Origin of the sequence: Companilactobacillus muriivasis (assembly GCF_036246245.1) — a bacterium.
GTDB lineage: Bacteria > Bacillota > Bacilli > Lactobacillales > Lactobacillaceae > Companilactobacillus > Companilactobacillus muriivasis.
This window is the reverse complement of the sequence record NZ_BTTQ01000001.1, coordinates 288,081-345,751: the sequence shown is the minus strand read 5'-3', so window position 1 is coordinate 345,751 and position 57,671 is coordinate 288,081. Positions and strand designations below refer to the sequence as shown.

At 36.2% G+C, this 57,671-nt stretch carries 54 protein-coding genes, 1 tRNA gene and 1 pseudogene (2 of these 56 cut by a window edge); 18 read left to right on the top strand and 38 right to left on the bottom strand.

Annotated elements, in window-relative coordinates; all coding sequences use genetic code 11:
* Window positions 1-320: the start of an alcohol dehydrogenase catalytic domain-containing protein gene (locus AAA923_RS01760; protein WP_338214247.1), read on the bottom strand. 643 nt of this gene lie to the left of the window's left edge; only the first 320 of its 963 coding nucleotides appear in the window; its start codon is at window positions 318-320; its stop codon lies beyond the left edge, outside the window.
* A gap of 395 nt (window positions 321-715) precedes the next feature.
* Between AAA923_RS01760 and AAA923_RS01755 the strand changes: the two genes are divergently transcribed.
* The gene (locus AAA923_RS01755; RefSeq protein WP_338214245.1) at window positions 716-1,126 is read left to right on the top strand and encodes an iron-sulfur cluster biosynthesis family protein; all 411 of its coding nucleotides are present in this window, start codon (window positions 716-718) and stop codon (window positions 1,124-1,126) included.
* Between the two features lie 90 nt (window positions 1,127-1,216).
* On the opposite strand, the gene AAA923_RS01750 is transcribed toward AAA923_RS01755, so the two are convergent.
* Together AAA923_RS01750 and gap are read right to left on the bottom strand one after the other, a co-directional pair.
* Window positions 1,217-2,467, bottom strand: a complete 1,251-nt coding sequence (locus AAA923_RS01750) for a GH25 family lysozyme (RefSeq protein WP_338214243.1) — start codon at window positions 2,465-2,467, stop codon at window positions 1,217-1,219.
* 502 nt (window positions 2,468-2,969) lie between these two features.
* Window positions 2,970-3,998 (bottom strand): annotated as a pseudogene (gap, locus tag AAA923_RS01745) (type I glyceraldehyde-3-phosphate dehydrogenase).
* Between the two features lie 125 nt (window positions 3,999-4,123).
* Here gap and AAA923_RS01740 point away from each other — a divergent pair.
* Both AAA923_RS01740 and AAA923_RS01735 read left to right on the top strand, forming a co-directional pair.
* The gene (locus AAA923_RS01740) at window positions 4,124-4,999 is read left to right on the top strand and encodes a LysR family transcriptional regulator (protein WP_338214242.1); all 876 of its coding nucleotides are present in this window, start codon (window positions 4,124-4,126) and stop codon (window positions 4,997-4,999) included.
* Between the two features lie 394 nt (window positions 5,000-5,393).
* Window positions 5,394-6,254 (top strand): alpha/beta hydrolase, encoded by an 861-nt coding sequence (locus AAA923_RS01735; protein ID WP_338214241.1) that lies wholly within the window; start codon window positions 5,394-5,396, stop codon window positions 6,252-6,254.
* A gap of 88 nt (window positions 6,255-6,342) precedes the next feature.
* On the opposite strand, the gene AAA923_RS01730 is transcribed toward AAA923_RS01735, so the two are convergent.
* Window positions 6,343-7,152 carry an HAD family hydrolase gene (locus AAA923_RS01730; protein WP_338214240.1) on the bottom strand — a complete coding sequence of 270 codons (810 nt, stop codon included), beginning with the start codon at window positions 7,150-7,152 and terminating at the stop codon, window positions 6,343-6,345.
* Window positions 7,153-7,575: 423 nt separating this feature from the next.
* Between AAA923_RS01730 and AAA923_RS01725 the strand changes: the two genes are divergently transcribed.
* Window positions 7,576-7,986: a hypothetical protein gene (locus AAA923_RS01725; RefSeq protein WP_338214238.1), complete on the top strand. Its 411-nt coding sequence runs from the start codon at window positions 7,576-7,578 to the stop codon at window positions 7,984-7,986.
* A gap of 33 nt (window positions 7,987-8,019) precedes the next feature.
* Here AAA923_RS01725 and AAA923_RS01720 read toward each other — a convergent pair whose 3' ends face one another.
* From AAA923_RS01720 to AAA923_RS01665, 12 genes are all read right to left on the bottom strand, one after another.
* Window positions 8,020-8,403, bottom strand: a complete 384-nt coding sequence (locus AAA923_RS01720; RefSeq protein ID WP_338214236.1) for a VOC family protein — start codon at window positions 8,401-8,403, stop codon at window positions 8,020-8,022.
* A gap of 12 nt (window positions 8,404-8,415) precedes the next feature.
* The gene (locus AAA923_RS01715; protein ID WP_338214234.1) at window positions 8,416-9,402 is read right to left on the bottom strand and encodes an aldose epimerase family protein; all 987 of its coding nucleotides are present in this window, start codon (window positions 9,400-9,402) and stop codon (window positions 8,416-8,418) included.
* A 268-nt stretch (window positions 9,403-9,670) separates the two neighbouring features.
* Complete coding sequence (pgmB, locus tag AAA923_RS01710) at window positions 9,671-10,363, bottom strand: beta-phosphoglucomutase (RefSeq protein ID WP_041501822.1); 693 nt, start codon at window positions 10,361-10,363, stop codon at window positions 9,671-9,673.
* 65 nt (window positions 10,364-10,428) lie between these two features.
* Entirely contained in the window at window positions 10,429-12,672 is a 2,244-nt protein-coding gene (locus tag AAA923_RS01705; RefSeq protein ID WP_338214231.1) for a glycoside hydrolase family 65 protein, read from the bottom strand.
* A 64-nt stretch (window positions 12,673-12,736) separates the two neighbouring features.
* Window positions 12,737-13,840, bottom strand: a complete 1,104-nt coding sequence (locus AAA923_RS01700) for an ABC transporter ATP-binding protein (protein WP_338214230.1) — start codon at window positions 13,838-13,840, stop codon at window positions 12,737-12,739.
* An 83-nt stretch (window positions 13,841-13,923) separates the two neighbouring features.
* The gene (locus AAA923_RS01695; protein WP_137619712.1) at window positions 13,924-14,523 is read right to left on the bottom strand and encodes a hypothetical protein; all 600 of its coding nucleotides are present in this window, start codon (window positions 14,521-14,523) and stop codon (window positions 13,924-13,926) included.
* Between the two features lie 80 nt (window positions 14,524-14,603).
* Complete coding sequence (locus tag AAA923_RS01690) at window positions 14,604-15,416, bottom strand: carbohydrate ABC transporter permease (RefSeq protein WP_041501818.1); 813 nt, start codon at window positions 15,414-15,416, stop codon at window positions 14,604-14,606.
* Window positions 15,416-16,276, bottom strand: coding sequence for a carbohydrate ABC transporter permease (locus AAA923_RS01685; RefSeq protein ID WP_041501817.1), 861 nt, complete (start codon window positions 16,274-16,276; stop codon window positions 15,416-15,418). The genes AAA923_RS01690 and AAA923_RS01685 overlap by 1 nt, the downstream gene beginning before the upstream one ends.
* 24 nt (window positions 16,277-16,300) lie before the next feature.
* Window positions 16,301-17,614 carry an ABC transporter substrate-binding protein gene (locus AAA923_RS01680; RefSeq protein WP_338214228.1) on the bottom strand — a complete coding sequence of 438 codons (1,314 nt, stop codon included), beginning with the start codon at window positions 17,612-17,614 and terminating at the stop codon, window positions 16,301-16,303.
* A gap of 183 nt (window positions 17,615-17,797) precedes the next feature.
* Window positions 17,798-19,093 carry an alpha-amylase family glycosyl hydrolase gene (locus AAA923_RS01675; protein WP_338214226.1) on the bottom strand — a complete coding sequence of 432 codons (1,296 nt, stop codon included), beginning with the start codon at window positions 19,091-19,093 and terminating at the stop codon, window positions 17,798-17,800.
* A gap of 12 nt (window positions 19,094-19,105) precedes the next feature.
* On the bottom strand, window positions 19,106-20,767 hold the full coding sequence (locus tag AAA923_RS01670; RefSeq protein ID WP_338214225.1) for a glycoside hydrolase family 13 protein: 1,662 nt from the start codon (window positions 20,765-20,767) through the stop codon (window positions 19,106-19,108).
* Between the two features lie 94 nt (window positions 20,768-20,861).
* Window positions 20,862-21,809: a LacI family DNA-binding transcriptional regulator gene (locus AAA923_RS01665; protein WP_338214224.1), complete on the bottom strand. Its 948-nt coding sequence runs from the start codon at window positions 21,807-21,809 to the stop codon at window positions 20,862-20,864.
* Window positions 21,810-22,308: 499 nt separating this feature from the next.
* Here AAA923_RS01665 and AAA923_RS01660 point away from each other — a divergent pair, with 499 nt between their 5' ends.
* Window positions 22,309-23,598: a glycosyltransferase family 2 protein gene (locus AAA923_RS01660; protein ID WP_338214223.1), complete on the top strand. Its 1,290-nt coding sequence runs from the start codon at window positions 22,309-22,311 to the stop codon at window positions 23,596-23,598.
* A 181-nt stretch (window positions 23,599-23,779) separates the two neighbouring features.
* Here the strand turns inward: AAA923_RS01660 and AAA923_RS01655 are convergent, their stop codons facing one another.
* The gene (locus AAA923_RS01655) at window positions 23,780-24,151 is read right to left on the bottom strand and encodes a YxeA family protein (protein ID WP_338214221.1); all 372 of its coding nucleotides are present in this window, start codon (window positions 24,149-24,151) and stop codon (window positions 23,780-23,782) included.
* Between the two features lie 135 nt (window positions 24,152-24,286).
* The gene (locus AAA923_RS01650) at window positions 24,287-24,667 is read right to left on the bottom strand and encodes a DUF8453 domain-containing protein (protein WP_338214220.1); all 381 of its coding nucleotides are present in this window, start codon (window positions 24,665-24,667) and stop codon (window positions 24,287-24,289) included.
* A gap of 636 nt (window positions 24,668-25,303) precedes the next feature.
* On the opposite strand from AAA923_RS01650, the gene AAA923_RS01645 reads away from it, so the two are divergent.
* On the top strand, window positions 25,304-25,936 hold the full coding sequence (locus AAA923_RS01645) for a hypothetical protein (RefSeq protein ID WP_338214219.1): 633 nt from the start codon (window positions 25,304-25,306) through the stop codon (window positions 25,934-25,936).
* 321 nt (window positions 25,937-26,257) lie between these two features.
* On the top strand, window positions 26,258-26,956 hold the full coding sequence (locus AAA923_RS01640; protein WP_338214218.1) for an EAL domain-containing protein: 699 nt from the start codon (window positions 26,258-26,260) through the stop codon (window positions 26,954-26,956).
* An 81-nt stretch (window positions 26,957-27,037) separates the two neighbouring features.
* Here AAA923_RS01640 and AAA923_RS01635 read toward each other — a convergent pair whose 3' ends face one another.
* The 3 genes from AAA923_RS01635 to AAA923_RS01625 all read right to left on the bottom strand — a co-directional run bounded on the left by AAA923_RS01635 (window position 27,038) and on the right by AAA923_RS01625 (window position 29,710).
* Window positions 27,038-27,952, bottom strand: a complete 915-nt coding sequence (locus tag AAA923_RS01635; protein WP_338214217.1) for an alpha/beta hydrolase — start codon at window positions 27,950-27,952, stop codon at window positions 27,038-27,040.
* A gap of 74 nt (window positions 27,953-28,026) precedes the next feature.
* Window positions 28,027-28,776, bottom strand: coding sequence for a nicotinamide riboside transporter PnuC (pnuC, locus tag AAA923_RS01630; RefSeq protein ID WP_338214216.1), 750 nt, complete (start codon window positions 28,774-28,776; stop codon window positions 28,027-28,029).
* 370 nt (window positions 28,777-29,146) lie between these two features.
* Window positions 29,147-29,710: a peroxiredoxin gene (locus AAA923_RS01625; RefSeq protein WP_338214215.1), complete on the bottom strand. Its 564-nt coding sequence runs from the start codon at window positions 29,708-29,710 to the stop codon at window positions 29,147-29,149.
* A gap of 305 nt (window positions 29,711-30,015) precedes the next feature.
* Between AAA923_RS01625 and AAA923_RS01620 the strand changes: the two genes are divergently transcribed.
* Both AAA923_RS01620 and AAA923_RS01615 read left to right on the top strand, forming a co-directional pair.
* Entirely contained in the window at window positions 30,016-30,672 is a 657-nt protein-coding gene (locus tag AAA923_RS01620) for an HD domain-containing protein (RefSeq protein WP_338214214.1), read from the top strand.
* Between the two features lie 21 nt (window positions 30,673-30,693).
* Window positions 30,694-31,212 (top strand): phosphatidylglycerophosphatase A family protein, encoded by a 519-nt coding sequence (locus AAA923_RS01615; protein ID WP_338214213.1) that lies wholly within the window; start codon window positions 30,694-30,696, stop codon window positions 31,210-31,212.
* A gap of 46 nt (window positions 31,213-31,258) precedes the next feature.
* Here the strand turns inward: AAA923_RS01615 and AAA923_RS01610 are convergent, their stop codons facing one another.
* Window positions 31,259-31,684: a universal stress protein gene (locus AAA923_RS01610; protein ID WP_048698848.1), complete on the bottom strand. Its 426-nt coding sequence runs from the start codon at window positions 31,682-31,684 to the stop codon at window positions 31,259-31,261.
* Window positions 31,685-31,822: 138 nt separating this feature from the next.
* On the opposite strand from AAA923_RS01610, the gene AAA923_RS01605 reads away from it, so the two are divergent.
* On the top strand, window positions 31,823-32,113 hold the full coding sequence (locus AAA923_RS01605) for a hypothetical protein (protein WP_338214212.1): 291 nt from the start codon (window positions 31,823-31,825) through the stop codon (window positions 32,111-32,113).
* A 113-nt stretch (window positions 32,114-32,226) separates the two neighbouring features.
* On the opposite strand, the gene AAA923_RS01600 is transcribed toward AAA923_RS01605, so the two are convergent.
* Together AAA923_RS01600 and AAA923_RS01595 are read right to left on the bottom strand one after the other, a co-directional pair.
* On the bottom strand, window positions 32,227-34,167 hold the full coding sequence (locus AAA923_RS01600) for a GTP-binding protein (RefSeq protein ID WP_338214211.1): 1,941 nt from the start codon (window positions 34,165-34,167) through the stop codon (window positions 32,227-32,229).
* A 74-nt stretch (window positions 34,168-34,241) separates the two neighbouring features.
* On the bottom strand, window positions 34,242-35,021 hold the full coding sequence (locus tag AAA923_RS01595; protein WP_338214209.1) for a TraX family protein: 780 nt from the start codon (window positions 35,019-35,021) through the stop codon (window positions 34,242-34,244).
* 126 nt (window positions 35,022-35,147) lie between these two features.
* Here AAA923_RS01595 and AAA923_RS01590 point away from each other — a divergent pair, with 126 nt between their 5' ends.
* Together AAA923_RS01590 and AAA923_RS01585 are read left to right on the top strand one after the other, a co-directional pair.
* The gene (locus AAA923_RS01590) at window positions 35,148-35,924 is read left to right on the top strand and encodes a potassium channel family protein (protein ID WP_338214207.1); all 777 of its coding nucleotides are present in this window, start codon (window positions 35,148-35,150) and stop codon (window positions 35,922-35,924) included.
* Window positions 35,925-36,240: 316 nt separating this feature from the next.
* Window positions 36,241-36,702 (top strand): hypothetical protein, encoded by a 462-nt coding sequence (locus tag AAA923_RS01585; protein WP_338214206.1) that lies wholly within the window; start codon window positions 36,241-36,243, stop codon window positions 36,700-36,702.
* 63 nt (window positions 36,703-36,765) lie between these two features.
* Here the strand turns inward: AAA923_RS01585 and AAA923_RS01580 are convergent, their stop codons facing one another.
* Complete coding sequence (locus tag AAA923_RS01580; RefSeq protein WP_338214205.1) at window positions 36,766-38,400, bottom strand: ArnT family glycosyltransferase; 1,635 nt, start codon at window positions 38,398-38,400, stop codon at window positions 36,766-36,768.
* A 30-nt stretch (window positions 38,401-38,430) separates the two neighbouring features.
* The gene (locus AAA923_RS01575) at window positions 38,431-39,024 is read right to left on the bottom strand and encodes a hypothetical protein (protein WP_338214202.1); all 594 of its coding nucleotides are present in this window, start codon (window positions 39,022-39,024) and stop codon (window positions 38,431-38,433) included.
* Between the two features lie 245 nt (window positions 39,025-39,269).
* Here AAA923_RS01575 and AAA923_RS01570 point away from each other — a divergent pair, with 245 nt between their 5' ends.
* From AAA923_RS01570 to AAA923_RS01555, 4 genes are read left to right on the top strand one after another with little or no spacing between them, the layout of a single operon-like run.
* Window positions 39,270-39,749, top strand: a complete 480-nt coding sequence (locus AAA923_RS01570; protein ID WP_338214200.1) for a DUF2975 domain-containing protein — start codon at window positions 39,270-39,272, stop codon at window positions 39,747-39,749.
* A gap of 15 nt (window positions 39,750-39,764) precedes the next feature.
* Window positions 39,765-40,217, top strand: coding sequence for a DUF2975 domain-containing protein (locus AAA923_RS01565; protein WP_338214198.1), 453 nt, complete (start codon window positions 39,765-39,767; stop codon window positions 40,215-40,217).
* Window positions 40,214-40,702 (top strand): DUF2975 domain-containing protein, encoded by a 489-nt coding sequence (locus AAA923_RS01560; protein ID WP_338214196.1) that lies wholly within the window; start codon window positions 40,214-40,216, stop codon window positions 40,700-40,702. Before AAA923_RS01565 ends, AAA923_RS01560 begins: the two co-directional genes overlap by 4 nt.
* Window positions 40,689-40,901 (top strand): helix-turn-helix domain-containing protein, encoded by a 213-nt coding sequence (locus tag AAA923_RS01555; RefSeq protein WP_338214195.1) that lies wholly within the window; start codon window positions 40,689-40,691, stop codon window positions 40,899-40,901. Before AAA923_RS01560 ends, AAA923_RS01555 begins: the two co-directional genes overlap by 14 nt.
* Before the next feature lie 68 nt (window positions 40,902-40,969).
* Here the strand turns inward: AAA923_RS01555 and AAA923_RS01550 are convergent, their stop codons facing one another.
* On the bottom strand, window positions 40,970-41,572 hold the full coding sequence (locus tag AAA923_RS01550; protein WP_338214193.1) for a histidine phosphatase family protein: 603 nt from the start codon (window positions 41,570-41,572) through the stop codon (window positions 40,970-40,972).
* 321 nt (window positions 41,573-41,893) lie between these two features.
* Here AAA923_RS01550 and AAA923_RS01545 point away from each other — a divergent pair, with 321 nt between their 5' ends.
* Window positions 41,894-42,853 carry a type II toxin-antitoxin system PemK/MazF family toxin gene (locus AAA923_RS01545; protein WP_338214192.1) on the top strand — a complete coding sequence of 320 codons (960 nt, stop codon included), beginning with the start codon at window positions 41,894-41,896 and terminating at the stop codon, window positions 42,851-42,853.
* A gap of 351 nt (window positions 42,854-43,204) precedes the next feature.
* Here the strand turns inward: AAA923_RS01545 and AAA923_RS01540 are convergent.
* From AAA923_RS01540 to AAA923_RS01525, 4 genes are all read right to left on the bottom strand, one after another.
* Window positions 43,205-43,293, bottom strand: a tRNA-Ser gene (locus tag AAA923_RS01540).
* 38 nt (window positions 43,294-43,331) lie between these two features.
* Window positions 43,332-43,850 carry an adenine phosphoribosyltransferase gene (locus AAA923_RS01535; RefSeq protein ID WP_041501792.1) on the bottom strand — a complete coding sequence of 173 codons (519 nt, stop codon included), beginning with the start codon at window positions 43,848-43,850 and terminating at the stop codon, window positions 43,332-43,334.
* A gap of 22 nt (window positions 43,851-43,872) precedes the next feature.
* Window positions 43,873-46,182: a single-stranded-DNA-specific exonuclease RecJ gene (gene recJ / locus AAA923_RS01530; protein WP_338214190.1), complete on the bottom strand. Its 2,310-nt coding sequence runs from the start codon at window positions 46,180-46,182 to the stop codon at window positions 43,873-43,875.
* A gap of 121 nt (window positions 46,183-46,303) precedes the next feature.
* Entirely contained in the window at window positions 46,304-46,963 is a 660-nt protein-coding gene (locus AAA923_RS01525) for a class A sortase (RefSeq protein WP_338214188.1), read from the bottom strand.
* Window positions 46,964-47,666: 703 nt separating this feature from the next.
* Here AAA923_RS01525 and galE point away from each other — a divergent pair.
* Window positions 47,667-48,659, top strand: coding sequence for a UDP-glucose 4-epimerase GalE (gene galE / locus AAA923_RS01520; protein WP_338214187.1), 993 nt, complete (start codon window positions 47,667-47,669; stop codon window positions 48,657-48,659).
* Between the two features lie 79 nt (window positions 48,660-48,738).
* Here the strand turns inward: galE and AAA923_RS01515 are convergent, their stop codons facing one another.
* From AAA923_RS01515 to dnaK, 7 genes are all read right to left on the bottom strand, one after another.
* A complete protein-coding gene (locus AAA923_RS01515) occupies window positions 48,739-49,791 on the bottom strand; it encodes an alpha/beta hydrolase (RefSeq protein ID WP_338214185.1) in 1,053 nt (350 codons plus the stop codon).
* Window positions 49,781-50,971: an MFS transporter gene (locus tag AAA923_RS01510; RefSeq protein WP_338214183.1), complete on the bottom strand. Its 1,191-nt coding sequence runs from the start codon at window positions 50,969-50,971 to the stop codon at window positions 49,781-49,783. The genes AAA923_RS01515 and AAA923_RS01510 overlap by 11 nt, the downstream gene beginning before the upstream one ends.
* A gap of 89 nt (window positions 50,972-51,060) precedes the next feature.
* The gene (locus AAA923_RS01505; RefSeq protein WP_338214181.1) at window positions 51,061-51,903 is read right to left on the bottom strand and encodes an AraC family transcriptional regulator; all 843 of its coding nucleotides are present in this window, start codon (window positions 51,901-51,903) and stop codon (window positions 51,061-51,063) included.
* A gap of 65 nt (window positions 51,904-51,968) precedes the next feature.
* Window positions 51,969-53,279: a dihydrolipoyl dehydrogenase family protein gene (locus AAA923_RS01500; RefSeq protein WP_338214179.1), complete on the bottom strand. Its 1,311-nt coding sequence runs from the start codon at window positions 53,277-53,279 to the stop codon at window positions 51,969-51,971.
* 164 nt (window positions 53,280-53,443) lie between these two features.
* The gene (gene lepA / locus AAA923_RS01495; RefSeq protein WP_338214177.1) at window positions 53,444-55,288 is read right to left on the bottom strand and encodes a translation elongation factor 4; all 1,845 of its coding nucleotides are present in this window, start codon (window positions 55,286-55,288) and stop codon (window positions 53,444-53,446) included.
* A 467-nt stretch (window positions 55,289-55,755) separates the two neighbouring features.
* Window positions 55,756-56,892, bottom strand: a complete 1,137-nt coding sequence (dnaJ, locus tag AAA923_RS01490) for a molecular chaperone DnaJ (protein ID WP_041501786.1) — start codon at window positions 56,890-56,892, stop codon at window positions 55,756-55,758.
* Between the two features lie 124 nt (window positions 56,893-57,016).
* Window positions 57,017-57,671 carry the final stretch of a molecular chaperone DnaK gene (dnaK, locus tag AAA923_RS01485; RefSeq protein ID WP_338214173.1) on the bottom strand. It continues 1,208 nt past the right edge of the window, so the window shows 655 of its 1,863 coding nt (coding positions 1,209-1,863); its start codon lies beyond the right edge, outside the window — the gene reads right to left on this strand; the stop codon is at window positions 57,017-57,019.

Below are 57,671 nucleotides of genomic sequence, written 5' to 3'. Positions count from 1 at the left end.
TCTGGAACAACTACAAACTCACTCGTGGTTCCAGGTCGGCCATCATATCCCATACTATTGGTCCAAACTAATTCATCTTTATGAAACTTTGAAATATTTTTTCCAACTTCAACCACAGCTCCGACCGCATCACGACCAATCACAAATGGAAAATCCATCGCCGTTTTGAACCCGCCTGAACGGACAAACGTATCCACAAAATTAACCGATACAGCTAAAGTTTTAACCATCACTTCATTGTCATGTAATTCAGGTTTTGGTATCTCACCGATCTTTATTTCATCAATTCCACCAACTTGATTGATATAAGCTGCCCTCATAACTACTTTTTAACTCCACAATAGCCGTAGCACATTTTTCATCACTGATCATTGGGCAATGGCAAATCCCGTCAGCGCTAGAACAGTGGCAACCATCGTGACAAGTCATTCCTGCATGACAGTATGGATTATTTTCATTGTTTTCAGACATGGTTTTCTTCCTTCTGACGCATTATTATTATTTTTAACTATATTAAATCTTGATTAAAGAACTCTTCAAATCAATTCAGACTAATTCCCGTTATTCCAATGCAAAATCACTATCAGATTCAACTATAGGCAAATTATTTGTATCTTTGGTTAATGTGCTGTAAATTATATATTGTAATAAAGGTTTTGTACAAATTAGTTTTACACAAACTAATAAATAATTGTAGTGGAAAGGACCTTTAATCATGAAAATCGATATTAAACCAGAAGCAAAAACTTACTTAGATAATAAAAACGTTCCTACAAATGCAGTCATTCTCCTCACAACCGACGATGGCTCAAATAAATACTCAAGCCTCGGTGGTAGCTGTGCTATCGGCGACAAGTTTCAATTAGTAATTCTTAATGAAGCTGATCCAAACTACACCATTAAAGTTGAAAATGATGCCGGCTATAACCTGCTCACTTCAGAAAACGATGCTGATTTGACGACCAACGGCTTGAACATTTCTGTTTGGCACAATGCCCTAGCTTTGAAAGACAACAGTGGTATTCTTGATGGAGCTTTGTCAGTTGTTGACTGGAGAAATGTTAAACCAGAAACAGCTGCAGAACGTCGTGAGAAAATGCTTAGCCTAGGCGACAAAATTTGTTAATTAGTTTATTTGATAGTAAATAGGACCAAGAAATCCAATAAATGATTTCTTAGTCCTATTTTTGCCTTCCATTTAAATAATCTTACATAATTAACTAATAATATAGTTTGCAGCAACCCACTCATTAGTGGCGACACGATAATATGTCACACCGCTAACAACTTTAGTCTGATCAGTTTGCCATGAAGTATTATTTCCCAAAGCACGGTTAGTAACAACTTTCATAGTTCCATCGTCTTGCAAAGCCATCAATTGAACAAAGTTAGCATTACTATTCTTAACTTTAATAACACTCATATTACTAGCTGAACTGCCTTGACTAGCACTTGAATTATTGCCCTTCAAGTATTGAGCAGAAACCCATTCATTGGTAGCGACACGATAATATGTTACACCGCCAACAGATTTAGTCTGATCAGTTTGCCAAGAGGAGTTATTACTCAATGCACGACTGCTCAATGTTTGAACTGTACTGCCATCGCTACTAACTGAAACTAGTGGTACAAAGTTTCCAGAAGCATTGTTGACACTGATCACTGAAGTCCCACTGACAGTTGTCGAATTCGATGAGCTACTTGAAGAACCACTTGTAGAAGTCGAACCACTATTAGTTGAACTTGAACCCGTCGTAGTAGTTGTTGAACCAGTTGGTGATTGGTAACTTGTAAAGAAGCTATCATACAATTCAGAAACATCAAAGTTTCCATAACTACCATTAAAGGTAGCTGTACTTGACCATTGCCAGCCATGATTTGAAGTATACCAATCTTGGCCAGTTGGATCATATGGATATGATGCAATCCATCCTTGACTGACGTTCATAACTGAACCAACCCAAGAGCCCATTGTGTAAATCGTTGAACGGTAACCATACTTAGCTACTTCATTCATAAATGCCGCATTATCAGCATTATTTTGTGATACTGAACTAGCACTCTGTTCAGAACTCTCAACATCGGCTACCAAAACAGAACCACTGGGTAGTCCATCAGCTTGAGCAGTTTTCGCAGCATAGTCAGCTTCAGCAATCGCACCACTAACAGAACTGTAATGAGCATAGTGATAACCACTAATGTACATCCCCGCAGATTGAGCCGTTGCAATATTGTTAGCAGCAGTACTGTCTTTAAATGACGTACCCTCACTAATCTTCGTTACTACCGCTTTGACACCGTAGTTATTGTGCATGTCTTGAAAATTAGCAACAGTCATTGCACCATTGTAATTTGAAACATCAACCATATCACTTCGGGCTGCATCAACAGTTGTAGCGCCAAAGAATACAATCAACAAAGACATGAATGTAGTCAAAGCTACAATAAATCTTCTCTTCAAAACCATAAACCTCTTCTCCCTTTTGTTTCCTCAACAACATCTAAAAGTATAGGTCTATCATGGGAAAAATAAGTCAAAGTCACATACCTGTATAAAAATGGTAATGGTTACGTTATTAAAATGTAACTAAATAGTAAAAATATAATCTAATAATTAATAAAATAAACAAGGAATGAATTCATAATATCGAATTCATTCCTTATTTTGATAACATTTATTGATAGTGCCTACGGAGAATTAAAATCTCATGGTTAATTATCTCATCCAAATATAATAGTCAGAAATCAATATATCCAGACTAGTAGTATCCAGACCAATTAGTCGGAAGAGATGAGAAGTATTCACCAGCAGTGGAAGTGGCGTTATTGCTTTAGCAATTACACCACCGGGCGAGTTTGGAGACTTGCCGAACTGTGGCAAGGCTTCAAACCGAGGGACGAGACCTTGGCTCGGCCCGTACCGCACAGCAGGCGAAATACTTCTCAGCTCTGGAGACGGCATCCTTCAATTAATCTAAACTAGCATACTTTTCAAGTGAACGAATCATTTGAGCTGTGAAACCTGACTCATTGTCATACCAAGCAACTGTCTTTACAACTTGGCTGGCACCTGATCCAACAATTTGTGTTTGTGTTGGGTCAAAGATTGAACCATAACTTGTTCCGATTACATCAGATGAAACAATCTCATCGTCGTTAAATCCGAATGATTCTGAGTTCTCAGTATACTTCTTTACAGCTGCATTAACTTCATCAACTGTTACTTCTTTATCAAGAGTTGTTACCAATTCAGTAACTGATCCTGAGATTACAGGAACACGTTGAGCATGTCCATCCAACTTACCTTTCAAATCTGGAATAACCAATCCTAAAGCTTTGGCAGCACCTGTTGAATGAGGAATAATGTTTTGAGCAGCAGCACGAGCGGCACGAACATTTCCATTACGTTCTGGACCGTCTTGCAACATTTGAGTAGCTGTATAAGCGTGAATAGTTGTCATAGAACCAGCTTTGATACCAAACTCCTTATTCACAGCGTTAGCCAAAAGTGCGATACAGTTAGTTGTACATGAACCAACTGAAGCAATGCGAACATCGTTTGTCAAAATATCCTCGTTAACACCATAAACTACAGTTGGCATTTGGCCTGATGGAGCTGAAATCAAAACTCGTTTGGCACCAGCATCAAGATGTGCTTGAGCTTTTTCAGTTGATGTATAGAAGCCAGTACATTCAAGGACAATGTCAACGCCATCATTGTTGACCCATTTCAAATCCTAGGCATTTCTTTCAGCGTAAACAGGAATTCTCTTACCATCGACGACAATTGCGTCATCTTCATTAGTGATTGAATCAATCTTAAAGTTACCATGACCTGTGTCGTATTTTAACAAGTGAGCTAACATATGTGGTGATGTCAAATCGTTAATAGCAACGACCTCAAGATCTGTCTTACCTTGGTCACGCAAAGTTGCGATTCTTCTAAATGCTAAACGTCCGATTCTACCAAATCCGTTAATACCAATTTTTGTTGTCATAATATTTCCTCCTGTGATTTCTCTTTCTCTTAACTTACAAACACAGTATAAGGTCAACTTGGTATATAATAAACTACGAGAAAACGAATGCCACTATATCAAATAATGATATCAGGAGAATTGCTATGAATATTGATACTTTTAAAATGATTATCGCTATCGTCCAAACCGGCAGTATCTCTGGTGCCGCACAACAACTGGGCTATGCTCAATCTAATATTTCAGCTCGAGTACACCAACTAGAATCTGACCTAAGAACAACCATCTTTTATCGAACCAATCGAGGCGTTATCCTAACTGATGCTGGTAAAGAGTTTTACAATCGTGCCAGCAGTATCGTTGACATGACAGAAGATACAATCAATCAAATGAAACATCCTACTAAAGTTGAAGGTAATTTACGCATTGGAACATTGCAGTCAGCTTCATCCACTTTCTTACCAACAATTTTGACTAAATACTATCGCAAATTTCCCAAAGTTCGCCTAGCAATCAAAACAGGCAACCCGGCCAACAATGTTCAAAAAGTGCTCGATTACGAAATCGATGGTGCCGTCGTTGGTGAAAATGTCGACATGACCGACCTAATTTCAGTTCCGTTAGCTAATGAAGACCTTTGTTTAATATCAGCCAGTCCTGAACCTCCCGATTTAAAAACAGCCTCGTTTCTAGTATTTACTCCTGGTTGTGTTTATCGAAAAACCACCGAAGACTGGTTACATTCACAAAATATCAGCCTCCACCATCCCATCGAATTCAATTATTTAGATGCAATTATGGCAAGCGTATGTGCAGGACTTGGCATCAGCATCGTTCCTAAGAAAATTGCTCAATCATACGTCGATCGAAATCTACTATATATGACAGAATTGCCAGAAGAATTCTCAACAGTTCAATTAGACTTCATTTATCGAAAAGATCATTTCGTCAATCGTCCGTTTGAAGAGTTTATCAAAATGTTAAAGGAATATGCAGATAGTCAAGAACCTGTTTTAGAGTAGCTTTTTAGAATTGTATTTTAGTACATAAACAACTAAGTCAATCACATTTTAGTGATTGATTTTTTTATTGATTATAATTATCTCTAAACAATACACTAACCGGAGATTGTCAGAAATATAGTCTGCAATGGAGGTGGCGTTAATGCTTTAGCATTTACACCACGGGACGAGCTTGGAGACTTACCGTTTTTTGGTAAGGCTTCAAGTCGAGGTGCGAGACCTTGACTCGCGCCGGTCCCCATAGCAGAACTATATTCCTGACAACCGGAGGCAGACACCACCAAATACAATTAATATTTTTACAAACTTTCGAGTCTTTTTTCCAAAAAAAAATTTAATTTAACGTTATAATCTACTTGGCATTCTAATACTTACCCAAAGAAGGTAGCATTTTATGCGTAGGGATAACAAACGTAATAAAACTCGAAAATATCCAGTTATCATTATTATAGTTTTACTTTTATTAGGAACTTTTTCATTATTGTGGACCAAAAAGAATGCAGCTAATGCTTCCAAGAATTCTGATACAACCCTGACACCGATAATTATGATCCCGGGTAGCGGTGCTGATAATAGTGCTCTTGACGGTTTGATTGCAACCGTTGACCAGCGATACAAGGAAAATCACAGTGTGCTCAAAGTTACCGTAAATACCGATAATTCCTTGACCTACACTGGACATATTCAACCTAAGGACAAGCACCCATACATCGTTGTTGGCTTCGAAAATAGTCAGGACGGTTTTGAAAACATCAAAAAACAGGCCAAGTGGTTTAATATCGCCTTTCGGGATTTGCAAAGAAAGTATCACTTCCATACCTTCAATGCTTTCGGACATTCCAATGGTAGCTTGATTTGGACATATTTCCTTGAAGATGACTTCAAACAGACTAATACCAAAATCAAACATCTAATGACTATCGGAGCACCATTCAATCTTGAAGAAACTAATCAAGACGACCACACAGAAATGCTTGACCAACTCATTGATGGCAGAAAGAACTTGCCTAAGAATCTGAGCTATTATTCAGTTGCTGGAACCAAACAGTACGCAAATGATGGAATCGTGCCATTGAGCAGCGTAGATTCTGGTAAATACATCTATCAAGATCAGATCAAACACTACATGTTTATTACACTTACAGGTACCAACGCTGAGCATTCTGATATGTTAACAAACGCTCAGTTCATTACCCTATTCCATCAATTTATTAGTAAGGTACCAGCTAAAACTACTAATCAAACAAAAAAATAAATTTATATAAATAAAAGCTGAAGTAATCTAGAATAACGATTACTTCAGCTTTTTGATATCCATTTAGATATTTTAATTAATTTATCAACTAGAACTCTTCCTTAAAGAAGTGCTCCAAGAATCTTGATAAACCATCATTATCATTGGTATTTGTTTCAAAGTTAGCTTGTTCCTTCACTGCGGGAAGCGCATTCCCCATCGCAACGGAATACTTAGCTTCTTTCATCATTCCAACATCGTTCATACCATCGCCGAAAACAAAAGTATGGTCGGCATCGATATTTTGTTCCAATTGAATTCTCTTAACAGCTGTCCCTTTATCAATCTTCAAAGGAATCATCTCAATATTATCAACCCCAGAAGATGACAAATGCAACAACTTGCTTTCAGCCAATTGATCACGAGCTTTGTCTAACTCTGCCATATTTCCACGGCTTAAAATAACCCCATTAGTAATTTCAGATTCGACTTCTTTCAACTCGTCTAAACTCTCAATTTCTTTATAACCAAAGGCATTATCGAAGTTACCAGCATTCTGAGCAATAAAGTGTGGAATTTTTTCTGTGAAATAAGCTTTCTTAGATGTAAATAACATCATTGGCAACTTATCGACTTGCGTAACTTGATAAGCTAACTCAACTGCTTTACTTCCTAAATGAGTAATTTCTTGACCAGCTGGTCCGTCGAAAACTGCCCCATTTGAAGTAATCATGTGAACATTGGGATTCAAACGGCCTTGAGTAATTTTTGCCAATTCATACATACGACCTGTTGCAATATAAAACATTACGTCATGCTTTTGCAAACGTTCAATTGTACTCTTAGTCCGCACAGAAATATGTTTGTGATCAGCTAAAAGTGTTCCATCGAGATCCATAAAAACTAAATATTTTGGCATTGCTATCATCCTCGTATTAATAAAATAATTATCTCCTCTATTGTAGCAAACTATTGAAACCGTTTACTGTTTTTAGGCCAATTAATTGGATAAGTACGATATACTTAATATGTAAACGTGTAGTTGTTGTCGTCTCGCCTTCAGACAGTAAATATTTACTAGTGGACACCTATTGGTAACTTATTTAATCAAATTAGATGGAAGAACTGAGAGTATTCATCCGCAGCGAAAGTGGCGTTATGGCTTTAGCCATTACACCACCGGGCGAGTTGGAGACTTTTCGGTCTTTGAAAAGGCTTCAACCGAGGTTCGAGACCGCTCTTTGGCTCGGACCGTTCCGCGCAGCAGATGAATACTCTCAGCTCTGGAAAAGAAATACCACACGTTAACATATAAACAATTTAATAAAGGGGCTAACACATTATGGTTGATATTATAACTAGACTTGATGCGACTGACTGTTTTGATTATTTTGTTAACAACTTTGATTTACTATATAAAAACGAGTCAACTTATCGCAAAAATCCCATGCTTGACCCTGAAATAACTAATCGTGCTCTTTACACAAATATGTTGAATTACTTCGGTAATCCGGTTCTTAAACAACTGGAATTTACTGAACTTGAAGTTCGCTTCACTCGCGGCAATGAGTCACCAACAAACTTCATCATCGCAACGTTTATTGACCCTACTGATGACTCAAAAGTATCGATAGAAATCAATCGCAATGATACACCAGAATACATTGAAGAAACATTTCTAAAAGGTCGAAAAACACTAAGAACTACCTATGCTTCAGAAGTATTCGAAATCAAAGACATTAATCACCAATAAAAAAATGGAATCCTAATAATGGATTCCATTTTTTTATACCGTCAGCTCAATTTGATTGCCTTCAGGATCACAGACAACACTTTCATAATAGCCATCGCCAGTAGTTCTTGGACCATTGAGATGTTTATAACCGGCAGCAGTAATTTTTTCTGATAATTCATCAACTTTTTCTTTTGAACCAAGTGACATGGCAAGGTGCATGTACCCTAATGGATAGCCTTGTTCATGATGTTTGTTCAAATCATCTCGCGTGCAGACTTCCAATCTAGCACCATCTGGAAATGTTAGAAAACGTGATGAGAAAGTTGTAACTGGATTATGGTATTTTTCAGAAGACTTTGCTTCAAAAAATGTTTCGTAAAATTCAACCGTTCTCTCAAGGTCTCTCACAAATAGACCAACGTGTTCAATCTTCATACAAAAACCCCTCTATTTCAATTTTCGATATTTGAATTTATTGGTGTAGCTAACCTTTTGACCAGCATTCAAAATTGTATTTCCAAAGTCAGTGTGATTAATGGCATCTGGTAAGGTCATCAATTCCATAGCGATTGAATCATGATCATGAACACTTGCCTTCTCTGCATCAACTGGATTGGCTGTAAAAATAACTAACCCATTACGATCAGTATAAAAATCAATAGCACGTTTGTCATCTTTTAAGGTTGCAGCCTTATCATGCACAACATAAGCATCGTCAAATTCAAATTTATCCAAAGGCTTTAGCTGTTTCAAACCTTGACCAATCTTCTTGAAATTCTTAAAGTCATAAGCATTGGTAACGGCCAACAATTTACCTGTTGGAACTTTTTCCTCATTCATATCCAAGAAACGCTTGGAATTAACTTTTAAAGCTGCTTGGCGAAGATTGCCGTCATTGATATTAAAGTAAACATGACAACTAGGATTGAACAAAGTATCTTGATTACTACGTCCACTATAAGTAATTGTAACCTCATCATCATCGCTCAAAGTATAACGAACCTTAACTTTCAAAACACCAGGAAAACCATCTTCACCACTGACAGTATGTGTAAACAAAACGGAGTTTTCAGAATCCACAGTGACATCAAAGTTTTGCATCTGCAATCCATGGTTACCACTGTGAATGATATTCTGACCGTCATTTGGTGTTAATTGGTAGTCCTTATCATCAATACTAAAGTGAGCCTTACCAATTCTACCAGCAACTCGTCCAATCGTTTTACCGACTTCATATGGCGTTTTAACGTAATCCGCAACGTTATCGAAGTGTTCAATCAAAGAATGCTTTAAACCATCTTCAACAACCTCAAAGTTTTGCCACGTTGCAGCATAACTCAAGACACTGATACTCGTTTGATTTTTATTAGTTATTTTATAAAGAGAAACCTCTTGTCCATTAGTTTCCCCAAATTTTGTTTTTACAACTACCATTTAATGACCAAATCCTCACTTAACGCAGGTTACCAACTAGACATTTGTTTTAATAATATAAATTTATTAAAAACAAATAGTCGGAAGATTTGAAAGTATTTACTCGCAGTGAAAGTAGTGTTAGAGCTTTAGCTCTTACACTACCGGGCGTGTTTGGAGACTTGCGGTTTTTGCAAGCCTTCAAACCGAGGTTCGAGACCGCTCTATGGCTCGGACCGGTCCGCACTGCAGTAAAATACTTTCAAATCTGGAGACGGAAAACACAGCGTTACTTATTTAATACTTTTTTGTTGTCCATAGCTTTTTCAATATTTGCTAATGTTACTTCAGCTGTATTGTTGAAGTTAATATCAGCATCTTTCAAAACTGTTGGATCACCGATACCGACTGAAATTGCACCAGAGCCATTGATTGATGTGACACCTGCTGAGGCATCTTCCAATCCGATACATTCTTCTGGCTTTAATTTCAAACTTTCAGCAGCACGAGTATAAATTTCTGGATCTGGCTTACCGTGTGTCAAAGTGGCTGGATCAACTTTTTCATCGAAGTATTTTCTTAAATCCAATTTTTCCAAAACTAGTGGTGAATTCTTGGATGATGATGCTAATGAAATCAAATAATGGTGTGCTGAAAGGTCTTTAATGAAGTCTTCCATACCAGGTAGAATTTCTGACTTATCCAAACCATTCAACAAGTTCAAATAGTTCTCATTCTTTTCTTCAGCATATTTAACTTTTTCATCTTCAGTATAGACATTTTCTTTGTGACCATACTTCAAGATGAGATTAAGTGAGTCCATTCGACCAACACCTTTAAGTTGATTTCCCAAATCTTCTGTCCAAGTTACGCCTAATTCATCAGCCAATTGATGCCATGCTTTTGAATGATATGCGGATGTATTGGCGATAACTCCATCTAGATCGAATAAAAATCCTTTAATCTGTTCGAATTTAACCATATTAGTTTGCCCCTTTGATTTAAAAAGGTGCCTGAATTACTAATCCAGACACCTCCGTTTTACAATTATTTAAGCAGTTTTGATTTATCATAAACTTTAATTTCAAGCGGTTCTCCAGAGATGAGCTCGAAATGTGGTCCTTCACTATCGACCGAAATTTCAATAACTCTACCTCTAAAGACCTGTCTGAATGAATAGCTATTCCATTTCTTTGGTAAGAATGGCTTATAGCTCAAGGTTCCATCGGCGTGAACTCTCATACCAGCAAATCCTTGAACCATGGCCAACCAGCCACCAGTCATAGAAGTGATATGCAAACCGTCTGCAGTGTCATTATTATAATTGTCTAAGTCTAGTCTAGCGGTTCTCTCATAGAATGCAACCGCTTTCTCCTCATAGTGCAAGTCAGCAGCTAAAACAGAGTGAATTGCAGGCGAAAGACTTGATTCGTGAACTGTTAGTGGTTCGTAGAAATCGAAGTTACGTTTCTTCTCACGTTCACTGAAATCATCAATAAAATCCCAGATACCTTGCAAGACATCTCCTTGCTTGATATATGGCGAACGAAGAATTTTATCCCATGACCAATGTTGATTAATTGGCAATTGATCCTTTGGAATTGCGCTGACTGGCTCAAGATCTTTATCCAAAAAGCCATCATGTTGAACGAAAATACCCAAATCTTCGTCGTATGGTAAATACATTTTGTCTACAATATCTTGCCATTGTTTCATTTCAGCATCAGAAACGCCTAATTTAGCAAATTGATCTTTTGAAACTTCACCTAAAATTTCCAAAGTATATTTCAATGTCCATTTGGCTAAGAAGTTCGTGTACCAATTGTTGTCAACGTTATTCTCATATTCATCAGGCCCGGTAACGCCATGAATCATATACTTGTCGTTACGTTTGCTGAAGTGAACACGATCAGCCCAGAAACGAGAAATCTCAGTCAAGACCTTGCTACCCTCATTGAGAACAAATGACTTGTCACCTGTATAACGAGTGTAATTGTAAATTGCGAATGCTATATCGCCGTTACGGTGAATTTCCTCAAACGTGATTTCCCATTCGTTATGACACTCGATACCATTGAAGGTTACCATTGGGAATAATGCACCATTCAAACCTTGCTCTTTGGCATTTACATAAGCACCTTTGAGTTGATTATAACGATACATCAAGAGATTTCTGGAAACTTCTGGTTTAGAAATTCCTAGATAAACTGGAATACAGAATGCTTCAGTATCCCAATAAGTTGCCCCACCATACTTCTCACCAGTGAATCCTTTAGGACCAATATTGAGTCGTGAATCTTCACCAGAATACGTTGTGAATAAACCAAAGAGATTGAAACGCATACCTTGTTGAGCATCAGTATCGCCGTCAATCTTAATATCAGATTGATTCCAACGGACATCCCAAACATGTGCATGATCGGCATAAAGTCTCTCATATGGAACTTTGGCAACTCTAGCACTGATACCTTCCAGAGCATCACGAAGATCGTCTAGTTCCTTGTAATCACGTGATGTAAGGACGATAACACGCTTTTCAATTGACTCAACTTCATCAGGCTTTAATACCTTTTCAAAAGTCTTGCTTGTTTCAAGGTCAGTGATATTCTGATCTGTTTCAGCTAAATCAGTGACATAGCTTACTTGCATACCGGAAGTGAATCTTGGTGTGCCAAAGTCATTTGGTTTAGTTTCAGCAATTAAACTGTCTTTAGTAATTTCGAGGACATTCCAGAAATGTTCATCATAGTTGGCATCCTCATTCTTAACATTAGCGTCAAGTGATGAAATAACCTTAATATCAACATCTTTATCAGATAAGTTTTCAAAAGTTACCTTTTGAACAGATAGTTCCTTTTGAGCAACACTCAAAAATCTAACAAAGTTAAATTTAACTTTACTACCATTCTTGTCCACGATAAATGAACGTGTTAAAGTAGCATCTTTCATATTTAAATCCAATGTGAAATCACTGACTTCATCTTTGTTGAGATCCAATTGTGATCCATCAATTAGAAAATTCATTTTTATAAAGTTTACGGCATTAATGACTTTTCCAAAATATTTTGGATAGCCATTTTTCCACCAGCCGACACGAGTCTTATCGGGATACCAAATACCAGCAAGATAAATTCCAGGAAGACTATCACCTGTATAATCCTCCTCAAAGTTACCTCTCATCCCCATGTAACCATTTCCTAAGCTGGTTAGACTCTCTTGAAGACGTTTGTTCTCGCGGTCTAATTTGTGAGTTACAACGTTCCAAGGATCTACTTCAAAAATTCTTTGCACGAGTAGTACACCTCCTATAAAAAAAGGTAATTAGGTAAAAATACCTAATTACCTCTCATAATCCTTAAAGAATCGTTTCGTCTGTATCTTTGTCAAAGTAATGTGCTTTTGTCATTTCAAAAGCCATTTGAACGTCATCACCAGGCTTGTGATGATCACGTGAGTCAACCTTAGCAATAAAGTCGGTTCCACCGAGATTAGAGTAAAGAATTGATTCAGCACCTAATAATTCAGAAACTTGGATTTTAGCATTAATTACGGCATCAGGGAAAGCTTGAATAGCTACTTCTTCGGCGTGAACGTCTTCTGGACGAATACCGAATGTAAGCTCCTTACCAGCATAGCCTTTCTTCTCAAGAACTTTATATTGTCCTTCAGGAACAGCAATATTTAAACCTTGATCATTAACGATTTTACCATCAACAAGTTTGACATCGAAGAAGTTGGTAGCAGGTGATCCGATAAATCCAGCAACAAACTTGTTAGTTGGCTTGCTGTATAGTTCAGCAGGTGTACCAACTTGTTGAATCCGACCATCATTCATAATGACGATACGGTCAGCCATGGTCATAGCTTCAACTTGATCGTGGGTAACATAGATAAAATTACGTCCCAAACGTTGGTGCAATTGAGCAATTTCTGTACGCATTTGGACTCTCAATTTAGCATCCAAGTTTGACAATGGTTCATCAAGCAAGAACAAATTTGCATCACGAACGATAGCACGTCCTAAAGCAACACGTTGTCTTTGACCACCAGATAGAGCAGCTGGTTTACGTTTTAGATATGGAGTTAATCCTAAGATATCGGCAGCGTTGTCGACACGTTTCTTAGTATCTTCCTTATCATTCTTCCGAATATTCAATCCGAAAGCCATGTTATCAAAGACTGTCATGTGTGGGTACAAAGCATAGTTTTGGAAAACCATAGCGATGTCACGATCTTTAGGCGAAACTTCGTTCATAACCTTGTCGTCCATCTTAAAGTCACCTTTTGTGATGTTCTCCAAGCCCGCTATCATACGTAATGTGGTGGATTTACCACATCCGGAAGGTCCAACGAAGACAATAAACTCACCATCTTTTATGTCTAGGTTAAAATCACTAACCGAATAGTCAGTATTACCTTGATAGCGTTTGTAAATGTGTTCCAAGTTAATTTTTACCATTTTTAACGCTCCTTATATTTTCGACTTTCAGCTAACAAATACGTTTAATCTTACTAATCTAGATGTGTCCACCACACCTATTGTCAATCCTTTTTGGCTATTTGACCACCTAATAGCCGATAAGAAACGTAAGTGGAAAGCGATACGCTACATACGACACTTAGAAAAGCCAATTGCAAAATGAAATTCATTAAGATCAAGATTAAAAATACTATTACTGAGATAATTATTGGTAAAGGTTTTTCAACAAATAAAGCCAAAATGCTATCAAATTTATGTGTTGCTAATTGAAATCCTGTGGCCACAAGCACCATGAAATATACGAATGTAAAGATCAAGACTGCCATGTGCCATTGGGGAGAACCAACCGTTATTTTATTTAGCAAAATGAAAATACTTGCTACAAAGCCTAATCCAAAGTTGATACGATAGTTTTTTTGAGAATCAAACCATTGTTTAAAAAAGTATTTGAAGAAACTTACACTACCATTAGTCTGCCATTCTTGAACAGAAGCAAAACTTGCAACCAATCCAGGAATCGTGAAGACCGAAATCATTAACCAAAGAATTATCAAAACAACACTATACGTAGTTGAAAATTTAAGATTGAACAAAACTATTGCAGTCAGGATAACCGAAAAATTGATTAAGAAGAATGAGAAATTGATGCTAAATAGTGACATCAACCAGTTCCCACTCGCGATTAGTCTCTGTCCATTTTTTGAGTTTAAGTTGATCACAACATTTCGTCCCTTCTATTTAATTACTTAACAGCACCATCGGTAACACCTTTGATAATCCACTTTTGAGCGAATAGATAGAAGATGATTACTGGGATGATGGAAAGTGTGATACCAGCTAAGGCTAAGTGCCATTGCTTAGTATATTCACCGAAGAAATTGAACATTTGTAGTGGAATTGTGTATTGCGCTTGTGGCAAGACAAGTGATGGCAATAGATAATCGTTCCAGATAGCAATGATGTTCAAGATAGCAACTGTAACTGTGATAGGTGAAAGCATTGGGAAGATAACTTTACTAAAGATCTGCCAACGACTTGCGCCTTCAATTTCAGCTGATTCATCCATCGCAATAGGAATACTTGATAATGTACCTTGATACAAGAAGACTGACAAACTACAGTCAAATCCTAGATACATAACGACCAAGCCCCACATGTTTAGAAAATGTACAGCACCGAAGTTAGCTGTCAAAGGAATCATAACTGATTGGAATGGAATCAACATAGCTGAGATAAATAGCATTAGGATTCCGCCACTCAATTTACTGTGGTTTCTTTGAAGAGCATATGCAGCCATTGAAGAACATAGAATGAGCAACAATACACTGCAAACTGTGATAATTACTGAGTTAGTCAATGAACCGATAAAGTTCAAAGCCTTAAATGAGTTCACGTAGTTATCGCCGGTACTTGGATGTGGCAAAGAGAGAACTGATGCGAAGATCCCCTTTGGCGTTTTAAATGAGTTAGTAACGATTAGGTAAAATGGGAACAACCAGAGTATTCCAAGTAGAATTCCGAGTATTCCTAAACCTGTTCTACCTTTTTTATCCATTAGAGATCCTCCTCTCTCTTACGGTTGTATGCTACTTGCAATAGTGAAATAGCAGCAACGATGATGAAGAAGATAATAGCTTTAGCTTCTGATAAAGCAAAGTTACCAGAGTTATAAGCGGTATTAACAATATCCATAGCCAACATTTGTGTTGAGTTATATGGTCCACCATTTGTCAATGACAAGTTTTGATCATAAATCTTGAATCCATTTGATAGAGTCAAGAACATGCAGACTGTGAATGCTGGGGCGATCATTGGGAACGTAATCTTTGTGAAACGTTGCCAAGCTGAAGCTCCGTCAATCTTTGCGGCTTCAATAATTTCATTAGGAATGTTTTGTAAGTAAGCAATGTAGATAATCATGATATAACCACTCATTTGCCATACTGTAACAATAACTAATCCCCAAAAACCAGTTGTTTCATTAGTCAACCAGTTTTGAAGCCAATTCATATGCAAGGCGTTACCTAAAGCTTGGAAGCCTTGTGTAAAGATAAATTGCCAAATGAAACCTAAGATTAAACCACCAATCATATTTGGCATGAAGAAAATTGTACGTAAGAAGTTATTTCCCTTGAATTTTTGTGTAACTAATAATGCTAATCCCAAGCCTATTACGTTCAGCATGATAACTGTGACAATTACAAACCCCACTGTAAACCAAAAGGCGTTAAGAAACGCCTTGTCTTGGAATAATGTAATGTAATTTTGAAATCCTACTACCTTAGTAAATGTTAATCCGTCCCAGTTAGTAAATGAATAGAACAAACCTTCTATGACCGGAATAAATACTACTAAAGCTAACGCAACGAGGGTTGGTGTTAAAAATAACCAGAATGAAAGACTTTTGTTTTTCATATTCATTGCCCTCTTTTGTTACTTTTAATTATTTGCTGATTTTTGTTGTTTTGCCCAACCATCAGTCATATTTTGTACTGTCTTATCCCAGCTTTGTTTGCCTGATAAGTACTTTTGTAGATTTGGTTGTGCAACGTCTGGATCCCATGAAGTACCAGTGTATCCTGGGAATGCCCAGCCAGTTGTCTTGTGTTCTTGTGAGTACTTGAATACTACTGATGTCAATGGATCTTTCATCTTGTAGTTGTCGTAACCCTTGTATGCAGGAACGAAGTGCAATGTATCAACAACATCCTTCTTACCAGCTTTAGATGTGTATAGCCAGTCTAAGAAGTTCTTAGCAGCTTTTTGTTCTGCTGTAGATTTTTGACTATTAACAGCCCAGTATAGAGATGTACCAACTGGTAGTTTGCCTTCTTCACCAGGTACGGGAATAGGAATCATACCAATGTCATTCTTAGCGAAGTTCTTATCAATACCTTCAACTGTTGGGTAAATCCAGTCACCTTGTTGAATCATAGCTGTCTTACCTTGTGAGAAGTATTGGTTAACTTGTGCTGAGTAATCCATTTGCATTACTGGCTTGATTGAGTAATCTTTTTGAAGATCAAGCATTGTCTTCATATCAGCATTCTTTGAAAATGCCATTTTCTTTGACTTGTAAAGCTTTTGTGCATTACCGTTGTAATCTTGTGCTACATAAAGGTTTAACAAGTGATCAGACATGATCCAAGCTTCCTTACCAGGAAGTGCGAAGACACCTTTGATACCTAATTGATCCTTTTGTGCATCCAATTGTTTAACAGCAGCTGTCAATTTATCAACTGTAGTTAAGCTTTGTGGATCGATTCCGGCCTTTTCAAAGACCTTCTTGTTATAAACAAATCCATAACCTTCAACGTTGAATGGTAGTCCAACGGCTTTACCTTGGTCATTCTTTACAGCATCCAATGTTCCTGGTTGAGCTGCTTTAGCGGCCTTTGTGTCAGACAAATCAGCTTCATGAGCCTTAAATTGTTTAACATCAGCTGGACCAGCTAAACTGAAGATTGTTGGTGCATTACCAGATGAAATTCTTGTCTTCAATACTGGATCGTATTGAGTACCACCACCGATTGATGTAACTTCAATCTTTACATTTGGATGGCTCTTTTCGTACTCTTTCGCAATTTGTTTGAATTGCTTATTATTTTCAACCTTTCCTTGAAGAATTGTAATCTTAACATCCTTACCTGAGGATGAACTGTTACTGCAGGCTGCCAACATAAATGCTGCACCGGCTGCCAAAGCAATAACTCCGACGCGTTTACCTAAACGCTTCCAGAAGTTCTTCTTCATTACCAAAGCCCCCTATAAAAATAATATTTCTTTATTACGATTTCCATTATGTTGCGAAACCGCCTTCATTGCAACCGCTTTCGGGATGTTACCGATAACAGCTTTGTTTCATCAAAAAATTTGGACAACAAAAAAGCAGCTAATTCACAAAGTAATTAGCTGCTTTAAATTGCTTATAAGCCTTTATTCATTAGTCTTTCCTTGAATAACGATAGGATCATAATCGAGTTGAATAATACCATCTTTCACATGAACCAAGGAATTGTTAAGCATATTGGTATAACTGTCACTTGGTAGAGCAACTGGTACCTCGCTTGACATCCCTTTCAAAGTAAATAGACCAATTCTGATAATATCACCGTAACGATAGGTCACTTCAACAGTATCATTTTCTAGAGCTGTAACCTTATAATTGCCTGATACTTGGATATCACTTTGGCTCAATTCATGCATTCGTTCAATCAATGATGACAAGTTCATCTTAGCATCTTTCCAGTCCAATTTATCGGAGTCAAACAAGCTTGGCGTGTGCTTGAACCCATATTCTTGACCGGCATAAATCAGCGTTGAACCCTTTTGGAACTCGGAGAACGCCGTCCAATTGTACATATCATTCTCATTAATGAACATACTGTGCGCTCTTGGTTGATCATGATTCTCCAAACCACGCATCTTAATATAGTTCTTAGGATAAATAACGCCTTGAGTATTCAAAGCTTCAACATACTTCTTGAGCAAGATGTCACCTTTAACATAGGCACGCCATGTTTGGTCAATGTCATAGTCATAAGTCATATCAAAAGCACTGTAAAGTTCAGCATCAGAAGAAACGTGGAAGCCTTTGCCTTTCAAGTCTTGGATATAATCTTTACTTGTTGATTCAGCTAACCACACAGTTTTAGGGTTAACCTTGGCAACTTCTTTACGTGCTTCTTTCCAAAATTCAATTGGAACTTGTGGAGCCACGTCGCATCTGAAACCGTCAACAATTTTGGCATAGCGCTTCAACGTTTCAATTTGATAATTCCACAAAGCTTTGTGAGAATAGTCTAACTCTGCAACGTCAGTCCATTCCTCATTCTTGTTATATAGTTTGCCATTCTTATCGTGTAAGAACCACTCAGGATGAACTTGTAGCAAGACAGAGTCACGTGAAGTGTGATTGTAGACAATATCAAGCATAACTTTCATACCGTGGTCGTGAATGGACTTAACAATCTTCAAAAAGTCTTGCCATGTACCAAGTTTAGGATCAATAGCACGATAATCTTTAATCGAATATGGCGAGCCTAGTTTACCTTTACGACCTTTTTTTCCAATAGGATAGATAGGCATCAACCAAATATAGTCGGTACCGAGGTTTTTGATACGTTGTAAATCTGGTTCGAGCGCCATCAAAGTACCTTTTTTCGTGTGATTTCTAACAAAAATGGAATAAATTTGAACTTTTCTTAATTTAACATCCGTCTGACTTGCCATTATTACACCCCTCTATTTTCTCGATTCCAAAGCACAACATCCCCAGGGACCTAATTCAATGGTTCCACCGGTTTTCTTGATTGATTCATTTGTTAATACACTCTTCCAAGCGGCTTTTGGTAAAACAAAAGTCTTTTTTTGATCAGAAAAGTTACTAATGACGAGTCCTTTAGACTCAGTCGTTTCTCTAAGATAAGCATAAATCTTTGGGTCGGTAATTAGCAATTGATAACTGCCACTTGTAAAGCATTCATGTTTTTTTACACGTAAAAGTTTTCGATAAAATGTCATAACACTGTTATCATCGGTAATTTCTTGATCAACGTTATTTGTATCAGTTTGAGCCCAATTCCATGGTTGTTTCGTTGAAAAGCCGTGATATTGTGAATCATCCCATTGCATTGGACCACGAGCAGTCATTTCATCTTGATTGTTCAATAATTTCAGAATTGTTGCATCATCGTAGGACTTCAGACGTAGACTCTGAATCAAATCTAATGCACGTTGATCGTAAAAATCAGTAATCTTTTGATATTTCAGACCATGCATACCGATTTCTTCACCATAATAAACTACGGGAATACCACGTTGCAAGAATAACAACATCGCTAACAATTTAGTAACTTTGTCATCTTCAACAGGCAAATTCAAACGGTCCAACACACGGCTAATATCGTGATTTCCCCAGGTTAACGTTGGTAAACTGACATGATCAAGCACGCTTTCCCATGTTACATAAGTCTGTTTCAAAGAATCCAATGACAATTGACGATTTTGGAAGAACTTTGGAACATCTTTATTGCTGTCGTCATAAACTTCCCCATAGTTATCAGAATTGACGACCACATCGCAGACATTACCATCAGGACGGGTATACTCTGCCGCATCACGAGCCTTGGCCGAGGAGGCTTCACCAAATAAGAAAGCATCTGGTTTATACTCTTTGATTTCTTTAACGAAACCGGACATATAATTCTTCACAGCTGGAAGTTTGGCATAGAAAGTATCATCAATAGGAAACTTCTCGTCTGTCATTAACGAATTTTGATCCAAATTTGCTTTTGCAATATGAATGAAAGCATCGAGTCTAAAGCCATCGACACCCTTTTCCAACCAAAACTTCGCGATATCAGCGACTGACTTCTGAACTTCAGTATTCTTCCAATTCAAATCCGGCATCTTCTTATCAAAGAGATGGAAGTAATATTCATTCGAATTAGTAGGATTCTTCTCCCAGACACTGCCACCGAAGAATGAGCCCCAGTTATTGGGTTCATGACCATCGACTGCATCATGCCAAATATAATAGTCCCTAAAAATACTGTTAGCGTTATTGACTGCATCTTTAAACCATGGATGTTCATCTGACGTGTGATTGATTGGTAAATCTAAAATAATATGTAATCCCAGTTTATGAGCCTTTTCAATCATGTCCGAAAAGTCATCAGTATCCCCTAATATTGGATCAATAGCAAAATAATTTGAAACATCATAACCGTTATCAACTTGTGGTGACACGAAAATTGGATTCAACCAGATGGTATTGAACCCCATATCCTTAATGTAACGTAAACGCTTAGTTACCCCCTGTAAGTCACCGATACCATCGTCATTAGTGTCCTGAAAACTTTTAGGGTAAATTTGGTAAATAATAGCTTTATCATACCAATTCACAATAAGCGGCCCCCTTCGTGTAAACCCTTACACACCAGTATAAAAAAGTAAGCCTCACGTAAGCAAGGCTATCTTCAATGTTATCGGTAACAAATTAATCGCGCAATGTCCCACCTAAACTAATCTTAGGCTCAAAGACTAATGCACCTTGTTTGGCATTCGTATCGATCTTATCTAGTAAATTTTCACCACAGGCGCTGCCCATTTCAATAATCGACTGTTTGATAGTCGTTATTTTAGGCGAAGCAACCTGATTCAAAAATACACCATCAAACCCAGTTACGCCATAGTCATCAGGAATTTTCCCGCCACAACGAGTAATTCCCCGAACGATTCCAATGGCCAAACGGTCTGAGGCACAAATAAATGCTGTGTTTTTAGTAATATTTTCCCAATTATCACGAACAAACTGTTCCGCCAGATGACTATGATTGCCAAATCGATGTAACTCCGGCATCATTCGTTTCTCTTGAACCTGTTGTAAATAACCAGCCTCACGTGAATATTCAAATGATTCCTTTGAATCGATTCCCACATAAATCAAGCGCTCATAGCCTTTTTGTAAAGCCAACTGTGATAACAAATAAGTCCCCGCTTTGTTATTAGTATCAACATAGTCGAAACCATAACGATTCTCGCCAAAAATAACTACCGGCTTTTTCAAGTTGTTGATCCACTCAACATCCTGTTCACGCATACCAGTAATGATATAACCATCGCAATTACCAATATCGAAATTTTTACGCGTGACTAGCTGCAACGAATATTGGTGTAAATCCAAAGTCTTAGCAATACCGATCATTAAATTCATATAATATGGTTCTGTCGTATCAATATCTTCCAAAATACACAACTTAATAATCCGGGTACTCTTGTTAACTAAGGCCTTTGCAATCATATTGGGATGGTAATCTAATTCTCGCATGGCTTGGTAGACTAATTGTTTTAACTCGTCAGTGACCTTATCCGGATGATTGATGACTCTTGAAACAGTCATCTTTGAAACATTGGCTTTTTTCGCCACATCAACTAAAGTCGTCATGCATTTCCCCTCCATATATCACAAATTAATTATACCAATTTAATACGTTTTCAAACCTAATTTTATAAAATAGTTAATTATTATTGTTTTTGGGCCTACAGATTCAAGAACGGAAACAGTCTGCTGTGTGGACCGGCTCGAGCCAAGGTCTCGAGCCTCGCTTTTGAGCCGAAGACCGCGTCTCAAAAGACGTCCTGTGCTGTAAGAACGGGAAAACCACCCGTCCTAACACCACTACCACTGCTGACTGTTTCCGTTCTTGAATCCTCCGGCTTATTTGTCTTAGTCAGCATCAATCATCTGATAATAATCTAATTATTTTTCCAAAAACTAAAAACATAAAACCTATTAAACACGCAATTTTAGACTAGACCAATTTCAGTAAACTCATATTTATTCATTAATATTCGTCTTAGACAAAACGGACATCTTCTATATTTGCTTAATTGTTTAAACAAGAAGAATATGGTATTGAAATCTTATTAAAGAGATGATAAATATGGTTATCTATTTAATTGCTGTCACTGTCTTTATGATTCAATGTTTTATTATGTTCTTTGTTTATTTGACTGAAAAGAAACCACACAAGCATGATTCTGTTTCTGCATCCAAGTCGACTGTTCCGATGGATAAATTCTTCTACTTTATTTTGATTCCCTGTTTAAATGAAGGAAAAGTTATTCAGAATACGTTGCAGAATGTTTTGAAATTGCCTGGACAGAAGCATATTTTTGTCATTGATGATGATTCAATTGACGATACTTTGATTAAAGTTAATAGTGTTAACGGCCCTATTTCTACTATTAGAAGAAAGCTTCCTAAGGCTCGAACTGGTAAAGGCGATTCGCTCAACACTGCTATGCCGATGATTCAAATTTATATCCGTCGTCACCACTTGGATCCAAGTCGCTGTATTGTAGGGGTCATTGATGCTGACGGTGTTTTGAGCAATAACAGTATTGAAAAACTCAACAAAGCTTTTAACAACCCTCAAACCGCCGCTGCCCAACTCCGTGTCAAAATGAAAGCTCCTAAGAAAATTCTTCAAATCTTTCAAGATATTGAATTTTTTACTATCAATCATCTAACCCAGATGTTTCGAAGTTATCTGGGCGCCGTCGCTCTTTGTGGTAATGGTCAATTTTTCCGATACTCTACTATTACAAAGAAATTGGGTACGGCTCCTTGGGGCAATGCCTTATTGGAAGATTATGAACTCACCTTGCGTATGGAATTAAACGGCATCAAGATTCGTTATATTGGCAGTGCTTACGTTGATCAAGAAGCTTTGTTAAGTGTTAAAAAGTTGATCGTTCAGCGGGCTCGTTGGGCTCAAGGCGGATTTAATTGTTGGAAATACTTCAAAAAGATTTTTACTTCCAAAAAGATGACTCCTTCTCAAAAATTCGACTCTTACTTTTTCTTTTTTCAACCAATCTTGAACTTGATGGCTGATTTCAGCATTATCTATCTAACTGTCAAATTCATTATTATTCATCTTCAGAATCCTGAATTCATGTCAGTTGTCTTCATCGCGTTAGCTGTCTTAGGACTGTTCTTTGGAACTATGTTTACTCTAATTTACCTACGTCAATTAAGGTTAAATAAGCGAATTGGACAAATTATGAAATCCGATGATATGTTTAACTTTAGATTTAGAATTAGAAAAATGTTCCTCGCGGTTGGTTTAATTTCCTATATATATGTGATTTTATTCTTCAGCCTACTACTTTCAATCTACCATGAGATGATCGGGCAACAAACTTGGAATAAAACTAATCGAATTTAAAAAGTTCTAGACAAAAATGAGGCTGTGACATAACTAATTTTGTCTTAAATATGCAGCTTAAACGTGCAACAAAACATGGCTTTTTCCGCTTAAAACAAAGAAGACTATCAATCCAAAAATCGGATTACTAGTCTTCTTTGCCTTAATGCTCGAAAACTGACCATGTTTTATTGCACTCTCTTTATTTTAAAATTTGCTCAATTGATTTTCTAGGAACCGAGGACTTCTGAACCTTTTCCCATGAAATAACTTGTTGGCGTTTATCATTGTAAGTGACTTTTAAATAGTTATTTTCTTTGATTGGACGACCTAATGTACTGTCAAATTTGAGAAGTTTTTCGTTGCCATTTTTATCGTAACCATTTTGGTTGTAATAATACTCACGATGGTCATTGCCTGAAGCGTCCTGCTCGATAACCTCTTTGTACGAAGCTCCAACATACGTGTAATAATCATCGCCACCGTAATTTGGTATAAACCAGAACTCATAACCAGCCAATGGTATTAATAAAATAATAACTGCTATTAAGCTAACCCAAATCTTCTTGCTCATATTCATTCCTCCATTACTTAAATGGAATGATAGCATAGCTGATAATCCTTGTATCCTAACGGTTTTGTAAGGTTTGTAAGTATTTCAGTACAAATGCATTTATATCAGGTTATTTAACTGCTAAAAGTGTTAGTCCTAGAGATTGAAATCAGCCTGATAATCGTGAATTTCATCGTGATATTTGACAGATATTGCTAATTTGTCAGGTTTGGTCAAATTATAGTAGAAGCTTTGATTCGCATAGATCACTTGTTGATTCAAATTTGATAAGTCGAAATCTGATTCAATTTCATCAATCGTTACGGGTACTGGTCCAAGATTCTTGATCATTAATTGCTGACGGTTGCGTTGGCATATCAAATATGGTCTTGTAGCTTGTTGTAGCATCCGATTTCGTAGTTTTAGAGCACCGGCAATTCGAAATAAGGCTATTCCGCTTAAAATAACTCCGACAATCAATGTCACTGTGATGAAAATAATAGTAATATTAAAAATCATTTGTGATGTAAAACTCATTTTTGGTCACTTCCAATAGTTTTTAGTACTTATAGTATTTCATAGTGCAACGCATCTTACAATTCTGTCACATGAAACTAACGTTTCAGTTATAAGTATGATTAGTTATTTACATTTAATCCCGTGGTAGAGATAATAGTATTCGATAGATGTCAGAGATGTTTATCAAAAATAAAAAAAAGTACATGCAATAGTTATGTTGACTCCGTAACTATAAAAGCCGTCCATTATGTATGGACGGTTTTTTGGATATTAAAAAGCTGTGCTGGCATAATCAAGCTTGATTAGAGGTGAGTAAAATGTCAGCATGGATGGTTTTTCTCAGACAATTACCAAAGGATATCTATTTTCCAAAATATTTGGAAATAACATTTATCGCAGCATTAGGAGTCAGTTTACTTATTCTTATTATCGTTAAATATAGAAGTGACAGAAGCCATCGGACACATTGAGTTCGGTGGTTTTTTATTGTCTCCTTCTATCATAAACAAGCTAAACGTTTAACTTTTAATACCAATAAATTATCCTTATTATTCAAAACCTAAGTCTATTAAAGAATAATGCATTATATTTGTAATATTTATTATCAAATTAATGACGTTTACTTGCTCTATCTTAAATAGAGAAGGTAAATTTATGAAATTGAAGAAAACACTTTTCATTATCCCCATGATTTTATTATTAGTTCTAGTTGGTACTGCCTGTTCTGCTTCTAACAGCTCGTCAAACTCTAGTTCATCATCAAAGAAAACTACTAGTTCGACATCATTTAAAAAAACTAATACAAATGATTCTAAAGCTGATTCGTCATTATCAAGCGTTACTAGCTCGGTTGAATCAAAATTTAAGCAACTGTCTTATACTGATAAAAAGACCGGTGTAACACTTAGTTACGCTCTATATGTACCGAAAAATTACAATAAAAAAACTGCTTATCCAATGCTTACTTTTATTCCAGACGACTCAGTAACTGGTCAAAGTACAGCCACAGGTATCACTCAAGGTTATGGCGGTAGCATTTGGGCCACAGATTCTGAACAAAAGAAACATGCCAGTTTCGTGTTGATTCCAGTCTTTGATACTTCAACCGTTTCTGGAGGCTTTGGCCAATTTGGATCTTCTGCTGTTAAGACAAATGCCAACTTTATTACTTGGAAATCCGGAACAGTCTTGGAAAATTCAAATAAAGGTATGGAACATATGGCTTCATTCGATTGCGGATATACAATTCCTGCTGTTCGGGATTGGCTCTTTAATCAATCGAAATAAACTTTTTATTTTTAATATAGTTACAAATAGAGACAGTAATTGCTAATCGATTACTGTCCCTATTTGCGTTTTCACTTATTGATTTAGGGTTTCAATATCTAAATATGTATATATTGACGAAATTATAAACCACCATTTCATAGACCGTTAATTCGGTTTCAGGATAATCTTTCGAAATCTGTCTAGTCGCTGTCATACATGCTTGAGTACATACAATTACGACAAATTTTATAATTTATCTTATTTTTACTTTATTCTTAATTTTATTTCTAGTATAGTGATCTTTAGAGATTTGTATAGCCCAATTAGGAGGTAATTTTATTGAAAGAATGTTACCGTTTTTTTATTCAACCTCAAATAACCAAAAAAACTAATTCAATCATTGGTTATGAACTATTAATGAAACAATATACAAATAAAGGCTGGCGTATTCCTGAATCTTTTTCAGATATTGACTCTAATATTGTTGCCGATTTACTTATTCGCAGTACAAAAACCTTATCTACAAAAGTCAATCAGCTCTCAATTAATATCAATCGAGACCAATTGATGACCACCTCGATTGCAAATGCCCTCGTTCAAAGTCAAAAACAAATTTATCCCACTAAATTAATCGTTGAATTGACGGAAGATAACAACTTAAAAACTTATACACATGAAGAGATTTTGTCTCATATGAAAATTTTTTGGGAAAATAATATTCAAGTTTCACTCGATGATGTTGGCTCTGGCTTAAATCAATACGACGATATTCAACAATTGTTACCATTTGCCTCAGAACTAAAATTTGCTCTACAAAACTTTCCCAATAAATTAGTCGATCCTGAGATACAAAATAGGATTCACTTTTGGCATGCCATGAGTACAGAATATAATCTTCGCTTAGTATTGGAAGGTATTGAAAATCAAAATGATGATCAATTGAGTGATAAATTAGGCATCATTTTCAAACAAGGTTATTATTTTGGTAAACCTCGGCTATTGAAGCTTCCTGAAGATCATTGCCCACAATCAGCTTAAAAAATTAACACGACAAAAAGAACCACTACTCAAACAATTAGGTTTGGATAGTGGTTCTTTTGTTGAAACAAAATATTTCTTCTATTTAAAATATTCTTTAGCAAAATCAAGCACGTTAATTTTGTATTTATCGCCAGCGACCTTCATTGAACCCGCATGAGCTGCACCCTTAACAATCCACAATTTCTTGGGACCTTTAGCATAGTCATAGTTTTGATAGGCATTCTTTGTCGGAACAAATGTATCTTTTGAACCATGAATTACGTAAAGCGGCACCTTGCTCTTTTTCAAGGTGTTTCGAGTACTAGCTTGGTAGAAGTTGTATCCCGCCAATGCATCGGCGAAAAGACTTGCTGTTGGTACGATAGGAAAACTAGGTAAACCAAACATTTCTTTTAACTGGTAATCCAATTCACCAGAAATAGTGGAATAACCACAGTCTTCGACTGCAAATTTAACGTTCTTAGGTTTCTCACCTAAGGTGTACATCACGGTAGAAGCTCCCATACTGACCCCATAAAGGCCAATCTGAGACTTTGAACCGAACTTTTGGTTGATCATCTTGATCCAATTATTCATGTCCTTACGGTCTTTCCAGCCATAGCCAGCATACTTACCCTGACTCATGCCAAAAGAGCGATTATCGGGTACTAAAACGTTGTACCCAGCTTCATGGAACATTTTCACAGATGAACCCATATACTTACTTGCACTGCCATAGCCATGAACGACTACGACAGTCTTGTCAGTTTTTTTCGTAGCTGCTAAATATCTGGCTTTTAACTTCAAATGATCTTTTGTAGTTTGTTCCCAAATATCTTGCTTCTGCTTGAGAAACCAACGGTCATTTTTTTGTAATGGACCGGCAGCCTTACTAGCATAGCCACTTTTACTGAAAGCATAATTAAACATGTAAGCACCGGCACCGATATCGGCAACCAATACTACCCCGACTGTTACTAAAAGAATTACTTTAAGATATTTTTTTAATCGCATAATTTACCCTACTTAAATTATTTCATCGCTTAGTAATTTTAAGCTAATTGGTAAAATAATTGCAACTATAATCTCTAAGCGTTCTCTTGAGAAATTTTTTCATCACGAGCACGGTTGGCACTAGCATCTTTGTGGAACCAGTGAATGTGTGAATCGAAAAATGCAATCATATCGTTCATGAAATACATAATGTATGTCAAGAACATAACAGGACTGGCATCACCTTGTGTAGCAGTGATTCCCCAAAGAACGATTGACATGATACCTTGCGCTGTCCAGAAATAATATTGTTCACGGAAACGCAATGTACATAACAAAGCACCTGTGAAACCAATAGCTGCAGCAACAGAATCAGTAATAGGACGAGGACTGATGAACAAATGTGTATCCATCAAATATAGTAAGCCCCATGAAACTAGGAAGAAAGCGACTGTATTGAGCCATTTCATACCAGTTAAACCATGAATATGCTTTTCAGCATCCTTAGCCCATTGTGGACTGATCAAAACTGGAATATCCAATAAAATAATGTAACTAAGTTGTAGAACAACGTCTGAGAAGTTCTTAGCGTTGATAGCAACGAAGATATAAATAAGTGCTGAAACTAATCCTAAAACACCGTTAAGTGGCTTAGCGTTGGTGATAGCGATGGTACATGTGAAACCTAACACGGCAGCTAACCATGTCCAAATTGCGATGGGTGTGATTGCGTGTGAAACAGTTGATGCTGTGATGGCCCCCAAGCCAAACATTAATAGCATGTAACTTCTGAAACTCCAGTGTTTCATTTGTTCAACATACCATCTTGGATCGAAAATACTCATATGTCTCTTCTCCTCTGGATTGAAAACAGAATGTATGATTGTGGCATTTATATTCTGAATCAATCAAATTTTATTTATCCCTCAAACTGTATTTATGAAAAAATATCAATTTAATCGACAGCTAAAATCATACCACCAAATGGAACATAATTGTTACCAATGATTTGAGATGTAATGGCGCCATATCGCTGTAAAGCGCTTACTATACCTACTACGTTAGTAATTTATCATTCGATACAATATGTTGCATTTTCTGATTTCATAACACTATATATAGTTATAACGGTTAAGAACTTTTTTAACATATAGTCATTTGGTAGATATTTGGGGACAAAAAAGACCTCGAGCATTCTCAAGGTCAAAGTAATTGTTAAATTTTACCAACTAAATCAGCACCAGGTTTTAAAGTCTTTTCCCCGGGATGCCAATTTGCAGGACAAACTTTGTCACCATTCTCGGCAACAAATTGAGCTGCTTGGAGAGTTCTAAGGATTTCTTGAGCATTTCTACCGATACCCATAGCATTAATCGTATAGGACTTGATAATGCCTTCAGGGTTAACAATAAAGACTCCTCGATACGCTTGACCGCTCTCTTCATCTAGAATATTGAAGAAATCAGTTAATTGATGTTTTTGATCAGACAACATTGGATATTCAATCTTACCAATTGTGTCAGTTGTCTCTGCCCATGACATGTGTGCAAATTGACTATCGACAGAAACTGAATAAATTTCGGCATTAGCGGCTTGAAAATCTTTGTATGAATCTTGCAAGTCGCTTAATTCTGTAGGACAAACGAATGAAAAATCAGCTGGATAAAAGAAGATAACTGACCATTTACCGAGTAAATCTGACTTGCTGACTTCTTTCAGCTCGCCTTTTTGATATGCCTCTAATTTAAAGTCTGGTATTTCTTTATTAATATAGTTCATTTATTAGGCCTCCCTAAAATACGTCTTAATTATATTCTAATCGCTGACACGATGCAATTTGTTTGCACATGTATATCATAACAAATTTGAAAAATAAGTGTAATTTTATCTGCCGTTTCCTGAGCGGAGAGTATTCACCTTTTCCAACTAACTTGTCTTTTATAAATTAATCTATGAAGGACAATAACTTATTTCAATATTATTATAATCTAAAAACATCATTCTCCTTAATGATGTAATATAGAAATCAGGCGTTTGGATTTACAATTTCATGATAAAACACAATTAACAAAGGGATTGATTTTATGACAAATGAAGCACAATTAACCGCTATTAAGAAGTTTTCTTTCGATAAAATGTCTGGAGATGCTACTGGACATAACTTTGACCATATTCAACGTGTTATTAAAACTGCAAAACGCATTTTACAAACTGAAGATGCAGATCCATTAATCACTTTGGCTGCTGCCTACTTGCATGATGTTGCTGATGATAAATTGGTCGATGACCCTGCTAAACTTGAACAAGAAATCAAGGAATTTTTATTGAGTATCGACTTTACTGAGGAACAAGTTGCTGAAGTTATCTACATCACTCATAACTTATCTTTCAGCAAATCTTTATCGAAAAATCCTCCTAAATTATCTTTAGCTGGTCAAATTGTTCAAGATGCTGACCGCTTGGATGCTATTGGAGCAATCGGAATTACTCGTGCTATTTATTACGGTGGTGCGCATGCAGAAACTATTTATAACCCTGCTATTGAACCTAGACAATCGATGAACAAGGCTGAATATCGTAATTTAAATAATGAAACAATTATCAATCATTTTTACGAGAAATTATTGAAATTAACTGCTATGATGAATACCCCTACTGCTAAAAAGATTGCTGAAAAGCGTCATCAATATATGGTGGACTTTCTCAACGAGTTTAAAGCTGAGTGGGATGCAGAAAAATAACAAATGAGGGAGAAATTAATTTTGGTATCATATGAAGATCAAGATAAACAATATTATGAACACATTCTCAGAAACCTTAAGGACCGTGGCGTTGAACTAAAAGACATCGCGGAAATCGTCATTTTTTTGGAAAAGGATTACGTTGCTGGCTTAAATGAAGACGTTTCAATCTATGCCATCAACAAAGTTCTTCACAAACGTGAAGCTCAAAACGCGATTATGACTGGAATAGAATTAGATGTCTTAGCTGAAAAAGGGCTCTTATCGTCTCCGATGCAACGTATCATGGAAACTGATGAATCGACCTACGGTATTGATGAAAATATGGCTATCACTTTGGCTAGCCTCTATGGTTCAGTTTCCGTTACTAATTACGGCTATGTTGATAAATTGAAGCACGGTATTCTCGGTAAACTTAACGACAAATCAACTGGCAAAATCAACGTCTTCTTGGATGACTTGGTTGGTGCCATCGCTGCTGCCGCCTGTGGTTGGTTAGCCCACAACGAACGTGAAGTTGATAAATTACTAAATAAATAATGACACATAAAAAAAGTCGACTTTTCAGCCGGCTTTTTTTATACAATTAAACAACTACTAACAAACTAATATCAGTATGTTCTGAAACATAACGTGTAACCGATCCCACAAAAACTCTGGTAAAGGCACTAGTCCCGGTTTTACCCATAACAATCAAATCAATTCCATTTTCTTTAGGGAAACGAACCAATTGCTCACGTGGCTCACCATCTAATAGATTAACTTTAGCCGTTAATCCGGCGGACTTTACAATATCATGAGCTTTCTTTAAATCACTGTTAGAAGCCTTTTTCATATCTTCAATCAATCCTGGCGCATATGAAACACCAACATTCATTGGTAAATTGGCCGTATTTACGACTGATACCAAATAGAGTTCTGAGTCAAACTGTTTAGCCAAATCAACGGCAGAGTTTAATGCATTGTAAGCGCTCTGACTACCATCGATAGCCACTAATATCTTTTTATACATAACAATCCCTCCTATTTGTATCCTTTACCTAAATTTTACCAAGTTCCGGAAAAATATGTTAATAATTAGACAAATAATTAATAAAGTTTTGTATACTTAGTGTGAATAGTAAATAATTTTTATAGGGGATTAGTTATTATGCAGACTAAACAGAAACTGGAGCTCATCGAACAAGAATGTCAAATTAGAAATGATTTGAATAAAATTCAATTTACCCACTATTTTAGTAATCAATTTATGGAAAAGAATACCAAGTTCTTTTGTATTGAAGAATTTTTTGAATCCGTGGGGGTAACAAGTCAAAACGCTTTAGAACGTCTGCCGATCGAGACTTGGGAAGCACATGTCCAAAAATCGACCATTTTTTCGTCATGGCAAGAAATGCTCGACTGTGCTGGTCAAGAGTATGCATTAAATAACTTCTATTGATTGCAAAGTTCTGTCGACTGAATTAATTTATATATTTTGAAAATAAAATAGCTCACTATTCTTGAAATAATAATCAAGGATAGTGAGCTTTATTTTTACGAATAAATAAATTTCTAATTTCTATAACCAACATGTGCCATTGCTGGAACTTCATCCCATGCAACCGGATAACCAGCTCCATGGGCACAAAAGACTGAATCAGGTGTATTTTCCAAATCTGAAACCGGATCATAATCAGCTGCCGTAATCACTTCTTCAGCATTATGACATGGTCGATATCCATCCACAATACTTTCCAATTGACCTTGTCCATGTGTATATGAATTGACGGTTTGGGCGTAACCTTGCATTTCTGATACCGGTGCAAAACCAGTAATAGTGGTCAAATTCAGTTCAGCCGAAGCCGATGACATATCTGGAGCATCGAAACTGCCACTCATCTTTTGAATATCATTCATAGCTCGACCGACCTGATCTTGAGTAACCTCTAGGCGGAAACGATACCATGGTTCCAGTAATTGACAGGCATTATTTTGCTTAGACATCATTAGCCCCTGACGTACTGCACGCCAAGTTGCTTCACGAAAATCTCCGCCAACAGAATGAACGTTACTTGCTCGACCATTAATCAAAGTTATTTTCATATCAGTTATTGGTGAACCAGTTAAAACGCCAAGATGTTCTTTGGATTTCAAATTCGACAAAACTTGATGTTGCCAATTGCTAGCCATGACGTCCAAACTACAATCAGTATCAAAAACCAATCCACTGCCTGCTGGTAATGGCTGCATAAACAAATGGACTTCAGAATAGTGACGTAATGGTTCAAAATGACCGACTCCTTCAATATCTTGAGTAATTGTTTCCTTATAAAGGATACTACCTTCACCAAAACTGACATCCAAGTCGAAACGTTTTAATAATAATTGTTGTAAAATTTCTAGCTGAACTTCACCCATAATTTCGATACGAATTTCTTGTAGGTGACTTGACCAAGATACGTGTAATTGCGGATCTTCATCTTCCAACTCACGCAAAGCTGTTAGACATGCGTGAATATCATTTTCTTTAGGGTCCACCGCGTAATTTAAAACTGGTTGAATTGTTGGTTTCAAACTATCTTGAGCTGCACCTAATCCCATTCCCGGATAGGTATCAGTCAACCCCGTAATAGCACAGACTCCACCTGCAGCTATCTCAGGCTCAGTCGTAAACTTGGCACCGTCATAAACTCGTAATTGATTGGCTTTTTGATCCTTTACCAAAACAGTTTTATTAGGTAAAACACCACCTGTCACTCGTACCCAAGTCAGACGTTCACCTTTTTCATCATGCGAAATTTTGAAAACTTTAGCTGCAAAATCAGCCGAATAGTTGTTTTCAATAGTCCAATGTTCCAATCCATCTAGAAAATCATCGACCCCATCGACTTTTAAAGCTGAGCCGAAGAAACATGGAAATACTTGACGTTTCTTAATCATCTGTTGAATAGTTTCGTCAGCAACCGACTCACCATCAAGAAATTTTTCCAAAACATCGTCATCTTGCATCGCAATTTCTTCATATGATTCTTCAATATCTTGACCATTGAACGCCACACATCCGGGTGATAACTGTGTTTGTAATTGCTTTAGAACTGCTGCTTGATCAACACCGTCAGCGTCAATTTTATTGACAAAAATGAATGTTGGAACTTGATAATGTTCCAATAAGTGCCACAGCGTTCTAGTATATCCTTGCACACCATCTGTTGCCGAAATCACTAAAATCGCATAATCCAAAACACTCATAACTTGTTCCGTCTGTGAGGCAAAATCCACATGTCCTGGAGTATCCAATAAGCTCAATTTCAAATCATTATATTTAAGGTTAGCCTGGTGGGAGAATATCGTAATACCGCGTTTCTTTTCCAATTCATCTGGATCCAAAAAGGCATCACCTTTATCAACTCGACCCAATTTCCGTAATTCACCGGACCGATAAAGCATCGCCTCAGAAAGCGTGGTTTTTCCAGCATCAACGTGGGCCACAATCCCCGCTACAATCTGTTTCATAATATTCTCCTCTCCAGAATTAATTCACGCTAATTAGTTTATCACATCAACTACAATTCTTTGCGGAGAGATACTTATTGAAAATTAGCAATTAAATGAATCAGCCATAAATGTAATGGATAAAAAATATAAAACAAATATTTTAACTGAGCGCTGTGCTTGCCGATCTTTCCATTATAAAAGTGCAACATTGGAATAATCAAAATAAAGAAAATATCACTGGCATTCATTGCAACGCCATCAAAAATCATCAGCGGATTAAAATCTGCACCTATAAAAACTGTTGGTAATTCGATAGCTGCTATTAAAACTGACAAAAGTAGATACCATAAATTACGTTTTTTAGCATTCTTATAAGTTAATTGAGTAATAAACATGAACGGTACAATGACAAAACTTCCTTCTAGTAATGGAATACTTCCCAGAACTAATAATATAATGGAAAGAATCCGCAAATTTCGACGCTTCGTTTTATCTTTCTGTTGATTGTCCCAGAGCCAAATTACGATTGCACCAAGGGCTAGGGTTAAAAATATGTTGTCTCCCGTGATTGACATTACATATTGTTTTCGTAAAACAAATATATTCATCAAGCAGTTGCCTAGTCCCATGAAAATACCCCAGCCAATCAAGCGACTGAGATAATTTTTGCGACTGTGAGTATAAAACATCCCTTCGACAACTAAATAAGCGAATCCGACCGCTACCACTCGCGTAATAATATGGAAGAAGTCAGCTAAGTATGGTGATATAAAAAATGTAATATGATCCAAAACCATCAATCCCATTAAAATGATTTTAAACGTTTCTCGATTCATCGCCTTCGATGAATTGTCAGGTGTGAATTGTTGCATAATTTAATCTCTCCTTTAGGTATTACTCACATTATTATGAAATTTTTTACGAATGTAAATATACCTAACACAACCGTTAGTGCTATATTACAAATTAGTAAGAATAACACTTGGAGCTGATTAAAAATGTCCAAATTTCGCAAGTTTCTTCATTCGAATGGTTATTATGTCACGATTGCTTTGGCCGGACTGGCATCATTAACCATTCTAGTGCTGAGTTACATCCCTAGTTTCGATGTTTCTCGAACATCGTATTTAGAAATTGATATTGCCACATTACTAATATTCTCATTTGACTATTTCGGTCGCTTATATTTGGCTAAAGATAAGTCGAAATTCTTCCGCCATAATATTGTCGATTTGTTAGCAATCATGCCATTTAATACGTTATTCAACGCATTCAGAATTTTTCGAATAGTCAACGTAATCCGTTTTACCAAGATTTTCACGTTGGTTCGTTTCATCGGTACCGCAGGTAAAATGCAGAAGAATGCTAAGAAGTTTCTCAAGATCAATGGATTTATTTATTTGATTATTATCTGTAGCATCGTCTTAGTCACCGCTGCTATCACATATTCACTGGCTGAAGGTGTTTCCTTGAGTAATTCGTTTTGGTGGGCAATCGTGACCGCTTCAACAGTTGGCTATGGCGATGTTGCTCCCCATACTCTTGTTGGACGTATCGCTGCTATTTCGCTGATGATTATTGGTATCGGCTTTATCGGAACATTGACTAGTACAATTACTAACTACGTAACGACCGAGAAGAATGTTAAAAATGAGGATAAATTGGATAAGATTCTTCTCAAATTAGATAAAATTGAGAAGGAGAACCGAAAACTAAGAAAAGATGTCATTGAATTGAAAGCAAAAGAAACACTAGGTGATCATCAAAGTGAGTAATTATCCATTTGAAGCATTAAAAAAATACCTTTTCTTATAAATATTTAAACTTTTATTCACATTTTTATTTTTACTGTAATATAATAAGTTTGTTAGAGGAAAACCCAAATATGCGATAATACCCGAAATTCTCATTAATATCATTCTTCGACAGAATGTCTCTTCTAACACAAAAGTCCACTACTCAGCAGCAGTGGACTTTTATTTTTTTATCTGTGATTTTTCTTTAATCATTCTATAACATGCTATATCAAACTTGAATGGAATCTTGTACCACTTCTCGACTATACTGTACTCAAATATTGAGGAGTGACAGATGAAAAAACGAATAATGCCGCTGTTAGGACTTCTTCTAACAATCTTACCCATGAGCCATACCACAGTCGTTGAGGCTGAAGCTAATCATGAAATCAAATTTGTCAAAGCATACAATAAATTACGAAAAATCAATCAAAAACTTAGTCATAAGTTATACGAGCAACAACAAACTGAGATTAAAAATTCAGATGATTGGTCTAAATTTGTTAAAAATATCAAGTTTCTCAAAAATAATCAAGTTGAACTTTACGTTACGTCTGGTTTCAAAAAGCTGAAATCATCCCAACGTGAAAGTGTTGTTAATCAAGCGCAATTATTTACTTTGAGAATCGCTGATAATTTGAAGGATTTTGATCAAACTACTTATATGGATGGATTAGCTACGATTATTTTTTGTGATGGTGGTTATGTTGGTAGATCAAAATATTTGGATAATAAAGAATTTACTTGGAATAAATAGGAACCTTAAAGGAGCGTTCATTTGTAACGTTCCTTTTTTATTTTCTAATTTATCAAATAAAGATCAAACTTTGTTACTTATCTTTTGAAAAATCTCAACCGAATGGTGACTGAACTTTGTATTTTCGATTAATCTCCAAAAACGTTTATCAAATCTAAAAGATCTCACATTTTCTTGATATATCATTGCCAGATCTCCTTTACGAGCTTGACCAATATTACTGGCATCCCTTAAATAACCAAATGATTTCTCTGGAGATGGAATAATCTCCACATTACTTCTTCTTAGACTTCCCTCAAGTGATTGATATTGAACAGCATTGATCGGATGTTGAATAAGTCTAAATATAGAAAAGTTACCACTCATACCTTCTATGTATAAATTGTTCCTGCTATATCTACTTTTCATCATCCTATTGATAGAACTTGCCTCTGGCGCAGATCCACTGAAATTGTTGAAGTAAGTATTTTTACCACTGACACCAAAATAGCTACTGAATGAGAATATTAGGATCAACAATATTGGAAATACTAGCGTGGCAATCTGCAAGATTTTAGATGTTAAAACATTGACTGTAAAATATAAGCCATAACCTACTATGACAGTCATTGGAATCCAAAGAAAATTCCAGTGATTGAAATTAGCTTGAATAATCATCATGGCCGGAATGAAACTCACAATAGAGATCTCAATCAAATTTCGAAAAATTACGGCTGAAGGCTTTAGTTTATTTTTGCTAACAATCACTCCAATCACGAAGAACACTAGCATCCATGGCATTATAGCTCCATATGGGTGTAAGCCATTTTGAGGTAATCCATCAGTCCCAGAATTAAACTGAAACATTCCGGTCTTCAAATTAATAATGATGTTTCCTAAAATATGTTGATTGAAATTGATTAACGAACTCGTTCTATTGGCTTTTAAATATGGAATATCAAAAAATATGAACTTTGTGAAATGATCAATGTGCTGAATATTTACCCGATAAGCAAAAATTATTAAAGGAATTGCCACAATGACCATTGTAAATAACCACAAGATTATTTCTTTTAGTCCTAATAGTCTTTTACGTAATGAAAAGATTGCTAAGGCTATGACTAATACCGGTAAATATAACCAAGATGCAATATAGCCATAAGCAGACAATGACATGATTATCCCTGACAACACTAAAAATATCATTGTCATTCTTTTAGATAAATAACCACTTACTGACACATAAAAACTCAGTAATCCCATCATGATAAAAATCGGTGATACATTAGCATCTAACACCCATCGACTTGAAATGATTAACCAAGGCATGCTTATCAAGGCTATCTCGACACAAATAGCTAATAATTTATCCTTAGTGACCAAGAATATTGAAATCATAGTCGCTCCCACCATCAGAATACTCAACAATACCATCGGCAGTCTGAAAACAAGAATCGAAAATCCTAGCAATTTAATCCAAGGTCCCACTATCCAGGAATACAAAACAGACTGTCCCTGCCCCCAGACACTGGCAAAGTACACAGGATGTCTCAGCCCTTGAATATCTGTACCAAAGTTGGCTTTACTGATAACCTCATTCATATAATTAATTTCGTCAATAAATAATCCCGGTATATTATCCAATCTATAACATAATAAAATGCCAAAAATTATCAGTAATGAAACCATGATAATCATTGGCATCTTTTGTAATTTCATAAATTTGTTCTTTAAATTTAAAATACTGATCTACCCCACTATTTCTAACTGTATTACAAACTCTTCTCCCGTAGTATTGTTAACAACATTAACTAACTTTCCGTTAGCATTAAATGAACTATCTAACATGTCCTTAGTCTCCTTTACGAGAACTTCAATCTTATTAACTGGCACTTCTATGTAGTCATCATCAACTAAAAAGTATTGATGTTCACCTTTACCAAAGTAAGTCGTGTAATCATATATATTTCTGGTTTTATACCCTTTGATAATTCCTTTAATTAGAACTTTTTTCAGGTTGCCAATTAATATCCTAACTAAAAGCGTCAAGAAAAACAATCCCACTGACAATCCATTTAAGATATAGAAGAAATTATTACCTATGTTTAAGCCCAGAAAATGATTTGCAATAAAAATAGAAACGCCACTCGCAGCAAATAAGGAGATGGAAAATAAAATTAGCATGCCATTTATAAACGCAATTTTTGAATGTATTTTAGAAAGAAAATCGATAGCCTCTAAATTATCTTTATTCTCCTTATTATCGTCTATTAAAAACTCTTTAAAATTCTGATGCCTAAACAGAGAATTTAACGCCCATACAAACACACTTGTATCTTTCATTACTACCCCTCGACTTCTTAATTCAGCATTCTAGTATTAAAGCGTATCTTCACTAAAATAAAGGAATCCATAATAACTTTAATGATAATCCTTTTTGAAACAGATATAACAATGGTCTGACATTTTGACCAATAACTATACAGTAAATAATCAGGTATATCTTATCGAAAAACAATAAAACACTATCGCTTTTCGATAAAATAATGCTATACTCAAATCATAAATTATGACGAGGTATTTCATAAATGAAAAAAGAAACGATTTTTCTAAGACTAACAATTTACATTATGGGATTAATCATGTTGGCTTTTTGTGCCATTGTGGTCCCTCATTACCTGATTGGATCCAATAATCTGATGCCTGATATACCGATTTTTACAATTCTACTAGGTTTGGGGTTATACGTCAGTGCCATTCTGTTTTTTACAATATTATTTCAAGCGCTTAAGCTATTACATCTAATTGATCAAGAAAACGCCTTTTCAAATGCATCTGTTAAATCATTAAAGAATATCAAACAACTGGCTTACTCAATCTGCATCATTTTCATTTTGGAATTGCCGATATTCTATACCTTTGCCGATAGAGACGATGCACCAGGCGTTATCTTAGTCTGTGCTGTCTTCTCCGGAGCACCGTTAGTCATTGCTATCTTTGCAAGTGTACTAGAAAAATTATTGAGGCATGCTATTAAAATTAAGTCTGAAAATGATTTGACGATTTAAAAGGAGGCATTCGTAATGAAATTACCGACACTCTTTTTAAGATTCACCCTCTGCATCATGATCTTTTTGCTAGCAATAATCAGCTTGAGGTCGTTTCCCAGTCTACTAATATTCATGAACGAGAACAAAACTTCTTTACTTATCCTAGTTCCCTACGCTGTCTTACTATATGCTTCAGCAATTCTGTCATACGGAATTATCATCCTTGCTTGGCGACTACTCTACTTAACCGATCACGATAGACTATTTTCAAAAGCAGGAGTCCTTGCCGTAAAGATAATAAAAATATTTTTCTACACTATCGCTGTCATTTATGTACTCGCAATCTTTGGTGTCTGTGAAGAGGCAAATATAATTAACGCCCCAGCCCCAATAACAATCGAATTATTCCTAATCATCCTCGGTTTAACCATCGGAGCTTTTGCTAACGTATTACAAAAAATTATGGAGGTTGAGATATTAAAATGAAAATATTAACGAATTATCTAAGAGCCATTTTGATATTACTGGCAGCGCTTTTAGTATTAATTTTCATCTATCTATTTCCAGATTTTATAACTGCTGGTAGTTATGCACACATCAATATTTTTATAAAAATATACTTTGGAACTGGACTTTATCTATCCGGAATACTTTCTTACCTCATAATTTGGTTCACGTGGAGATTGCTACGATTAGCAGAAAAAAAAGCCATCTTTACGGCCAATGGTGTCCGTTTACTCAAAACAATCAAACAACTTTTTTACACCATTGCCCCTATTTACATCGTCCTCGTCCCAGCATTCAGATTGATGAACTCAAACGACGACTCTCCAATAGGTATATTATTGGATGCATTTCTAATCATGCTTGCTTTAATGCTGGGCGCATTCGTTAATGTGCTGCAACTCATCGTTCAAAAGCGTACCGCAAATTATAAACAGAAACCGAGTCTCAAATATGATAATAATTAATTTAGACCTTATGTTAGTTAAAAGAAAAATGAGTTTGACCGAGCTTTCGAAAAAAGTCGGAATAACGATGGCAAATTTATCAATCCTCAAAAATGGTAAAGCAAAAGCGATTCGTTTTTCTACACTCGAAGAAATTTGTCGTGTTCTAGATTGCCAACCCGGAGATATTTTGGAATATAAGGATTCGGACACTCAATAATAAATGGTTCAATGCATAAATAAAAGGAGTTCATCATAATGACGAGCTCCTTTTTGCGTATTCTTGAATTAATAAAACGTATGATTATAATATTTTAAACTGAAATTATCTTCAAAAACTACCTTTGACAATGACACATTATCAGGTACAGCAATTATTCGTTTAAATGGTGCTGACTCCAATAATAATGCGCTTAAACCAATTGAAATCGAATTGCCATGGGATACGAAAACAACATTTTGATGGTCACTTTTAGCATAGTAATTAATTGCCTCGACCATTCGATCCGCAACTGATTGAATTGACTCTCCACCTTGAGGTGTCATAGTTGGATCATTTTCATAATATCGAGTAACATCCTTTGGAAACTCATTTTTGACTGATTCTAATGAACGACCTTCCCATGTTCCAAATCCAATTTCTTGAATTCTCTTATCAAAAATTTCATTTTCGGTATTCAATTGCAAGCCTTTTGCAGTCTCTCTAGTTCTAATCAAGGGACTGCAAACTAGTAAATAATTATCAGGTAAAGCTGTCTTCATTCCATCGACAGATTTAGCCAATTGTTGTTGACCAACTTCATCTAATTCAGAATCCGTCTGACCACCTTGAAAGAGTCTTTTCCCATTTAAAACTGTATGTGCATGCCTGATAAAGAATAAATTAGTCATTTGATTTGAAGGTCCTATCTAATTATTTGTTCGTTGATTTGCTTAGGTACACTTTTAATATTAGCACTCTTGTTTGTTTTTATATGGTTGAATTATATCTTTAGAGAAATACATTCCATTATCAATCCGATGAGCATAACTATCATTTCAATATAACTTGTCACAAAATATTATTCAAAAACTATTTTCTGATTATCTTAAGTAATTCAACGTAATTTACAAATATCCGACAATTAATTACTGACTATTAAGATTAAAACTCTAAGCGCTTTCATCCTGTTCTGAAAGCATATTTTTACAAACCTAAAGGAGACAAAGTTAATGGAAAACTATTATGCAATTAATGCAAAAAGCATATCACAGTTTAATAATATTTATTTTGGAATCCCACATAATCAAATGTTTAAATTGCATTATATGCGTCAATGGATGGAGTTCTATGGTTATTGGCTAACACGAGAAAAAAAACATAACACTCCGAAATACTACACAACATTTACAAGCGGATCTGTTGTTATGGTAAATTTTGGCCCTAATATTGGAAATGAACTCAGTGGTAATCACTTTGCAATTGTACTAAATAAAACTGACAAACGAGAAAATACACTCCTAACCGTAATTCCACTATCATCAAAAGATCATTCAAACTATTTATCTCTAGATAAAGAACTTTTTAAATCCATTTATAAATTGGCTAATACTAGACTATTGGATCTTGAAGAAGAGAATACTGAAGTTTTACGCGACTTAGCAAATAAAATAAAAAAAATAGTTTCTGAAATTATTTCATACAATTCAACTGAAACTCTAAAAGGAGAAAATACTCAATTTTTTCTTAGAGACTCTCTGAATGGATTTACACATCATATGCATGATTTTCAAATCAATATTCCGAAATATATTGATTTGAAGAATCCAAACAAATTAGAAAAACTTATAGATAAGATTGTTGATATTAGAGACCAAGAATTCAAAAAAGATAATGATGAATTTTACCGAAGTAGACTCTCCACCATAATAGATAAACTAAATAGCCTCTGCGACTATATAAAGGATGGTGTACTGCTAAACGAGCATATTGACAATTTACAAGAACTAATGAATAAGATGCAAAAATATTCAAAGAATACATTTGCAATTATCCCAAATGTTACAACGGTTAGTAAGTTACGAGTAGTAAAAATAAGTCATTACACAATATCAAAGAATGTAATCATCTCCGATAATTCACTAAAGAAAATTCACAAATCAATTAAAAACTTCCAAAACTTGAACGATTGAAAAAAATATGTAATAATGTGGCTACAGCGCAGAGCGCCGATTCCTTTAGGAATCTTATATGACTGGCATTGATGCCCGGGGTGACTACATCTAATATGTAGCCACCTCTTTTTATTTTAAATTCAATTGATTTCAAACATGAACGCTATTTAATGCTCCACTTTATTGAAAGATCCAGAATGGAATTGGTACAATTTTGGGACAATAAAATTATATTGCTAGAATATATTAGAAATATGTTTGTACCTTTTTATGGTTATTTACAGTGGCTCATCCCTTCAGTACCAACATTTTAGACAATTAACGACAAAAAAATAGAACACCCGAAAGTGTTCTAAAATTATCTATTTAAGGTGAGTACAGGATTTGAACCTGCGCGCCCGCGTATAACGGGTTCGCCGGATTTCGAGTCCGGTGCATTACCACTCTGCCAACTCACCATGAAAGGTCTGTAGAATGTCTACAGACCTATTTTAAATTAATATTGCATCAGAGTAAACATGTCATACCCTTTAATTTTGTCGCGACCATGCAAATCAGTTAATTCGATCAAGAATGCAGTTCCAACTACGATACCGCCTAATTTTTCAATCAACTTGATTGTGGCAGCTAAGGTACCACCAGTTGCCATCAAATCGTCCACTACTAGTACCTTTTGGCCGGGTTTAATAGCATCTTTTTGCATGTATAGTGAAGCTTGACCATATTCGAGGTCATACGAAACCGAAACAGTTTCACGAGGCAACTTACCCTTTTTACGAGCAGGAGCGAAACCAATGCCCATCTTGTATGCCACTGGACATCCCACGATGAAACCACGTGCTTCAGGACCAGCAATCATTTCTGCACCACGGCTTTTGGCATATTCAACAATCTTATCGGTTGCTGCAGCGTATGCTTTACCATCAGCCATTAATGGTGAAATATCTCGAAATAGTACACCAGGTTCTGGAAAATCTTGAACATTAGCAACATATTTCTTAAAATCAATATCCATTTTTATAAATTCCCCATTCAACCTAACAATGGCAATCGTAATCACTCATCCAGGACAAGAGATCGTCAAAGTTGGATTCAATTAATATTTTTTCAACATCATTGCGTTGTAATCTCTTCAAATAAGTCGAAGATTCAATCAATTCGCGTTGTTGTGAAGCATCAGCTTTTTCAACAAAGCCATTAACTATTTTAACAAAATTTAACTCAAAAAACACTTTTAAATAAAAATCTACGTCAGTTTTTTGTAAATTTAGATAATTTGCGACTAAATCCATGCCATCCATCGTAATATTTTGATGGGTATATAAATATTTCAAAAGCGTTTTCATCTTAATCATATCAGGCTTTAAATATCTTGCCGTCAAATCAGTATGGAAAAATAAAGCTGTATGTTGAGTATTATTTTCTTTTATAAAATTTTTGAATAAATCTAAATTATGTGGTCGATCATAAATCAAAATATTCTTGCCATCACATTTTTCATCATAACGAACCAGCTTAGCCTTAACATTTGAACGCTTGGCTGCCTCATAATAAACCTCATTAAAGAAGACAATATTGTCAAAATGATTCAAGATTGAAGTTGAAAGTCTCTTATTACGATAATCCAAATAAATTTCTTTCAAACCAGCAATCTTTTTAGTTTCCGGTGAAACTTGGAAATCATCAAGCATCAATTGCAAGTTCTTGCGACCTGCCCACTCGTTGATACCAATTTCACCATAAACATCACAAATATCAGTATCCATAGCTTGTTCTTGGGCAAACATTCCAAAACCAATTGCAGCAACTTGGCGATTATTATCAGTTACATTAACTTTCAGATGACTACCATCTTTACCAATTGACTTAGCTTGACTCAAAGAAACATTGCTTAATTTAATGACTGGCTTAGGATTACCCATTCCAAACGGAGCTAATTGTTGAATTTGCTTGATTAAATCAAGATTCAAATCTTCAATTTTCAAATTTAAATCGTAATCTTTAATAACAGGCGCTTGAGGATCGAATTCTTGTTCTTTAGGCTCTGCTTGCAACAATTCGGTCAACTTATCCAGTCGGGCTTCTTCAATAGAGAAACCACAAGCCTGAGCATGCCCACCAAAGGCAGTGAACAAATCATTATGCTTATTCAACGCTGTAAACAAGTTAAATCCTTCAGGACTTCGGCCAGAACCTTTCATAACACCACTATTCTCATCGAATTGAGTTGCCAAAACTGGCTTATTTTCCTGGTCCATTGCCCGACTAGCAACGATTCCTAGGACACCTTGGTGCCAATTATTACCTTTTAAAACTAATACGCCATTATCTTTCTGCGCAGCAATTTGACTTTGAGCGTCCGCAAAGGCTGATTGAACTAATTCTTGACGTCTTGAATTGATATCTTCAGTTTCATCAACAATTTCTTTCGCAAATGATTCATCACCTGTCGTCAGTAATTCCACACCAGATGAAGCATTTTCCAAACGTCCCAAGGCATTAATCCGTGGAGCGATTTTAAAACCAATATCTTCTTCACTAATATCAGAAAGTTTGATTTTACATTTTTTGAGCAAAGCCGTTAAACCGACGTGATGGTTCTTCTTCATCTGTTTCAAGCCTTCGGTTACAATGACCCGATTCTCACCTTTTAAGGCCACAGAATCAGCCACAGTCCCAATAGCAGCTAAGTCAATCAAATCCATCGCATCTTCACCAAGCAAGGCATCCGCAATCTTGAACGCCACTCCTGCTCCAGACAAATAAGGACAAATATATTCAGAACCAGGAATTGTTGGGTGCACGATAGCGTCAGCTTCAGGCAATTCAGCTGGCAAATCATGGTGATCAGTAACGATAACCTTGATACCACGGTCTTTCATATACTTAATTTCATCCTTACCGCTGACACCATTATCGACAGTTATTAATAAATCAATTCCTTGATCAGCTAAGAATTTATAACGATCCATATTGGGACCATATCCATCTTTGAAACGATCCGGAATGTAGAAAATCGGCTTATTACCCAATTTTTGCAACGTCAACTTCATAATTGATGTACTAGTGACACCATCGGCATCGTAATCACCATAAATAGCGATTTTAGCCTCAGATTGAACAGCTTCATCAATTATTTCGAGCGCTTTATCCATATCATGCAATCCGAATGGATCCTGCAATTCTTTGGAATCACTATGTAAAAATGTTTCAATATCCGCAGTATCAGTAATATCACGTTCCAGCAACAATTCTGCCACTATCGGATCAACGTGCTTTTCTGCTGCAAATTTGGTTATTTCTTCATTTGTGGGATTCTTACGCTTTTCCCAATTTATTAAAGTCAATCCATCACCTACTAACAATTAGTTAATTATATCAATTTTCAAATCGAAAAAAAAAGCCTTGAAATATCATTTACAATCTAATTTCGTAAACAAGACGTTCCAAAACTCCTTTAAGGAATCATTAAGAAAAGACTGCTAAAGTACCTTTATTGGCCGGTTGACTACTTACCAATGAACCTTGCAAAGCCCAACGGTTAGTCCCACCATCAGCACAAGTAATCAGTGTTAAAATACTTTGATTTTGCACATCGTCTAGCAGATAAACAGCTGTTGGCGGTACAATCTTCTTGAAGTAAATCTTATAGGTATAGACACGTTTCATATCGGTAATATAAGCTAAGTCGCCAATTTGAGCATTTTCCAATGGAGAGAACAAAGCACCTTTGTTAGTCATATAATGACCTGCCAAAGCATAATTGGACTTACCCATTTTTTCATTTTCTTTCATCGTGCCACCACCAGTTGATAGAGCATTATCACTCAAACCAACAACGATTGGTAGACGCAAGTTAACTGAAGGAACGGCCATTTTACCGATTACAGCAGCATCATTGTTAACTGAGGCTTTCGCAACCTGACTGGCTGAGATTGGCTTAACTTTATTAAAGTCAAATTGACCCTTTTTCTTCGAGTTTTCTTTGGCTTTCTTGGCTGTTAATGTCGTCAAATTTTGGTTAGAAATTCGTTTGACTGCATATTCTTTGATTGGTTGATTAAAAATCAAAGCTAACGCCACCAGCAATAAAACGATGGTTCCAAAAATTGAAAAGAATTTCTTCATAGTTTTCATTCCATTTCAATGAATTTACAATATAATTTATATTTTAGAACATTCGTGGTAAAAAGTTAAATCTTAAATTTGGGGAACCGTCTCCGGTCATCAGCAATATAGTCTGCTATGAGGACCGGCGCGAGCCAAGGTACGGTCTCGCACCTCGCTTTGAAGCCTTACCAAAAACCGGTAAGTCTCCAAAGTCGTCCTGTGCTGTAAAGGCTAAAGCCTTAACGCCACCTCCACAGCTGACTATATTGCTGATGACCTCTGACTCTTGTATTCCCTAGTTTATCTGATTTTAAATATTCAACTAAACATTTAGAAAATATTTATGTACAATACGGAAATTAACAGCACACCTCGCAACTAAAAATATTCTGTTGATCATCATCCAAAAGATAGATTAGTTGGAAGAGCTGAGAGTATTCATCCGCAGCGAAAGTGGCGTTATGGCTTTAGCCATTACACCACCGGGCGTGTTGGAGCCTTTTCGGTCCGTGAAAAGGCTTCAACCGAGGTTCGAGACCGCTCTTTGGCTCGGACCGTTCCGCGCAGCAGATGAATACTCTCAGCTCTGTAAACGGCATAATTAAATAAATCTAAATTAATTAATTTCAATGTTTACTAAGTTTACTAAAATGTATATTACAAAGATAAGCTATAATAGAATCATATATTTAGAAACATAAATGAATCTGGAGGTAATTTTATGAGCATTCTTGTTTTAGGCGGTGCCGGTTATATCGGTTCACACACTGTTGATCATCTTTGTGAACTCGGCTATGACGTCATTGTAGCAGATAATCTATCCACGGGTCACGTTCAAGCTATTAACGAAAAAGCTAAGTTTTACGAAGGTGATGTTCGTGATAAAGAATTTTTGATCAAATTATTCCAAAATGAAGATATCACTGATGTAATTCATTTTGCCGCATTCTCAATTGTTCCAGAATCAATGAAAGATCCACTCAAATACTTTGATAACAACACTTATGGAATGATTACGCTTCTACAGGTGATGCACAACTTTGGTGTTAAGCATATCGTCTTCTCATCAACCGCTGCCACTTATGGTGAGCCTAAACAGATTCCAATTAAGGAAACTGACCCAACTGTTCCAACTAACCCATATGGTGAAAGTAAGTTAGCCATGGAAAAAATCATGCACTGGTGTGACGTCGCTTATGGCATTAAATTTGTTGCCTTGAGATACTTCAATGTTGGTGGTGCCAAGCCTGACGGTTCAATCGGTGAAGATCACAATCCTGAGACTCACTTGATTCCAGTTGTTCTTCAAGTGGCTGCTGGTCAACGTGATGAATTGACAATTTTCGGTGATGATTACGATACTAAAGATGGTACCAACGTTCGTGACTATGTCCACGTTGAGGATCTTGCTGAAGCTCACCGTTTAGCTATGGAATATTTACGTGCCGACAATGACAGCAATGTCTTTAACCTCGGTTCTTCAAATGGTTTCTCAAACAAAGAAATCCTTGAAGCCGCTAGAAAAGCTACTGGTAAGGAAATTCCTGCTAAAATTGGTCCTAGACGTCCAGGGGACCCAAGTACTTTGATTGCGGATTCAACTAAGGCTAGAACTATTCTTAAATGGCAGCCTAAGTATGATGATGTTGAAAAAGTTATCAGCGATGCTTGGAATTTCAAATCAAAACATCTAAATGGTTACGAAGAAGAATAAAAATATTATTATAATACTTTATAAAAAAAGGAGAAACTCAAATGAGTTTCTCTTTTTTAGCGTGCATACAAAAATTTTATTAATCACATATAAAATTGATTGCTTCTTTTAATGAATCGTCAGCTTGTGGGAAATCACCAACTTTATCCATAAATGCATGAATCATCCCATTGTAACGAATATATGTAATATCGCATCCAGCCAGTTTAGCTTTATTATAAAATGCCTCGCCTTGTAATCTCAATGGGTCAAATTCCCCGACCATGAACAATGTCTTAGGTAATTTTTTGAGCAACTCCTCTGAAGCATTTAGTGGTGAAATATAAATACTTTCTGGATCACTATTTCTGATATACCAATTACCAATCAAGCCTGAACTGCCATTGAAATTATTAATATACGTTCTTATTTCGGTGGGGTCTTCTTTAGCAATTATAGGCTCAGGGTCATCAAATTTATTTCTTAACCTTGAATCTGTACCCTGATATGTCACAGGGTACAGTGCAACGGCTTTATCAATATAATTGGTGCCCATTTGCCGGTCTAATAACGATAAAGTATACGTTAAATTTCCACCAGCAGAATCCCCCATTGCCGTAATGGACTTAACATGCAATTGTGATTTATGTTGTCCAATATAATTTAATACTTGATAACAATCAAGCAAATTTTGTGGATATGGGTGTTCAGGAGCCAACCCATAATCAACTGAAATTACTCTAACATCCCCCAAATCAGCTAAAGCCCTGCATGGAAATTCAACGTTATCCAGACTGCCGCCAAAGAATCCACCACCATGCATAAATAAAATTACTGGTAAATCAGTATCAATTAATTTTTCTTGAACATAAACTCTAACTTTAACATTATTAAATTCAGTGTTTTCAATCTTCAATTCATGTTGGTTCTGATGATTAGCTTTCATCCATCCCATCGATGCACGAATATCTTCAACATTCACATCTTGAGTAACTTCACTACCAAAATCACCAGTATCAGTTTGTTTAATTGAACCTTCTAATTCTTTCTTAGCTTGTGGATCGAGTAATCCTTCATCCGCAAGACCAGGAACTAATTTCATTTGATAATCAGTATTTTGAACATTAACCTTTTTCATTAAATTATTTAACAATTGCTTTTCCTCCTTGAAAAACCTTTTGATAAATCAATACGATAGTTGAAACCACGAATAAAGCTGCAAAACCAAACGCACAAACTCTCATATTCATATCAGGTTGACTATTACCTAAGAAACTTGATAAATAATTGATCAACGTTGGTGACAAAAACACGCCTATATTTGTAAATATCAACATAATTGATGAAGCCAAATTCTTTGACCCTGCGGGAGCCACAACGTTTATCATGGTATAAATATACGGAATAATCACTGCAAATCCTAAACCTATTATCATTACACCAGATGTAACTGCAGACAAAGTATTTGCACTTGTTAAAATCATGAAACCAACAGTCATAACTAAAAAACCAAGTGGCAAAATTAAACTCTTTAGGACTTTATGAATCATTCCATAAAATAGTCCCACTATCATTGAAACCAATGTAAATCCACCTAATATTGTCGCTGCTTGACCGGCTGTTCCTATATTCTTATAGGTTAAAAGGTCTGCCAATTTAACAGTCACAACCATGAAGAATACGTAAATAAAGAAAGTTAAAATGGATATAAGAATGATCGACAAATTAACATGCTGATGTTTCGATACCTTTGATTTTTCCTTAGTCTTATTTTTAACATTTGGAATAAAAGTACTGAAAACGATTAATATCGGAAGAGCGATGGCGTATATCCAAAACGTTGCATGCCAACCAAAAGCAATTAAATATCCAACAAGAAAAGATAACACTGAACTACCTAACGAATTAACAGCATTTTGAAACCCCATCATTGTTGAAAGCTCATCGCCCTCGTAAAAATCTGAAATCATACTAATTGCCAAGGAATTAAAAAGACCTATACCGAATCCTAACAACAATCGTGATATCAAGACAATATAATAATTATTAGAGAAGACTGGTGTAATACCAAAAATCAAAGCAACCAGTAATCCAAGCATTACTGTTCTTTTTTGACCCATAAAATTAGTCAAAATACTGCTTATAAAAATCCCTACAATAATTCCTAAATTTGGAATTGTCGATATTGTTTCAATTGCTGAAGCAGATTGTCCCGTAAAAGTTTTGCTCATTAACGGAATTGCCGCTGCAACATTAGGTGCAGCCATTAATAACATCGATATTGATAACAATGCAATTTTAAAAATAAACGATTTTGATCTTTCTTTCACCATAATATATAACTCCTTCAACTTGTTCATCTTGATGACAAGTTAATAATATTATGGAAGCGATTACTGTAAGCGCTTTAAATAAACCTCTTTTAGGTCATTTTATGACCTTTTAATTGATTGCGATATTTACCTGGAGTTGTTTTATAAATTTTCATAAACATTCTTCTGAAAGATTTAACATTTGCAAAACCAGCCAGATCTGAAATAGTTTCAATATCCTTTTCTGTATTAGTTAAAATTTCAAACGCATTCTTTAGTCTAATAAGATTGACATATTCCATTACTCCTTCACCCATTTGTTGTTTGAAGGTTCTTGATAAATACCCTTCACTCAAATGAGCATTATCTGCAATCAAGGATAGCGATAAATTATCCGAGTTGTGTTTATTAATGAAATTAATCACACCTGCCAATTTACGCAAAGTTGGAACAGTTGGTAAATTAATCAATTTCGATTTTGGTTCTAAAAAATAATGAAATAAATAATATAAAATCAAATATATTTCACTTTTCAATAATAGTTTCTGCCCATCTGACTTCGTCTGGGAATTTTTATAATAATTCAATAATGTCTGTTTTAATAGTGTTAATTGTGAGGAATCATCTGGCAGTCTAAACCAGCAATCATCAATCAAGGACCATTCACTCTGCAAAAATTCATGGGGAAACAAAAATGTTAATGATAAAGTATCATTCATCATTTTTAATGGTTGAACCGAGTGAATTTCATTTGGGTTTATAACTAAAACATCACCAGAACTCGCTGTAATTTTCTTTCCACTAATTACAAATTCGGCATTGCCCCGAACGATATAATCTACTTCTAGAGCCTGATGCCAATGGCGTAAAACGTTTTGACTTTCCAGATATTCAGTATGAATTACTAATTTAACTGGTAAAGTCTTTGTCGATACTTGTTCATGACGAAACATATTTTCACCTCAAAAAAATAGACTGTAACAATTCATCACAATCCATTTTAAATCAATCTTCAAAATTAAAACAAATATTCCAAATCACTGGCAGCAGTTGGATAAGCCATAATTTCTTTAATAACATCCTCGTGTGTCATCTGACGTTTAATTGCCATAGTCAACAAATTAATCATGCTATCGGCATTGTTACTAAGTAATGTTGCCCCGATAATTTCTGACTTATCGTTCAAAACAATTCTAATCTTAGACTTAGGATCATTAGTATGGCTGTATGTGAACCAACCAGAAACATCCTGATCGACCACTTTGGCACCTTCTTGTGTACCAACCTTGGCAAGTTTAGGACTGCCATAGACAACAGTTGGAATCAATGGTAACTCCAAATCTTTATCAGTTTTACCAGTCAAAATATCACTGACATAATTTGCTTCAAAACCACCAACAGGAGTCAATTTAGGTTGTTTTGTCCCAACAACATCCCCAATAGCATAAATATTTTCATTAGTCGACTGCAACTTAGAATTAACTTTAACACCGTGACGAGTATACTCAATGCCAGCTTTTTCTAAATCTAAAAAGTCAGTATTAGCAATACGTCCAGTCGCACCAATCACCAAATCAGTTGTTAATTCAAAACCATCCGCAGTTATAGAATATCGTCCATCAGCTTGTTGTTCAATCGCTTGTGTATCAATATTAAAATTGAAATCAACGCCTTTTGCTTCCAACTGCTTAACTAGTTCCAATGCATAATTTTCATTGAATTCCTTCAAAGGATGGTCATTGTGATGAATAATGTGAACTTTAGCCCCGGTCGCATTAGCAATCGTAGCCAATTCAAAAGCAATATAACCAGCACCAATAATCGTAATATCATCGGGCATTTTCTTCAATGACAAGAAATCAGTACTCGACAACAAATGTTGCTTACCCGTGATATTCAAATAACTAGGACGTTGACCAGTCGCAATAATAAATTTTTCAGCTTGGTAATGATTCTGTCCATTGACAACAATTTCATCTTCAGAAATAAATTTGGGTTGTCCATCAATAGCTGTAATACCGGCATTAACGATACCATCCCGACTCCCTTTAGATACAGGATCAGTAAATGTTTCTTTAAAAGCCTCAAGTTCTTTCCAATTAACATTAGGAAGCTCATCGAATCCCTTACCTTGCAACTGGGCAACTCGATCACGAGCTTCAACGCCACTCAAAAGGACTTTTTTAGGATCACAACCACGATTAGGACAAGTTCCACCCCAAAGGTTATTTTCCACAATAGCAACATTTTGCCCATTACCCTTCAAATTATGAGCAGCAGCCAATCCAGCAGGACCGGCACCAATAACAATCGTATCAAATTTTTCCATATGAATTCCTCCAACAAAAAAAACACTTATAACGTAACCACTAATGATTACATTATAAGCACTTATTGAATATTCTATATAATTGAATGCTCATCCACTGATAAACGAGTTGGAGTTTTAACAGAAGCATCTATCAAACATGAACACCAGTCAGAGACAGGAAACTATTTACTATCGTCCTTACCACGGTTAAGGTTCAAAACAGCCATGAAGGCCTCTTGTGGCACAGAAACACGGCCAATTTCCTTCATACGTTTCTTACCTTCTTTTTGCTTGTTAAGCAACTTATCACGACGAGTTCTATCACCACCATACAACTTGGCAGTAACATCCTTTCGATAAGCCTTAACGTTAGCACGAGCAACAACTTTATTTCCAATAGCAGCTTGAATAGGAACTTCAAACATCTGTCTTGGAATTACTTCTTTCAACTTGGAAACAATGTCACGACCACGTTTTTGAGCAAAATCTTTATGAACGATAAAACTCAAAGCATCGATTGGTTCACCATTAAGCAAAATATCCATCTTAACCAATTCACTTGGTTCGTAATCTTCAACATCGTAATCCAATGAAGCGTAACCTTTAGTACTTGATTTCAGATCATCGAAGAAATCGAAAATAATTTCCAACAATGGCAACTTGTAAATAACGTTAACACGATATTTGTCCAAATAATCCATTGTCACGAACTCACCACGTTTATGTTGGCAAAGTTCCATGACTGGTCCAACAAAGTCCTCAGGCACCATTATTTCAGCTCTAACAAATGGTTCGCGGACTTCTTTGATTTCAGAAGCATCTGGTAACTCGGCAGGATTATCCACGACTACTTCATTGCCATCAGTCGTTGTAACATGATAATCAACTGATGGTGAGGTTGTAATCAACTCAAGATCAAAATCACGTTCCAAACGTTCTTGAACAACATCCATGTGCAATAATCCTAAGAAGCCAACACGGAAACCAAAGCCTAATGCTTGTGAAGTTTCAGGTTCATATTCTAGCGCTGCATCATTGAGTTGTAATTTGTCCAAAGCTTCATGTAAATCTTCATATTTAGCATTATCAACTGGATAAAGTCCGGCATAAACCATTGGTGTACTTTTACGATAACCAGTTAAAGGTTCATCGGTTGGATTGTCAGCCAAAGTGACAGTATCACCAACTTGGGTATCTTTAACTGTCTTGATACTGGCAGTAATATAACCTACATCCCCAGCCATCAAGTAATCACGTTTAACAGCCTTAGGAGACATCACACCGACTTCCGTGACTTCAAAGGTCTTCTTATTACTCATCAATTCAATCGTGTCTCCGACCTTTACAACGCCTTCACGGACACGTACGTCCAACACAACGCCACGGTAACTGTCATAGACTGAATCAAAAATCAAAGCCTTAAGTGGTTTGTCGAGGTCACCAACTGGAGCTGGCACATCGGAAACGATTCTTTCCAATAATTCATCAACACCAACACCTGTTTTAGCACTCATCAAAATTGACGATTCAGCGTCGATTCCAATTGTCTCTTCGATTTCTTCTTTAACCTTGTCTGGTTCAGCAGAAGGTAAATCGATTTTGTTGATTACTGGCACAATTTCCAAATCATTATCAACGGCTAAATAGGCGTTAGCCAATGTTTGAGCCTCAACGCCTTGAGCAGCATCAACAACTAATAAAGCTCCCTCACAGGCAGCCAAAGAACGAGAGACTTCATACGAGAAGTCCACGTGTCCTGGGGTGTCGATTAAATGGAAGATGTAAGTCTGTCCATCTTTTGCTTCATATTCAAGTTCTACCGCATTCAATTTGATTGTAATACCACGTTCACGTTCCAAGTCCATGTCATCCAGAACTTGAGCTTTCATGTCACGTTTTGATATTGTCTTAGTTCTTTCCAAAATTCGATCAGCAATCGTTGATTTACCATGATCGATATGCGCTACGATAGAAAAATTACGAATTCTTTTTTGTCTTTCTTTTAACTTATCGAGGTCTAAATCCATAAATTGTTCCCTTCTATCAGAAATTTTCTCATTCTGTTTATTTTACACTATTGTACACCGATGTTCTAGATACAACTAAAGGTTGAAAGTTTATTAAAGTATGCCGTTTCCAGATCTGAGAGTATTCATCTTTTGCGCGGTACGGTCCGAGCCAAAGTACGGTCTCGAACCTCGGTTGAATCCTTGCAGAATCGGCAAGTCTCCAACACGCCCGGTGGTGTAATTGCTAAAGCAATAACGCCACTTTCGCTGTGGCTGAATACTCTCAGCTCTTCCAACTAGTTTTATTTTTGAAGTTGTGGACAAACGATTACTTTGATAAATCACTATTAGGTATGATATATGGCTATGAACATATATAAAATTTTGTCTTAACTCAAACAGGCACTGTAACCTCAAAATTGGATTACAGTGCCTGTTCATATCAAATTTAAAGAGTTGACCATGTTTGGTTCCACTCTCAATTATTAGCCATTAAAAGCATCTTTTATCTTATTGAAAAAATTACTATCTTTTTCTTTAACCTTGTCGCCACCAGCTTCAGCGAATTTCTTCAAAGCACTACGTTGTTCGCCTGACAACTTACGAGGTGTAACGATATTAACTGTAACTTTTTCGTCACCGATACTCTTGCTGTTTAGAACGGGAGCACCTTTACCACGAAGTCTGAAAGTTGTACCTGTTTGAGTACCACTTGGGATATTCAATTGTACAGGTCCATGAACTGTGTTGACTTTGATATCATCACCTAATGTAGCTTGTGGGAAACTGATATTTACTGATGCATAAATTGTTGATCCGTCACGTCTGAACTCCTTACTTGGAGCAACGTGAAAGACGATGTACAAGTCACCATAAGGTCCACCGTTAGTTCCGGCTTCACCTTGACCATCAAGACGCATTTGTTGTCCATCTTCAACACCAGCTGGAACAGTAACCTTAAGTTCGTGCTTTTCATTTACCTTACCTGAACCGTGGCAAATGTTGCACTTTTCTTTGATTTCTTTACCAGTACCATTGCAGACATCACAAACAACTCTTGTACGCATACGGCCAAGTGGAGTTTGACGATCGACTTCAACAAAACCAGAACCATGACACTTAGAACATGTTTCAGGATGTGTGCCCGGCTTTGCACCAGAACCATCACAAGTTGAACATTCTTCTTCACGATTGTAGGAAATGTTAGTCTTCTTACCAAAAACTCCTTCTTCAAACGTTAAATCCATGCGATATTGTAAGTCGGAACCTTGTCTTGGGGCATTAGGATTTTGACGAGCAGCACCGCCGCCACCGAAGAATTGGCTGAAGATATCTTCAAATCCACCAAATTGATCAGAACCAGCTCCGCCACCGAAGCCGCCAAATCCACCTTGACCACCATTCATACCAGCAGAACCATATTGATCATATTGAGCACGTTTTTGCGGGTCTTTTAATATTTCGTAGGCTGCATTAACTTCCTTAAACTTAGCTTCAGCATCAGGGGCTTTATTCAAGTCGGGGTGATACTTTTTAGAAAGTTTCCGGAATGCCTTTCTTATATCGTCATCAGAAGCGTTCTTATCAACGCCGAGTACGTCATATGGATTTTTATCTGCCATTAAATCACCTTTATGTAATAGGACTAAACGTCTTATTCCTTTTTAACGCTCAAAAGAGCAGTTATTATTTTTACTATACCATAAACGGTTTTAGTAATTAAACCACTGCTCTTTATCACAATCATTATTTCTTATCTTTATCAGGATCTACTTCTGAGAAGTCACCGTCAACGGTATTGTCGTCTTTAGGTTTCTTACCATCAGTTGAACCAGTTGCGCCATCAGCATTTGCGCCGCTAGCTTGTTGTGCTTCTTGAGCCTTTTGATAAAGTTTAACAGAAAGGTCTTGAACGATCTTATTCAAATCGTCACGTTTCTTCTTCATGTCTTCAAGATCACCAGAGTCTTGAGCTTTCTTCAAAGCATCACGAGCATCTTGAGCCTTCTTGATTTCATCATCAGAAACTTTACCCTTAACGTCTTTTAGAGTCTTGTCAGTAGCGAACAATGTTTGTTCAACGTCGTTCTTAACGTCAACCTCTTCCTTACGTTTGTTATCTTCTTCTTCGTGTTCCTTAGCTTCTTTCATCATCTTGTCGATTTCTTCATCGCTCAAGCCTGATGAACTCTTGATAGTAATCTTTTGTTCCTTGTTAGTACCCATATCTTTAGCAGATACATTAACAATACCGTTCTTATCGATATCGAATGTAACTTGGATTTGTGGTACGCCACGAGGTGCAGCAGGAATATCAGTCAATTGGAAACGACCTAAAGTCTTGTTATCAGCAGCCATTGGACGTTCACCTTGTAAGACGTGAATATCAACAGCGTTTTGG

Excerpts from the sequence above, each read along its gene's own strand:
- AAA923_RS01755 (WP_338214245.1), top strand. The coding sequence starts at position 716 with ATGAAAATCGATATTAAACCAGAAGCAAAAACTTACTTAGATAATAAA.
- AAA923_RS01750 (WP_338214243.1), bottom strand. The coding sequence starts at position 2,467 with ATGGTTTTGAAGAGAAGATTTATTGTAGCTTTGACTACATTCATGTCT.
- AAA923_RS01740 (WP_338214242.1), top strand. The coding sequence starts at position 4,124 with ATGAATATTGATACTTTTAAAATGATTATCGCTATCGTCCAAACCGGC.
- AAA923_RS01735 (WP_338214241.1), top strand. The coding sequence starts at position 5,394 with ATGCGTAGGGATAACAAACGTAATAAAACTCGAAAATATCCAGTTATC.
- AAA923_RS01730 (WP_338214240.1), bottom strand. The coding sequence starts at position 7,152 with ATGCCAAAATATTTAGTTTTTATGGATCTCGATGGAACACTTTTAGCT.
- AAA923_RS01725 (WP_338214238.1), top strand. The coding sequence starts at position 7,576 with ATGGTTGATATTATAACTAGACTTGATGCGACTGACTGTTTTGATTAT.
- AAA923_RS01720 (WP_338214236.1), bottom strand. The coding sequence starts at position 8,403 with ATGAAGATTGAACACGTTGGTCTATTTGTGAGAGACCTTGAGAGAACG.
- AAA923_RS01715 (WP_338214234.1), bottom strand. The coding sequence starts at position 9,402 with ATGGTAGTTGTAAAAACAAAATTTGGGGAAACTAATGGACAAGAGGTT.
- pgmB (WP_041501822.1), bottom strand. The coding sequence starts at position 10,363 with ATGGTTAAATTCGAACAGATTAAAGGATTTTTATTCGATCTAGATGGA.
- AAA923_RS01700 (WP_338214230.1), bottom strand. The coding sequence starts at position 13,840 with ATGGTAAAAATTAACTTGGAACACATTTACAAACGCTATCAAGGTAAT.
- AAA923_RS01695 (WP_137619712.1), bottom strand. The coding sequence starts at position 14,523 with ATGTCACTATTTAGCATCAATTTCTCATTCTTCTTAATCAATTTTTCG.
- AAA923_RS01690 (WP_041501818.1), bottom strand. The coding sequence starts at position 15,416 with ATGGATAAAAAAGGTAGAACAGGTTTAGGAATACTCGGAATTCTACTT.
- AAA923_RS01685 (WP_041501817.1), bottom strand. The coding sequence starts at position 16,276 with ATGAAAAACAAAAGTCTTTCATTCTGGTTATTTTTAACACCAACCCTC.
- AAA923_RS01680 (WP_338214228.1), bottom strand. The coding sequence starts at position 17,614 with ATGAAGAAGAACTTCTGGAAGCGTTTAGGTAAACGCGTCGGAGTTATT.
- AAA923_RS01675 (WP_338214226.1), bottom strand. The coding sequence starts at position 19,093 with ATGGCAAGTCAGACGGATGTTAAATTAAGAAAAGTTCAAATTTATTCC.
- AAA923_RS01665 (WP_338214224.1), bottom strand. The coding sequence starts at position 21,809 with ATGACGACTTTAGTTGATGTGGCGAAAAAAGCCAATGTTTCAAAGATG.
- AAA923_RS01660 (WP_338214223.1), top strand. The coding sequence starts at position 22,309 with ATGGTTATCTATTTAATTGCTGTCACTGTCTTTATGATTCAATGTTTT.
- AAA923_RS01655 (WP_338214221.1), bottom strand. The coding sequence starts at position 24,151 with ATGAGCAAGAAGATTTGGGTTAGCTTAATAGCAGTTATTATTTTATTA.
- AAA923_RS01650 (WP_338214220.1), bottom strand. The coding sequence starts at position 24,667 with ATGAGTTTTACATCACAAATGATTTTTAATATTACTATTATTTTCATC.
- AAA923_RS01645 (WP_338214219.1), top strand. The coding sequence starts at position 25,304 with ATGAAATTGAAGAAAACACTTTTCATTATCCCCATGATTTTATTATTA.
- AAA923_RS01635 (WP_338214217.1), bottom strand. The coding sequence starts at position 27,952 with ATGCGATTAAAAAAATATCTTAAAGTAATTCTTTTAGTAACAGTCGGG.
- pnuC (WP_338214216.1), bottom strand. The coding sequence starts at position 28,776 with ATGAGTATTTTCGATCCAAGATGGTATGTTGAACAAATGAAACACTGG.
- AAA923_RS01625 (WP_338214215.1), bottom strand. The coding sequence starts at position 29,710 with ATGAACTATATTAATAAAGAAATACCAGACTTTAAATTAGAGGCATAT.
- AAA923_RS01620 (WP_338214214.1), top strand. The coding sequence starts at position 30,016 with ATGACAAATGAAGCACAATTAACCGCTATTAAGAAGTTTTCTTTCGAT.
- AAA923_RS01610 (WP_048698848.1), bottom strand. The coding sequence starts at position 31,684 with ATGTATAAAAAGATATTAGTGGCTATCGATGGTAGTCAGAGCGCTTAC.
- AAA923_RS01605 (WP_338214212.1), top strand. The coding sequence starts at position 31,823 with ATGCAGACTAAACAGAAACTGGAGCTCATCGAACAAGAATGTCAAATT.
- AAA923_RS01600 (WP_338214211.1), bottom strand. The coding sequence starts at position 34,167 with ATGAAACAGATTGTAGCGGGGATTGTGGCCCACGTTGATGCTGGAAAA.
- AAA923_RS01595 (WP_338214209.1), bottom strand. The coding sequence starts at position 35,021 with ATGCAACAATTCACACCTGACAATTCATCGAAGGCGATGAATCGAGAA.
- AAA923_RS01590 (WP_338214207.1), top strand. The coding sequence starts at position 35,148 with ATGTCCAAATTTCGCAAGTTTCTTCATTCGAATGGTTATTATGTCACG.
- AAA923_RS01585 (WP_338214206.1), top strand. The coding sequence starts at position 36,241 with ATGAAAAAACGAATAATGCCGCTGTTAGGACTTCTTCTAACAATCTTA.
- AAA923_RS01580 (WP_338214205.1), bottom strand. The coding sequence starts at position 38,400 with ATGAAATTACAAAAGATGCCAATGATTATCATGGTTTCATTACTGATA.
- AAA923_RS01575 (WP_338214202.1), bottom strand. The coding sequence starts at position 39,024 with ATGAAAGATACAAGTGTGTTTGTATGGGCGTTAAATTCTCTGTTTAGG.
- AAA923_RS01570 (WP_338214200.1), top strand. The coding sequence starts at position 39,270 with ATGAAAAAAGAAACGATTTTTCTAAGACTAACAATTTACATTATGGGA.
- AAA923_RS01565 (WP_338214198.1), top strand. The coding sequence starts at position 39,765 with ATGAAATTACCGACACTCTTTTTAAGATTCACCCTCTGCATCATGATC.
- AAA923_RS01560 (WP_338214196.1), top strand. The coding sequence starts at position 40,214 with ATGAAAATATTAACGAATTATCTAAGAGCCATTTTGATATTACTGGCA.
- AAA923_RS01555 (WP_338214195.1), top strand. The coding sequence starts at position 40,689 with ATGATAATAATTAATTTAGACCTTATGTTAGTTAAAAGAAAAATGAGT.
- AAA923_RS01550 (WP_338214193.1), bottom strand. The coding sequence starts at position 41,572 with ATGACTAATTTATTCTTTATCAGGCATGCACATACAGTTTTAAATGGG.
- AAA923_RS01545 (WP_338214192.1), top strand. The coding sequence starts at position 41,894 with ATGGAAAACTATTATGCAATTAATGCAAAAAGCATATCACAGTTTAAT.
- AAA923_RS01535 (WP_041501792.1), bottom strand. The coding sequence starts at position 43,850 with ATGGATATTGATTTTAAGAAATATGTTGCTAATGTTCAAGATTTTCCA.
- AAA923_RS01525 (WP_338214188.1), bottom strand. The coding sequence starts at position 46,963 with ATGAAGAAATTCTTTTCAATTTTTGGAACCATCGTTTTATTGCTGGTG.
- galE (WP_338214187.1), top strand. The coding sequence starts at position 47,667 with ATGAGCATTCTTGTTTTAGGCGGTGCCGGTTATATCGGTTCACACACT.
- AAA923_RS01510 (WP_338214183.1), bottom strand. The coding sequence starts at position 50,971 with ATGGTGAAAGAAAGATCAAAATCGTTTATTTTTAAAATTGCATTGTTA.
- AAA923_RS01505 (WP_338214181.1), bottom strand. The coding sequence starts at position 51,903 with ATGTTTCGTCATGAACAAGTATCGACAAAGACTTTACCAGTTAAATTA.
- AAA923_RS01500 (WP_338214179.1), bottom strand. The coding sequence starts at position 53,279 with ATGGAAAAATTTGATACGATTGTTATTGGTGCCGGTCCTGCTGGATTG.
- lepA (WP_338214177.1), bottom strand. The coding sequence starts at position 55,288 with ATGGATTTAGACCTCGATAAGTTAAAAGAAAGACAAAAAAGAATTCGT.
- dnaJ (WP_041501786.1), bottom strand. The coding sequence starts at position 56,892 with ATGGCAGATAAAAATCCATATGACGTACTCGGCGTTGATAAGAACGCT.